Annotated in this window: 51 protein-coding genes (1 of these 51 cut by a window edge); 26 read left to right on the forward strand and 25 right to left on the reverse strand. The window is 74.4% G+C overall.

Annotation, left to right across the window (positions count from 1 at the left end):
- Together IN07_RS07040 and IN07_RS07045 are read right to left on the reverse strand one after the other, a co-directional pair.
- Window positions 1–1,275: SAM-dependent methyltransferase (locus IN07_RS07040; protein ID WP_052090988.1), on the reverse strand; the 1,275-nt coding region annotated here is incomplete at its 3' end.
- Between the two features lie 140 nt (window positions 1,276–1,415).
- On the reverse strand, window positions 1,416–3,674 hold the full coding sequence (locus tag IN07_RS07045; RefSeq protein WP_036334669.1) for a helicase C-terminal domain-containing protein: 2,259 nt from the start codon (window positions 3,672–3,674) through the stop codon (window positions 1,416–1,418).
- Window positions 3,675–3,740: 66 nt separating this feature from the next.
- On the opposite strand from IN07_RS07045, the gene IN07_RS07050 reads away from it, so the two are divergent.
- The 4 genes from IN07_RS07050 to IN07_RS27030 all read left to right on the forward strand — a co-directional run bounded on the left by IN07_RS07050 (window position 3,741) and on the right by IN07_RS27030 (window position 6,776).
- The gene (locus IN07_RS07050) at window positions 3,741–4,259 is read left to right on the forward strand and encodes a hypothetical protein (protein ID WP_036334671.1); all 519 of its coding nucleotides are present in this window, start codon (window positions 3,741–3,743) and stop codon (window positions 4,257–4,259) included.
- Window positions 4,260–4,375: 116 nt separating this feature from the next.
- Window positions 4,376–4,597, forward strand: coding sequence for a hypothetical protein (locus tag IN07_RS07055; RefSeq protein WP_036334673.1), 222 nt, complete (start codon window positions 4,376–4,378; stop codon window positions 4,595–4,597).
- On the forward strand, window positions 4,594–6,249 hold the full coding sequence (locus IN07_RS07060) for an AMP-binding protein (RefSeq protein ID WP_036334675.1): 1,656 nt from the start codon (window positions 4,594–4,596) through the stop codon (window positions 6,247–6,249). The genes IN07_RS07055 and IN07_RS07060 overlap by 4 nt, the downstream gene beginning before the upstream one ends.
- 143 nt (window positions 6,250–6,392) lie before the next feature.
- Window positions 6,393–6,776, forward strand: a complete 384-nt coding sequence (locus tag IN07_RS27030; RefSeq protein WP_036334677.1) for a cold-shock protein — start codon at window positions 6,393–6,395, stop codon at window positions 6,774–6,776.
- Window positions 6,777–6,813: 37 nt separating this feature from the next.
- Here the strand turns inward: IN07_RS27030 and IN07_RS07070 are convergent, their stop codons facing one another.
- Complete coding sequence (locus tag IN07_RS07070) at window positions 6,814–7,320, reverse strand: DUF2771 family protein (RefSeq protein WP_036334678.1); 507 nt, start codon at window positions 7,318–7,320, stop codon at window positions 6,814–6,816.
- Window positions 7,321–7,575: 255 nt separating this feature from the next.
- Here IN07_RS07070 and IN07_RS07075 point away from each other — a divergent pair, with 255 nt between their 5' ends.
- Window positions 7,576–8,397, forward strand: a complete 822-nt coding sequence (locus tag IN07_RS07075) for a DUF3027 domain-containing protein (RefSeq protein WP_036334743.1) — start codon at window positions 7,576–7,578, stop codon at window positions 8,395–8,397.
- A 96-nt stretch (window positions 8,398–8,493) separates the two neighbouring features.
- On the opposite strand, the gene IN07_RS07080 is transcribed toward IN07_RS07075, so the two are convergent.
- Entirely contained in the window at window positions 8,494–8,703 is a 210-nt protein-coding gene (locus IN07_RS07080) for a DUF2530 domain-containing protein (RefSeq protein ID WP_036334679.1), read from the reverse strand.
- A gap of 165 nt (window positions 8,704–8,868) precedes the next feature.
- On the opposite strand from IN07_RS07080, the gene IN07_RS07085 reads away from it, so the two are divergent.
- The 6 genes from IN07_RS07085 (at window position 8,869) to IN07_RS07110 (ending at window position 14,450) form a co-directional block, all read left to right on the forward strand.
- Entirely contained in the window at window positions 8,869–10,428 is a 1,560-nt protein-coding gene (locus tag IN07_RS07085) for an NCS2 family permease (RefSeq protein WP_036334680.1), read from the forward strand.
- Between the two features lie 111 nt (window positions 10,429–10,539).
- Window positions 10,540–10,974 (forward strand): MarR family winged helix-turn-helix transcriptional regulator, encoded by a 435-nt coding sequence (locus tag IN07_RS07090; RefSeq protein WP_036334681.1) that lies wholly within the window; start codon window positions 10,540–10,542, stop codon window positions 10,972–10,974.
- Window positions 10,971–12,350 carry an MFS transporter gene (locus tag IN07_RS07095; RefSeq protein WP_231558033.1) on the forward strand — a complete coding sequence of 460 codons (1,380 nt, stop codon included), beginning with the start codon at window positions 10,971–10,973 and terminating at the stop codon, window positions 12,348–12,350. The genes IN07_RS07090 and IN07_RS07095 overlap by 4 nt, the downstream gene beginning before the upstream one ends.
- Before the next feature lie 102 nt (window positions 12,351–12,452).
- Window positions 12,453–13,001 (forward strand): hypothetical protein, encoded by a 549-nt coding sequence (locus IN07_RS23840; protein WP_156119067.1) that lies wholly within the window; start codon window positions 12,453–12,455, stop codon window positions 12,999–13,001.
- 35 nt (window positions 13,002–13,036) lie between these two features.
- Window positions 13,037–13,579 carry an RNA 2',3'-cyclic phosphodiesterase gene (gene thpR, locus IN07_RS07105; protein ID WP_036334746.1) on the forward strand — a complete coding sequence of 181 codons (543 nt, stop codon included), beginning with the start codon at window positions 13,037–13,039 and terminating at the stop codon, window positions 13,577–13,579.
- 43 nt (window positions 13,580–13,622) lie between these two features.
- Window positions 13,623–14,450, forward strand: a complete 828-nt coding sequence (locus IN07_RS07110; RefSeq protein ID WP_036334684.1) for a thioesterase family protein — start codon at window positions 13,623–13,625, stop codon at window positions 14,448–14,450.
- A gap of 103 nt (window positions 14,451–14,553) precedes the next feature.
- Here the strand turns inward: IN07_RS07110 and IN07_RS07115 are convergent, their stop codons facing one another.
- From IN07_RS07115 to IN07_RS07150, 8 genes are all read right to left on the reverse strand, one after another.
- Window positions 14,554–17,247, reverse strand: coding sequence for an ABC transporter permease family protein (locus IN07_RS07115; RefSeq protein WP_036334685.1), 2,694 nt, complete (start codon window positions 17,245–17,247; stop codon window positions 14,554–14,556).
- Window positions 17,244–17,930 carry an ABC transporter ATP-binding protein gene (locus tag IN07_RS07120; protein ID WP_052090991.1) on the reverse strand — a complete coding sequence of 229 codons (687 nt, stop codon included), beginning with the start codon at window positions 17,928–17,930 and terminating at the stop codon, window positions 17,244–17,246. Before IN07_RS07120 ends, IN07_RS07115 begins: the two co-directional genes overlap by 4 nt.
- Complete coding sequence (locus tag IN07_RS07125; protein WP_052090992.1) at window positions 17,927–18,670, reverse strand: ABC transporter ATP-binding protein; 744 nt, start codon at window positions 18,668–18,670, stop codon at window positions 17,927–17,929. Before IN07_RS07125 ends, IN07_RS07120 begins: the two co-directional genes overlap by 4 nt.
- A gap of 12 nt (window positions 18,671–18,682) precedes the next feature.
- Entirely contained in the window at window positions 18,683–19,252 is a 570-nt protein-coding gene (locus tag IN07_RS07130; protein ID WP_206330497.1) for a TetR/AcrR family transcriptional regulator, read from the reverse strand.
- A 74-nt stretch (window positions 19,253–19,326) separates the two neighbouring features.
- On the reverse strand, window positions 19,327–20,094 hold the full coding sequence (locus tag IN07_RS07135) for an ABC transporter permease (protein WP_036334687.1): 768 nt from the start codon (window positions 20,092–20,094) through the stop codon (window positions 19,327–19,329).
- Entirely contained in the window at window positions 20,091–20,801 is a 711-nt protein-coding gene (locus IN07_RS07140) for an ABC transporter ATP-binding protein (protein WP_036334689.1), read from the reverse strand. Before IN07_RS07140 ends, IN07_RS07135 begins: the two co-directional genes overlap by 4 nt.
- An 87-nt stretch (window positions 20,802–20,888) precedes the next feature.
- On the reverse strand, window positions 20,889–22,967 hold the full coding sequence (locus IN07_RS23845; RefSeq protein ID WP_052090993.1) for a putative bifunctional diguanylate cyclase/phosphodiesterase: 2,079 nt from the start codon (window positions 22,965–22,967) through the stop codon (window positions 20,889–20,891).
- 161 nt (window positions 22,968–23,128) lie between these two features.
- Window positions 23,129–24,103: an NAD(P)/FAD-dependent oxidoreductase gene (locus tag IN07_RS07150; RefSeq protein WP_036334752.1), complete on the reverse strand. Its 975-nt coding sequence runs from the start codon at window positions 24,101–24,103 to the stop codon at window positions 23,129–23,131.
- A 62-nt stretch (window positions 24,104–24,165) separates the two neighbouring features.
- Between IN07_RS07150 and IN07_RS07155 the strand changes: the two genes are divergently transcribed.
- Both IN07_RS07155 and IN07_RS07160 read left to right on the forward strand, forming a co-directional pair.
- Entirely contained in the window at window positions 24,166–24,975 is an 810-nt protein-coding gene (locus tag IN07_RS07155) for a TrmH family RNA methyltransferase (protein WP_231558034.1), read from the forward strand.
- 53 nt (window positions 24,976–25,028) lie between these two features.
- Window positions 25,029–25,262, forward strand: coding sequence for a hypothetical protein (locus IN07_RS07160; protein WP_036334691.1), 234 nt, complete (start codon window positions 25,029–25,031; stop codon window positions 25,260–25,262).
- Between the two features lie 22 nt (window positions 25,263–25,284).
- On the opposite strand, the gene IN07_RS07165 is transcribed toward IN07_RS07160, so the two are convergent.
- The 4 genes from IN07_RS07165 to sepH all read right to left on the reverse strand — a co-directional run bounded on the left by IN07_RS07165 (window position 25,285) and on the right by sepH (window position 30,710).
- Window positions 25,285–25,758: a general stress protein gene (locus IN07_RS07165; protein ID WP_036334692.1), complete on the reverse strand. Its 474-nt coding sequence runs from the start codon at window positions 25,756–25,758 to the stop codon at window positions 25,285–25,287.
- A gap of 180 nt (window positions 25,759–25,938) precedes the next feature.
- Complete coding sequence (locus IN07_RS25105) at window positions 25,939–27,807, reverse strand: ABC transporter ATP-binding protein (RefSeq protein WP_156119068.1); 1,869 nt, start codon at window positions 27,805–27,807, stop codon at window positions 25,939–25,941.
- Entirely contained in the window at window positions 27,804–29,627 is a 1,824-nt protein-coding gene (locus IN07_RS25110) for an ABC transporter ATP-binding protein (RefSeq protein WP_052090994.1), read from the reverse strand. Before IN07_RS25110 ends, IN07_RS25105 begins: the two co-directional genes overlap by 4 nt.
- Window positions 29,628–29,696: 69 nt before the next feature.
- A complete protein-coding gene (gene sepH / locus IN07_RS07180) occupies window positions 29,697–30,710 on the reverse strand; it encodes a septation protein SepH (protein WP_036334693.1) in 1,014 nt (337 codons plus the stop codon).
- A 287-nt stretch (window positions 30,711–30,997) separates the two neighbouring features.
- Here sepH and IN07_RS07185 point away from each other — a divergent pair, with 287 nt between their 5' ends.
- From IN07_RS07185 to IN07_RS07195, 3 genes are all read left to right on the forward strand, one after another.
- Window positions 30,998–32,782, forward strand: coding sequence for an N-acetylglutaminylglutamine amidotransferase (locus IN07_RS07185; RefSeq protein WP_036334695.1), 1,785 nt, complete (start codon window positions 30,998–31,000; stop codon window positions 32,780–32,782).
- A gap of 138 nt (window positions 32,783–32,920) precedes the next feature.
- Window positions 32,921–34,777 carry a S9 family peptidase gene (locus IN07_RS07190; protein WP_036334696.1) on the forward strand — a complete coding sequence of 619 codons (1,857 nt, stop codon included), beginning with the start codon at window positions 32,921–32,923 and terminating at the stop codon, window positions 34,775–34,777.
- Window positions 34,778–34,784: 7 nt separating this feature from the next.
- Window positions 34,785–36,245 carry a circularly permuted type 2 ATP-grasp protein gene (locus IN07_RS07195; protein WP_036334697.1) on the forward strand — a complete coding sequence of 487 codons (1,461 nt, stop codon included), beginning with the start codon at window positions 34,785–34,787 and terminating at the stop codon, window positions 36,243–36,245.
- A 54-nt stretch (window positions 36,246–36,299) separates the two neighbouring features.
- On the opposite strand, the gene serC is transcribed toward IN07_RS07195, so the two are convergent.
- Complete coding sequence (serC, locus tag IN07_RS07200; RefSeq protein ID WP_036334699.1) at window positions 36,300–37,415, reverse strand: phosphoserine transaminase; 1,116 nt, start codon at window positions 37,413–37,415, stop codon at window positions 36,300–36,302.
- A gap of 29 nt (window positions 37,416–37,444) precedes the next feature.
- Entirely contained in the window at window positions 37,445–38,575 is a 1,131-nt protein-coding gene (locus IN07_RS07205) for a citrate synthase 2 (RefSeq protein WP_036334701.1), read from the reverse strand.
- 143 nt (window positions 38,576–38,718) lie between these two features.
- Here IN07_RS07205 and pdxH point away from each other — a divergent pair, with 143 nt between their 5' ends.
- From pdxH to IN07_RS07220, 3 genes are read left to right on the forward strand one after another with little or no spacing between them, the layout of a single operon-like run.
- Window positions 38,719–39,366, forward strand: a complete 648-nt coding sequence (pdxH, locus tag IN07_RS07210) for a pyridoxamine 5'-phosphate oxidase (RefSeq protein WP_081975253.1) — start codon at window positions 38,719–38,721, stop codon at window positions 39,364–39,366.
- Entirely contained in the window at window positions 39,363–40,784 is a 1,422-nt protein-coding gene (locus tag IN07_RS07215; RefSeq protein ID WP_231558035.1) for an MFS transporter, read from the forward strand. Before pdxH ends, IN07_RS07215 begins: the two co-directional genes overlap by 4 nt.
- A gap of 29 nt (window positions 40,785–40,813) precedes the next feature.
- Complete coding sequence (locus IN07_RS07220; protein ID WP_036334703.1) at window positions 40,814–41,995, forward strand: glucose-1-phosphate adenylyltransferase family protein; 1,182 nt, start codon at window positions 40,814–40,816, stop codon at window positions 41,993–41,995.
- A 46-nt stretch (window positions 41,996–42,041) separates the two neighbouring features.
- On the opposite strand, the gene IN07_RS07225 is transcribed toward IN07_RS07220, so the two are convergent.
- The gene (locus IN07_RS07225) at window positions 42,042–42,863 is read right to left on the reverse strand and encodes a UdgX family uracil-DNA binding protein (protein WP_331437123.1); all 822 of its coding nucleotides are present in this window, start codon (window positions 42,861–42,863) and stop codon (window positions 42,042–42,044) included.
- A gap of 10 nt (window positions 42,864–42,873) precedes the next feature.
- On the opposite strand from IN07_RS07225, the gene IN07_RS07230 reads away from it, so the two are divergent.
- Together IN07_RS07230 and IN07_RS07235 are read left to right on the forward strand one after the other, a co-directional pair.
- Complete coding sequence (locus IN07_RS07230) at window positions 42,874–43,782, forward strand: ABC transporter ATP-binding protein (RefSeq protein WP_036334706.1); 909 nt, start codon at window positions 42,874–42,876, stop codon at window positions 43,780–43,782.
- Window positions 43,779–44,981 (forward strand): ABC transporter permease, encoded by a 1,203-nt coding sequence (locus IN07_RS07235; RefSeq protein ID WP_052090995.1) that lies wholly within the window; start codon window positions 43,779–43,781, stop codon window positions 44,979–44,981. Before IN07_RS07230 ends, IN07_RS07235 begins: the two co-directional genes overlap by 4 nt.
- A 157-nt stretch (window positions 44,982–45,138) precedes the next feature.
- Here IN07_RS07235 and IN07_RS07240 read toward each other — a convergent pair whose 3' ends face one another.
- Window positions 45,139–46,056 (reverse strand): SMP-30/gluconolactonase/LRE family protein, encoded by a 918-nt coding sequence (locus IN07_RS07240; protein ID WP_036334707.1) that lies wholly within the window; start codon window positions 46,054–46,056, stop codon window positions 45,139–45,141.
- Window positions 46,057–46,111: 55 nt separating this feature from the next.
- On the opposite strand from IN07_RS07240, the gene ppc reads away from it, so the two are divergent.
- Window positions 46,112–48,916: a phosphoenolpyruvate carboxylase gene (gene ppc, locus IN07_RS07245; protein ID WP_081975255.1), complete on the forward strand. Its 2,805-nt coding sequence runs from the start codon at window positions 46,112–46,114 to the stop codon at window positions 48,914–48,916.
- A 52-nt stretch (window positions 48,917–48,968) separates the two neighbouring features.
- Here ppc and IN07_RS07250 read toward each other — a convergent pair whose 3' ends face one another.
- The gene (locus tag IN07_RS07250) at window positions 48,969–50,099 is read right to left on the reverse strand and encodes an aminotransferase-like domain-containing protein (protein WP_081975257.1); all 1,131 of its coding nucleotides are present in this window, start codon (window positions 50,097–50,099) and stop codon (window positions 48,969–48,971) included.
- Between the two features lie 33 nt (window positions 50,100–50,132).
- Window positions 50,133–51,515 carry an FAD-dependent oxidoreductase gene (locus IN07_RS07255; protein WP_036334708.1) on the reverse strand — a complete coding sequence of 461 codons (1,383 nt, stop codon included), beginning with the start codon at window positions 51,513–51,515 and terminating at the stop codon, window positions 50,133–50,135.
- 81 nt (window positions 51,516–51,596) lie between these two features.
- Between IN07_RS07255 and IN07_RS07260 the strand changes: the two genes are divergently transcribed.
- Window positions 51,597–51,905, forward strand: a complete 309-nt coding sequence (locus IN07_RS07260; RefSeq protein ID WP_036334709.1) for a putative quinol monooxygenase — start codon at window positions 51,597–51,599, stop codon at window positions 51,903–51,905.
- On the opposite strand, the gene IN07_RS07265 is transcribed toward IN07_RS07260, so the two are convergent.
- The 3 genes from IN07_RS07265 to IN07_RS07275 form a co-directional block, all read right to left on the reverse strand.
- Complete coding sequence (locus IN07_RS07265; protein ID WP_036334711.1) at window positions 51,902–52,711, reverse strand: Fpg/Nei family DNA glycosylase; 810 nt, start codon at window positions 52,709–52,711, stop codon at window positions 51,902–51,904. The genes IN07_RS07260 and IN07_RS07265 overlap by 4 nt on opposite strands.
- Window positions 52,712–52,815: 104 nt before the next feature.
- Window positions 52,816–54,183: a cryptochrome/photolyase family protein gene (locus IN07_RS07270; protein WP_036334713.1), complete on the reverse strand. Its 1,368-nt coding sequence runs from the start codon at window positions 54,181–54,183 to the stop codon at window positions 52,816–52,818.
- Between the two features lie 58 nt (window positions 54,184–54,241).
- The gene (locus IN07_RS07275) at window positions 54,242–54,562 is read right to left on the reverse strand and encodes a GNAT family N-acetyltransferase (protein ID WP_036334715.1); all 321 of its coding nucleotides are present in this window, start codon (window positions 54,560–54,562) and stop codon (window positions 54,242–54,244) included.
- A gap of 681 nt (window positions 54,563–55,243) precedes the next feature.
- On the opposite strand from IN07_RS07275, the gene IN07_RS07280 reads away from it, so the two are divergent.
- The 3 genes from IN07_RS07280 to IN07_RS07290 all read left to right on the forward strand — a co-directional run.
- Complete coding sequence (locus IN07_RS07280) at window positions 55,244–56,503, forward strand: quaternary amine ABC transporter ATP-binding protein (protein ID WP_036334716.1); 1,260 nt, start codon at window positions 55,244–55,246, stop codon at window positions 56,501–56,503.
- Window positions 56,496–57,491, forward strand: coding sequence for an ABC transporter permease (locus IN07_RS07285; RefSeq protein WP_036334719.1), 996 nt, complete (start codon window positions 56,496–56,498; stop codon window positions 57,489–57,491). Before IN07_RS07280 ends, IN07_RS07285 begins: the two co-directional genes overlap by 8 nt.
- Window positions 57,492–57,590: 99 nt before the next feature.
- On the forward strand, window positions 57,591–57,671 hold the beginning of the coding sequence (locus IN07_RS07290) for a glycine betaine ABC transporter substrate-binding protein (protein WP_036334721.1). Its footprint extends 846 nt past the window's final position; the window shows 81 of its 927 coding nt (coding positions 1–81); its start codon is at window positions 57,591–57,593; its stop codon lies off the right edge, out of view.

Genomic DNA, 57,671 nt, shown 5'->3' on the forward strand with positions numbered 1-57,671 from the left:
GGCGGTGCGGCGCAGCGGCGGCTGCTCGCCCCCGGTCTTCTGCAGCAGCACCTGGTTGACGCCCATGTCCCCGGCCTCGAAGGCCAGCGCGCAGGCGGCCATGTACAGCCGCCAGACCCGCGCACGCCCCTCGCTGGAGGCGGCGACGGCAGCGGACCAGTTCTGCTCCAGCAGCCGCACCCAGGCGCGCAGGGTGAGCGCGTAGTGCTGGCGCAGCGCCTCGACGTCGAGCACCTCGAGATCAGCGGACTCCAGCAGGCCGACCGTCTCGCCCAGCCCGAGCAGCTCCCCGTCGGGGAAGACGTAGCGCGAGATGAAGGTGTCCGGGTCGGGGGTGGTCGTGCCGGCGTTCCAGTTGATCGCGTGGTTGAGCAGCCGGCCGCCGGGGCGCAGCAGGGCGCGCAGCTGGGCGACGTACTCGGGCATCTGGGCCCGGCCGACGTGCTCGGCCATGCCGATCGAGCTGATCGCGTCGAAGGGCTCGTCGTCGACGGACCGGTAGTCCTGCACCCGGATGTCGATCCGGTCGGTCAGCCCGGCCTCGGCGACCCGCTTGCGGGCCATCCGGGCCTGCTCCTCCGACAGCGTGATCCCCACGACCTCGGCGCCGTACCGCTGGGCGGCGTGGATGGCCATCGAGCCCCAGCCGCAGCCGACGTCCAGCAGTCGCGCCCCCTCGGTGAGGCCCAGCTTGCGGCAGACCAGATCGAGCTTGGCCTCCTGGGCTGCGTCCAGCCCGGTCTCCGGGGTGGCCCAGACGGCGCAGGAGTAGACCATCGAGGGGCCGAGGACGAGCTCGTAGAAGTCGTTGCCGACGTCGTAGTGGTGGGAGACCGCCGCCGCGTCGCGGGACCGGGAGTGTCGTCGTCCGGCCCGCCCCAGGTCGACCTCCTCGGCCGGGGGTGCCGGTTCGGGGCCGAGGGCCCCCAGTGCCACCGCGGTGCCGAGCAGGCCGAGCCGTTCGCGCCAGGTGGGCGGGGCCATCGGGCCGGTCTCGGCCAGCCGGCCGGCGGAGCGCAGTGCGGCGAAGGTGGCGAAGACGTCGCCCTCGATGTCGATGTCCCCGGCGACGTAGGCCCGGGCCAGGCCGAGCTGGCTGGGTGACCACAGCAGCCGGCGCAGCGCCCGGCGGGAGCGGATCGCCAGCACCGGTGCGCCGGGCGGCCCGGCCAGGGAGCCGTCCCACCCGCGCAGGCGCAGGGGTGGCTGCGCCGTCCCCAGCACCGCTCCCAGTGCCGCTGCCAGCCGATCGGCCACCGTCCGCTGCCTCGTCATGTCCACGCTCCTCACCCCGGCGGCAACCAGCGGAGGTCCGGGGTCTGCTGCCCGACAGCTGGTTGCACACGCCAACCGATCCGCGCAACGCCGGGCGGATGCTTGATCATCCCGGACTCACCCGATCAAGGGAACAGAGATCAGGACGGCGTGGCTGCGTCCTCCGCGCCGACCAGGGCGACCGAGGTGATCCGGTGGACGGCGAAGGTGCGGCTCTCCCCGCGCCCCTCGTCGAACCCCTGCAGGAAGCCGCCGGCCAGCGAGACCGGCTGGACGACCCGCTGGCTGCCGCTGCCCTGCGCGTCGACGTAACCCAGCCAGACGGCCAGGCCCTCACGCACGGCCCGGCTCAGCAGTTCCAGCGTGCTCGCGGTGGTCACCCCGGGCACCTGGCGCACCGACTCGGTGCGCCGGGCGGCGAGGGCGGCGTCCCCGGCCCGGATCTCGCGCACCGTGGCGGCGACGTCGTCCGGGGCGAGCGGGCGGGGACCGACCGCAGCCACCGCACCAGGACGGCGACCGGCCGCCCGCGGTGGCGCCTTCGGGCGGGTCAGCACCGCGCCGCCGGAGGACTCCCCGGCCGGCGCGTACCCGGCGGCCCGCAGCACGGTGAGCACCTCGTCGGCGCCCAGCCCGCTGACCAGCACCCCCGGGGCCAGTCGGCGGAGCTCTGCGCCGGCGGTCCGCCGGTCGCTGAGCACCTGGGAGACCAGGCCGTGGTCGTCGGAGCGGACGTAGCACTCGATGGCGCCCACCCGCAGCCGCCCGTGCTGACGGGCCACGTCGTCGATCAGGAACTCCAGCGCCTGCGGCACCTGCGTGCGGGAGGCGCGGGTGAAGAGGTCCTGCAGCTCACCGGCCGACCAGCCGGAGTCCAGTGCCCGCCGGATGCTCGCGTCGGACACCCGGTACACCGTGGCCCCGCCCGAGGACTCGACGTCGGCGACGACCGCGAGCGTGGCGGCCAGGTCGGCCACCAGTGGCCCGGGGGCGATCAGCGACAGGTCGGGCTGGGCGAGCACGTGGTCGACCGGGGCCGGCAGCAGCCCACGCATCGCGTCCGCGGCGTCGTCCTCCCCGGCGGTGAGCAGGGCCCGCCCGCCGCTGCTCAGCACGCCGCCGACCAGCACTCCCAGGCGGTCGGCCTCGGCCAGCAGGTCGGGGACGGGGGCCAGCCGGTCGGCCCGCCGGGGGGTGCGCCAGCGCAGCAGCGCCACCAGCTCCGGTGCGGTCAGACCGTGCCCCGGCGGGAACTCGGCGAGCACGCCCAGCGCCGAGCGCCGCAGGGTGGGCGCGGTCTGCCGGACGACGTCGGGGGACAGCACGTTGACCGCCTTGCCGGCCACGTCGCGCTGGCCCACCAGCGAGATCAGCCGGACGCTGGTCAGCCAACCGGCGGCGAGCAGCGCCCAGCGGTCGGCGAGGTCCTGCTCGCGCCACGCGTCGTACCCGCGGGTCGGCAGCCACTCGTCGCGCTGCGCGCCGCCGACGTCCAGCAGGCCGGCGGCGTGCGCGACCTCGACCAGGAAGGCGAGGTCGGCCTCGCCGATGCGCAGCTCCTTGGCCAGCCGCTTCTGGTCCCGCACGCCCAGCCCGCCGCTGCGCAGCAGCCCGGCCGGTTCCTCCTCCAGCGCGGTGAGCACGTCGTTCACCCGGCTGAGCACCTCGAGTGCGGCACCGGCGGCCTGCCGGTCGACGATCGCCGGGTCCCGCTCGCTGACCTCCGGCTCCGGACGCAGCCTCGGGGGGCCGAGCGGGCGGTCCCCGCGCAAGGCCAGGCCGATCTCGCGGGGCAGCTCCACGTTGACCGCGTCGATCCGGGCCAGCAGCCCGGCCTGCAGCAGCCGGCGGGCCGGGCTCAACGACCCGTCGGTGCTGTCGGGGAGGTGGCCGACCGGGCGGTCGCCGGCCAGCCGCTCGAGCACCGTGCGCTCGTCGGCGGCCAGGTCGGCGAGCGTGTCGGGCAGGTCGCGGGGGAGCGGGACCCGCAGGTCGGTGGCCCGGCGGCCGAGCCCGGCGGGGTAGCGGACCGCCCGGCGCACCGGCTCGGGGGCGTGCAGGTCGGCGTCGCCCCAGAGCAGCGCCCGGCCGGTCAGCGTCTCGACGGCGGACTCGACCACCCCGGCCGGCACGTCGGGCAGCAGCCCGGGCAGCTCGGTGCGCGGGACGCCGTCGGTGGGGGAGAGCAGCACCGCGTCCAGCACCTGCAGGGTCGCGGCGTCCAGCTCGTCCAGCGCGCGGTCGACCGAGACGGGCACCGCGAGCCGCGTCGCGAGCCCCACCACGTCGGAGGGCGCCGGGCGTGCGACGTCGGGCCGGGCCGCCAGGAGGGCGCCCAGCTGCTCGTCGGTGCGGGTGCGCAGCCAGGCGGCGAGCGTGGCGGGCTGGTCCGTGGGCATCCGGTCCACGCTACGTCGCGCTCCGGCCCGCCCGCTCGGGCGGCCGGGCTCTGTCACCATCCGGGGGTGCCCGCGCTCGACGACCCGCAGACCCGCACCGACCTGGCCGCGCTCCGGGCGGGGGCGCTGCGCTGGCTGGCCGGTGGCGTGGTCGCCGTCGTCCTGGGGTGGCTGATGGGCGCCGCCGTCATCCGGATCACCGCCGACGGCGGGGCGCGGCCGCCGTTCGCCGGGCTGATGGTCGTGCTGCTCCTCGTCGGCGGGCTGGTCGTGGCCGTCATCGGGCTGGGCGCCTGGCTGCGCGCCCGCCGGTGGACCGCAGCCCTGGCCCGGGAGCCGTGGCAGCACGGGCGGTTGCGGATCGCCGGCCCGGCGCTGCTGCAGGTCGAGCCGGTCGGGTACGACGAGCTCACCGACGAGCCGCTGCGGCTGCAGCTGATGTCCACGGCCGTCTGGCGCACCCGCGCGGTGCAGCGGCTGGACGGCGCCGAGGTGCGCTACGCCGAGGTCTCCCCGCGGGAGTGGCTGCTGACGGCCGACGGTGCCGGCACGGTCTACGGCGCCCGGCGGGCCGGCGGGCGCTGACCCCTCCCAGCGACACGGCCACCCCGCGGCGTGCGGAAGCCGGGTGCGACGCGGGAAGATGGCCGACGAGGCACCCGGGCAGCACTCCCGGGCCCGGCAGAGCAACTGGAGGCGTCATGTCCAAGCGCAAGGCGAAGCACGCTCACCTGGTCGAGCCGACCTGGGGGCAGTCGAGCGGCGACGGTCCGCCGGTGACCGAGCTGGTCAGCGAGATGGCCGGCGGTCTCTCCCCGTTCGGTGAGGACCACGCCTTCCCGCTCCCGCCGGAGCGGCTGCGCTACGCCCACCCGGTCGACAAGCCCAACCGGGCCGGCCTGATGGCGGGCGAGGGCCGGTGACGGTGCCCGCGCTGCCGTCCTACAGCAGCGGCGCCTCCACGGTGCCCCTGCTGGGCGACACGATCGGGGACGACCTCGACCGGACGGCAGCGCGGGTGGGCGACCACGAGGCGCTCGTCGAGTGCGCCACGGGCCGCCGCTGGACCTATCCCGAGCTGGTCGCCGAGGTCGACGCCTGCGCGCTCGGCCTGGACGCCCTCGGCGTCGCCAAGGGCGACCGGGTGGGCATCTGGGCGCCGAACTGCGCCGAGTGGGTCTTCGTGCAGTACGGGACGGCGAAGCTCGGCGCCGTCCTGGTCAACATCAACCCCGCCTACCGCACCCACGAGCTCTCCTACGTGCTGCGCCAGGCGGGCATCTCGGTGCTGGTGGCCGCGCCGGAGTTCAAGGGCAGCGATTACCGCGCCATGGTCGACGAGGTGCGCGGGGGCTGCCCTGACCTGCGCGATGTCGTGTTCCTCGGTGACGAGGAGTGGGCGCAGCTGCTGGAGACCGGCCGGGCGGGCGACCGGGTCCGGCTGGTCGAGCGGGCGGCGCAGCTCTCGCCCGACGACCCGATCAACATCCAGTACACCTCAGGGACGACGGGCTTCCCGAAGGGCGCCACGCTCACCCACCACAACCTGCTCAACAACGGGTTCTTCGTGGGCGAGGGCTGCGGCTACACCGAGGCCGACCGGGTCTGCATCCCGGTGCCCTACTACCACTGCTTCGGCATGGGGATGGGCAACCTCGGCTGCACCTCGCACGGCGCGACGATGGTCATCCCGGCGCCCGGCTTCGACCCCGCCGCGACGCTGCGGGCGGTGCAGGAGGAACGGTGCACCTCGCTCTACGGCGTCCCGACGATGTTCATCGCCGAGCTGGCGTTGCCGGACTTCGCCTCTTACGACCTGTCCAGCCTGCGCACCGGGATCATGGCGGGCTCGCCGTGCCCGGTCGAGGTGATGAAGCGGGTGGTCGAGGAGATGGGGATGGCGGAGGTGACCATCTGCTACGGCATGACCGAGACCTCCCCGGTGTCCACCCAGACCGGCGCCGACGACAACCTGGAGCGGCGGACGTCGACCGTCGGGCGGGTGCACCCGCACCTGGAGGTCAAGGTGGTCGACCCGGACACCGGGCTGACCGTCCCGCGCGGGCAACCCGGTGAGTTCTGCACCCGCGGCTACTCGGTGATGCTGGGCTACTGGGGCGAGCCGGAGAAGACCGCCGAGGTGCTCGACGCCGCCCGCTGGATGCACACCGGCGACCTGGCCGTGATGGACGACGCCGGCTACCTCAACATCGTCGGGCGGATCAAGGACATGGTCATCCGCGGCGGGGAGAACGTGTACCCGCGGGAGATCGAGGAGTTCCTCTTCACCCACCCCGACGTCGTCGAGGCCCAGGTGATCGGCGTCCCGGACGAGCGGTTCGGCGAGGAGCTGATGGCCTGGGTGCGCCTGCGCGCGGAGGCGGAGCCGCTCACCGCGGAGGGGTTGCGGGCCTTCTGTGCCGGCAAACTGGCCCACTACAAGGTGCCGCGGTACGTGAAGGTCGTCGACGCCTTCCCCATGACGGTCACCGGCAAGGTGCGCAAGGTCGAGATGCGCGAGGCGTCGATCGACGAGCTGGGCCTGCAGGCGGCAGCCGCACACCGGTTCGCCTGAGCCCCGCCGCCCGCTCCCGGCCCGAAAGCGGTGGCCGCGGGGTGGCTGGTCGTGGTTAACCTGGCGGGAGCGCAGCCCACCGCGGCTGCCGACGCCACCGGCCGCGACGGCCGGGACCAGGAACGACTGACTGAGGGATCGACGTGCCCAGCGGCAAGGTGAAGTGGTTCAACGCGGAGAAGGGCTTCGGCTTCCTCGCCCACGCGGGCGGCCCGGACGTGTTCGTGCACAAGGACGCGCTGCCCGCCGGCACCACCGAGCTCAAGCCCGGCCAGCGCGTGGAGTTCGGCATCGTCCAGGGCCGCCGGGGTGACCAGGCGCTGCAGGTGCAGGTGCTCGACCCGTTGCCGTCCGCGGTCGCCGGCACCCGCAAGAAGCCCGACGACCTGGTGCCGATCATCGAGGACCTGATCACCCTGCTGGACGGCGTCTCGGAGGGCCTGCGGCACGGACGGCACCCCGACAAGCCGATGGCCCGCAAGGTCGCCGCGGTGCTGCGCGCGGTCGCCGACGACCTCGACGCCTGACGGAGGACCCCGCTGCCGGGCTCCTGCAGCGGGGCCGTCAGCCGGCGGGGCTGGTGGTCGTGTCGGCGCGGATGAACCCCACCGGCCAGGCGCCGGAGAGCCCCTCGCAGGCGTCGGTGTCGGAGTCCTCCACGACCACCAGGTAGTAGGTCGGGGGGACGACGTCAGAGGTGTTGATCTCGTCGAGGACAGCGGTGCCGGCCGGCACGTCGATGTCGCCGATCCGCTCCTCGAGCCGCTCGTCGAAGACCTGGACGCTCCAGCCGGCCTCGGCCACCACATCGGGCACCTCCAGCACGATCTCGGTGTCCGGCGCGACCTCCAGGTACGTCGGCTCGGTCCGGTAGCGCTGCCCCTCCCCGTCCAGGCAGTACTGGGTCGGGTCGACGGTGATCGGGTCCCCCCCGGCCTGCACGGTGACCGAGGGGACGGTCCCGCCGTCGTCCCCGGCACTTCCGCCGGAGCTGCCGGAGTCCCCGCACCCGGCGAGCAGCAGCACCCCGCTCAGCAGTGCCGTCCCCGATGCTCGTCCTGCGCCGTTCACGGTGCCGCCTCCCGGTCGGTGGTGCGGATGACCCGGCGGCTGCGCAGGCTCCAGAGGGTGTGGCCGACGGCGAGCACCGGCAGCGCTGCAGCCACGGGGAGCCCCGCCGGCCGGTGATGGCCGGCGCGATCCCCAGCTCCCGGCGTGCGCGGGGCGGAGGCGTCGGGCACACGCCCATGGTGCCGCAGTCGCCTGTGCGCGCGGCGGGTGGAAGACGCCTCCCTGGCCGGGACGGCCTTGCCACCATCGGCGACAATGGGGGACGTGTCCGACTCAACTCCTGCCGCCGCGTCCCCTGGCTCCTCTCCCGACGAGGTGCTGGCCGCTGCGGTCGAGCAGGCCCGGGCCGCTGCGATCGAGGTGGCCGGTGACCCGGCGGCGGTCGGCGAGCACCTGGGGGTGACCCCGGAGGCGCTCGGTGAGCAGGCCGACCCCGCGCTCGGCGTCGTCGGCACGCACTCCTTCGCCGCCACCCTGCTCGGCTACGCCGGGTGGCACTGGGCCGTGACACTGGCCACGGTGCCCGGCGCCGAGGAGGTCACCCTCGACGAGGTCGTGCTGCTCCCGGGTGACTCGGCGCTGCTCGCCCCCGCGTGGGTGCCGTGGCACGAGCGGCTGCGCCCCGGCGACCTGTCGGTGGGAGACGTCCTGCCCTCCACCGAGGACGACGCCCGGCTGGTGCCCGCGTACCTGGCCGACGACGACTCCGCCGAGGACCCGGCCGGCCGCGTCGTCGCCGAGGAGATGGGCATCGGCCGGGAGCGGGTGCTCTCACCCGAGGGGCGGATCGAGGCCGCGCAGCGCTGGCGCGACGGGGACTTCGGGCCGCGCTCGTCGATGGCCCGGCACGCCCCCGGCCCCTGCTCGACCTGCGGCTTCTACCTGCCGCTGGCCGGTTCGCTCCGGCTCTCGCTCGGGGCCTGCAGCAACGCCTACGCCCCGGCCGACGGGCACGTCGTCACCGCCGACTACGGCTGCGGCGCGCACAGCCAGGCCAGCCTGGAGCGCACCGACGGCGAGCCGGCCGAGTTCACGCCCACGGCGCGCTACGACACCGCGGACTTCGACGTCATCTGAGCGCGGCGCTGCGGCGCACTGCACGCTCTCCACCCGCCGTGCACGTCCTGCAGCACGTGCAGTGCGTCCACTCGGCGTGCAAGGCAGCAGGTCGTCTCAGCGCTGGCCCTGCCAGCGCATGAGCGCCAGCCCGAGGCCGGGCAGCACGATGCCGGCCACGCAGGTCCAGGTCCAGACCGGGTCGACCCGGTCGCCGAGGAGGAGGAGCACCACCAGGGCGATCGCCCACAGCGCGGTACCCGTCAGGACCACCCGCACCGTGTCGACCTGCAGGGGCGGCGGAGAGGGCCGGGTCGGAGCGGGCACCCCCCGACCCTAGGCCGCTGAACCGCAGGTCGGAACGGTGGTCCGTCCGACGCGCCCGGGCGGTGTGGCACGCTGTCGCCGCTCGATGCCACCCGCACCGGGCGGCCCGCCGGGGACGTCGACCCCGCCGGAGCCGTGCCGGTCGCCGTCCCCGGGGGTCCACCCATGCCCGACAAGTCCCGCAAGCGTGCCCGCAAGGTCGTCAGTGGCACCGGTGCGACCGCAGTCGGCTCCGCGCCCGCACCGGCCGACGCCGGGACCCCCGCGGAGGTCGTGACCGGCCCCCGGCGCAGCCCCGGGCCGAGGGTGCGCCCCAAGAACGGGCTGGACCGCTACTTCTCGATCACCGAGCGGCGGTCCACGGTTGCCCGTGAGGTGCGTGGTGGCTTCACCACCTTCTTCGCGATGGCCTACATCGTCGTGCTGAACCCGATCATCCTGTCCGGCGCGGACGTCAACGGGAACACGCTGCCGTTCGCCTCGGTCGCCGCCGTCACCGCGTTCGTGGCCGGCGTGATCACCATCGCGATGGGCGTCGTGGGGCGCTACCCGTTCGCGCTGGCCACCGGCCTGGGCATCAACGCGATCGTCGCCGTCTACGCCGCCACCCAGCTCACCTGGCCCGAGGTGATGGGGCTGGTCGTGCTGGAGGGCCTGCTGATCGCCGTGCTGGTGCTCACCGGCTTCCGCCGGGCGGTGTTCGAGGCGATCCCGGCCCAGCTGAAGATCGCCATCGCGGTCGGCATCGGCTTCTTCCTGACCATCATCGGGCTGGCCGACGCCGGCGTCATCCGGCCCGGTTTGCCGCTGATCAGCTTCGGTGTCGGTGGCCAGCTGGCGGGGTGGCCGATGCTCACCTTCGTCGTCGGCCTGCTGCTCACCAGCGTGCTCGTCGTCCGCAAGGTCCGGGGCGGGCTGCTCATCGGCATCGTGCTCACGACGCTGTTCGCCATCGTGGTCGAGGCGATCGCCGGCATCGGGCCGCGGGTGGGCCCCGACGGCAACGAGCTGGACCCGCGGGGCTGGGCGCTGCAGGTGCCCTCCTGGCCCGACGACTGGTTCGGCCTGCCCGACCTGTCGTTGATCGGCAACTTCTCGCTGTTCGGGGGCTTCGACCGGATCGGTGTCCTGGCCGCTCTGCTCATCGTCTTCTCGATCATGATCGCCGACTTCTTCGACACCGTCGGCACCGTGACGGCGGTGGGCGCCGAGGGCGACCTGCTCGACGAGGACCGCAACCTGCCCCGCTCCCAGCCGGTCCTGCTGGTCGACTCGCTGGCCGCGGCGGCCGGTGGCGCGTCGAGCATCTCGTCGAACACCACCTACATCGAGAGCGCCGCTGGCGTCGGGGACGGCGCCCGCACCGGCCTGGCCAGCGTCGTCACCGGCCTGGTCTTCCTGGTGGCCGCCTTCTTCACACCGCTGGTGCAGGTGGTGCCCTCCGAGGCCGCCGCTCCGGTGCTGGTGATCGTGGGCGCCATGCTGATCAGCCAGATCCGCGACCTGTCCTGGGACGACATGTCGCTGGTCATCCCCGCCTTCCTGACGATCGCCCTCATGCCGTTCACCTACTCGATCACCAACGGGATCGGTGCCGGGGTGGTCAGCTTCGTGCTGCTGCGGCTGGCGGTCGGCCGCGGTCGCGACGTGCACCCCCTCATGTGGGTGGTGGCCGCCGTCTTCGTCGTCTACTTCGCGCTCGAGCCGATCCAGCAGCTCCTCTGAAGGACCCCGTCCTCCCCACCCTTCGCCGGCTCAGGGCGGGCCCCGGGACGGGGCCGTTCCATCACCTACCGTTCGTTAGGCAGGCTTTCTACTCCGGTTAAGGTGGCAGACGTGGCACGGACGACGCTGGACACCGCGGCGCTCGCCCACGACCTGCGGCTGGCCGTCATGCGGTTCTCCCGGCGGCTGCGCAACCAGCGGGTGGACACCTCGGTGACCCTCACCCACCTGGCGGCGCTGTCGACCCTCAAGCGGCACGGTCCGATGAGCCCGGGTGAGCTGGCCGCGCACGAGCGGGTGCAGCCGCCGTCGATGACCCGGGTGGTCGTCGCGCTGGAGTCCCGTGGGCTGGTCACCCGCACCCCGCACCCCACCGACGGCCGGCAGGTGGTCATCGACCTGACCGCGGAGGCCGAGGAGCTCCTGACCGAGGAGATCCGGGCCCGCGAGGCGTGGTTGGCCGGCCGGCTCCAGGAGCTGTCCGCCGAGGACCGCACCGTGCTGCGCGAGGCCGCGGTGATCATGGAGAAGCTCGCCAGTGGGTGACCTCGACGCCTCCTGACCGCACGGAACGCGCCGGCATGTTCCGCGCGCTGCGCGTCCGCAACTTCCGGCTCTACGTCTCGGCCAACCTGGTCAGCCAGACCGGTACCTGGATGCAGCGCATCGGTCAGGACTGGCTGGTGCTGCAGCTGTCGGGGGACAGCGGCGTCGCACTGGGCATCACCACCGCCCTGCAGTTCGGGCCGACGCTGTTCTTCAGCTTCTACGGCGGGGTGCTGGCCGACCGGTACGACAAGCGCCGGGTGCTGATGCTCACCCAGGCCGTCATGGGCGTGCTCGCCCTGACGCTGGGCCTGATGGTCGCCGCCGACGCGATCGCGCTGTGGCACGTCTACCTGCTGGCCCTGGGCCTGGGCGTGGTGTCCTCGCTCGACGTCCCGGTGCGCCAGTCGTTCGTCTCGGAGATGGTCGGCTCGGACCTGCTGGCCAACGCGGTGAGCCTGAACTCCACGGTCTTCAACAGCGCCCGGCTGGTGGGCCCCGCGGTGGCCGGGGCGCTGATCGCGGTCTCGGGCGGCGACACCGCCCCGGCGTTCCTGGTCAACGCCGCCACGTACGCGTCCACCATCGCCGCGCTGGCCGCCATGCGGGTCGGGGAGCTCAGCCGCAGCACGCCGGTCGCCCGCTCGCGCGGCCAGCTGCGGGAGACGCTGGTCTACACCCGACAGCACCCGGACCTGCAGCTGGCGATGCTGCTCGCGTTCTGCGTGGGCACCTTCGGCTTCAACTCCCAGATCACCATCGCACTGATGGCCCGGGAGGTGTTCGACCTCGGCGCCGGCGCATTCGGGCTGCTCTCCACCGCCTACGCCGTCGGCTCGCTGTCCGGTGCACTGCTGTCGACCCGGCGCAGCGCGCGGCCGCTGCAGCGCTTCCTCATCGTCTCCGCCGTCGCGTTCGGGTTGCTGCTCGTGGTCAGCGGGCTGATGGGCAACTACTACGCGTTCACCGCCGTCCTCATCCCGACCGGCGCAGCGGCGCTGGTGTTCAGCGTGGCCTGCAACAGCTTCGTGCAGCTGGGCGTGGACCCGCACATGCGCGGCCGGGTGCTGGCGCTCTACTTCATGTGCTTCATGGGCGGGACGCCGGTCGGTGCGCCGCTGATCGGCTGGGTCTCCGAGCGTTTCGGTGCGCCCTGGGGGTTCATCGGCGGCGGCCTGGTCGTCGTGGTGACGGCGGTCGCGGCGGGGGCGGTGCTCTCCCGGGGCCGGCGGGTGCGCCTGGAGCTGCACGTCCGCCCACCCAGCATGCAGCTGCACGTCGCGGCTGCCACGTCGCCGACCCGCGCCGCCGGGCTGGCTGCGGTGACCGACGGCGAGCGGCCTGGGGAGCAGGGGGCGCGCGACCAGGAGCGCTGAGACGCGCGCATCCGGGTGATTGACTGATTACACCCGGCAACCGACGCGGTAGCGCTCAGCGTTCGCATTGTCACAGGGCGGTGTCCGACGTAGCTTCGGTACGTGCCCTTGGGAGGGTCTGTCTCCGCGCAAGCCGGGGCGTCGTTGCTGCAGCTGAGTGGCACCGTCGCCCTGTTGGTCGTGGGCGTGGCCGTCCTGGTCCTGCTGCTCCGCTGGGCCACCGGCCAGCTCCAGGCCGACCGGGCGGCCCGCCGCCGAGCCCGGGCCGTCCCCGAGTCCGCCGCCCGCCCGGCCGCACCCCTCCCCGCTACGGCACCGCCCCGCCGCCGGGCCACCGGCTCCCACCCCGCCGGGCGTCGCGTGCCGCGGAACACGGTGGCGAGCGGGCCGACCGAGCGCCCACATCGGCCGCTGGAGCGGGTCGCGGCCGACCTGCGCCGGCTCGCCCGCGAGCTCGCCATGGTGCCCGGCGGCATGCCGATGGAGCGGCGCCGCGGCCTGCTGGCCGCCTACGACGACCTGCTCGTGGAGACCGCTGTGCTGCTCGAGGTGCCCCAGCAGCTGACCGAGGTCCCCGAGGAGGCCCGCGAGCTCGAGCGGATCCGGCTGCTCGGGGCGCTGGAGGCCGCCGGGCTGGTGGTGACCGACTGACCGAGTCGGCACCCCGGCTCCCCTCGGCCGGCCGGCTGTTCCTCGCCGTCGACCCGCCCGCACCGGCCGTCAGCGACCTCGACCGGGCGCTCCAGCCACTGCGTCCGACCCCCGGGGCGCCGCGGTGGACGCCGACGTCCCGCTGGCACCTGACCCTGGCGTTCCTCGACGAGGTGCCGGCGCCGCTGCTGACCCCCTTGCGCGCGGCGGTGGCCCCTGCGGTCGCCCGCACGCCGCCCATGTCCCTGCAGCTGGCCGGTGGTGGGCGGTTCGGGTCGCGCCGTCGTCCGTCGGTCTGCTGGGTCGGGCTGGGCGGCGACGTGCCGGAGCTGACCGCGCTCGCCGGGCGGCTGTCCGCCGCCGCCCGGGCCGTCGGCCTCCCCGTCGAGGACCGGCCGTTCCGGGCGCACCTGACAGTGGGGCGGTGGCGGCCCGGCCAGCCGGCGGACGGCGACCTGCCCGACCGGCTCGCCGGGTACCGCGGGCCGGTCTGGCCGGTGCGTGAGGTGGTGCTGTGGCGCAGCCACCTCGGCCCCGAGCCGCGCTACGAGCGGACGGCGGCCTGGCCGGTCGGCTGAGCCCTCGACCTGCGGTGGTGGTCGGCCTGGCACTCTGTCCGCCGTGCCGCAGCCCGAACCCCGTTCCGCGTTCGACACCGCGACCGCCGTCGCCCGCACCGAGGGCGGTGGCCTGGTCGCCGAGCTCGACCCGGGGTGGGACGTCGGCGGCGGCATCCTGAACGGTGGGTACCTGCTGTCCGTCGCCGGCCGGGCCGCCGTCCTGGAGTCGCCGCACGCCCACCCGGTCGCGCTGTCGGCCAGCTACCTGCACGCCGCCGCGGCCGGGCCGGCGACGCTCACCGTCACCCCGGGGCCGGCCGGCCGGACGCTGGCCCACTCGGCCGTCGTGCTGGCCGACGCCGCCGGGCCGGCGGTGACCGTCCAGGCGACGACGGCGACGCTCACGGCCGACGCCGCGGCCTTCTCCTCGCCGATGCCGACCGCGACCCCCGTGCAGGACTGCTTCTCCATCGCGGAGAACGCCCACCTGGCGCCGCCGTCGGTGTCGGTGCCGGGGCTCACCCAGCGGGTCGACGTCCGGCTGGACCCGCTGACCGCCGGCTGGGCGCTGGGGCAGCCGGGCGAGGAGCCGATGATGCGGGCCTGGCTGCGGTTCGCCGACGGCCGCGAGCCCGACCCGCTGGCGCTGGTCACCTTCGCCGACGCGCTGCCGCCGACGTCGTGGGCGATCGGGGTGTTCGGCTGGGCGCCCACGGTGCAGCTGCAGGTGCTGGTCCGTGCGCTGCCGGCACCGGGCTGGTGCCTGGTCGAGGCGCGGGCGAACGAGATCGCCGGCGGCTGGCTGGACGAGGACTACCGGATCTGGGACTCCACCGGCCGGCTCGTGGCGCAGAGCCGCCAGCTCGCCCGGGCGCCGCGCACACGGTGATCAGGTCACCTGATCCACAGCTGTCCTCCCGCACCAACGTCGGTGCAGGGGGACAGCCATTGATCAGGTCACCTGATCACTGCTGTCCGCAGGGGACCGAGGCTCAGGCGTCCTCGCGGAGCACGCTCGCCGGGTCGGCGCGGTCGGCGGCCCGCTGGGCGTACAGCGCCGCGAGCCCGGCGACGGCGACGGTGGCCACCGCGGTGCCGGCGATCGCCGGCCAGGGCACGTCCAGCAGCGGCGTGGGCGGCCGCAGCAGGTCGACGTCCAGCCGCCGGTACACCAGCGCCACGGCCCCCGCCGCCAGCAGGGCGCCCAGCAGCAGCCCGGCCACGGCCACCCCGACCAGCTCGACGAGCAGCGAGCGCAGGTGCGCGCCCCGGGAGAGCCCGAGCCGGCGGGCCATCACGTAGCCGGAGACGCGGCTGCGGGAACGCGCCTCCAGGTACAGCAGCAGCCCGCCGACGGCGATCACCCCGACGAAGACGGCGAGGGCGGAGAGGTAGCCGAAGGTCCACGTGATGCCCAGGAAGTTGGCACTCTCCTGCACCCCGCCGGGGGTGAGGACGCGGATGTTCTGCGCGCCGGCGTCGGTGAGGGCGTCGATCCCGGCGCCGAGGTCACCGTTCGTCCACAGCTCGGCGGCGGGCGCGGCCCCGGCGTTCCGGGTGATCTCCGGCAGCCGATCGGCATGGACGAGCACGACCGGGTCGTCGCTGCGGCGTCCGGGGAGGACCCGGGCCGTGGCGGTCACCTCCGCCGGCACCTCCGTGCTGCCCAGTCGGAGGTCGGGGTCGCCGGCCGGGAGCCCGGCGGCGACCACCGGCAGCCGGCCGTCGACCTCCGGTCCGGTGAGTGCGGCCATCAGCTCCGGCAGCGAGCGGTCGGCGAAGGAGTCGTCCCAGAAGGCGGTGTCGGCGAAGTCGTCGGGGTCGACGGCCAGCACCTGGACGTCCGTGCGCCCGCCGTCGTCGCCGGCCGCCTCGGCGCTGCCGTCGTAGCGGACGACGTAGGTGCCGGCCGCCTCCAGTGCCGGGGTCACCTGGAACCGGGTGACCGTGGCGGCCGCCGCAGCCGCGCCGATCTGTACGCCGACCTTGGCGTCCAAGGTGGTCTGGGCACTGGCGGTCAACGTCGCGGTGTAGCCCAGCACGGCGACCGGGAGGGTGACCGCGACCAGCAGCGTCGCGCTGGCCAGCCGGGCGGCGGTGAGCCGGTTGACGGCGAGGAAGACGGCGGGGGAGCGGCGTCCCGCCCAGCGGCGCAGCCGAGGCAGCAGCGCGGTGATCAGTCGGCCGAGCAGGACGGCGGTGCCGGCGATCGCCAGCAGCGGGAAGGCGACCAGCAACCCGTTCACCTGGGCCACGTAGGCCACGCTCACGACCGCGTCGCGGGACTGCAGCAACAGCCAGCACCAACCGGCTCCGAGCAGCAGGGCCAGCTCCCACGGCACCCGGGCCGGCCACCTCGGGGCCGCACCGAGCGGTCGCTCGGCGGTGCCGCGGGCCCGCAGCCCGGCCACGGCCGAGGCCGCGCCCAGCCCGACCGCGAAGGCGGCGACCCCGGCCCAGGCGGCCGTGGTGGTGGCCGAGGGGTCGAGGTCGTCTGCGGGGCCGAGCCCGGCGATCAACACCCGCGACGCCGCCCAGCCCAGGGCCGCCCCGACCAGCGCGGGCAGCCCGAGTTCCAGCGCGGCCTTGCCGGCCAGCGGCACTGGTCCCACCCCGCGGGCGGCGAGCAGCCGCACCTCGGTGGCCCGCCGGTCGGCCCAGAAGCTCCCGGCGGCGGCGACCAGCACGAGGGCGAGCAGTGCACCGGCCACCGCGACCGGGACGACCGGGCCACGCAGCCCGGACTCGATCAGGGCAGCGCGCTCCAGCACGTCGGGCAGCCGGTCGTTGGGCACGGCGATCCCCACACCGGTGCCGTCGAACTCCAGCGGCAGGCCGGTGCCCGCGGTGATCCGTTGCTGGACGTCCTGCTGACGGCGCACGTCGCTGACCGACAGCGACGCAGCGTCCACCGGCGCCTGCTGGAGCCGGGTCGCCCAGCCCCACGAGGCGGTGGCGAGCCGGTAGAAGGTGCGTTCGTCCGAGGCGAGCAGCAGCGCCGGTGGGGCGGTGTTCGCGGAGGCCTCGTTGGAGAAGAGCAGCCGGTAGTCGCACCACCAGGGGTCGTCGGCGCTGGCGACGGCGAGGTCGCGGTAGACGCCGGCGACCGGTGCGGTCTGGGTGTTGAAGGTCAGCGGGTCACCGACCGCGAGGCCCTCCTGCTCGGCCACGGACTCCGGTACCCAGATCCCGGGTTCCTCGCCACGGTCGACCACCTCGACGTGCTCGAGGGCAGCCGGGCGGTGGAAGAGGCTGACCTGCGCGGAGAGTGGGAACCCGTCCGGACCGCCGATGACGGCCGGCTCGGAACGGGGGGAGGACGAGCCGATGGAGGCGGTGGCCAGCACCGGCTCGGCCGCGAGCCCGTCGTCCGTCCAGGCCTGCAGCAGCGACCCGTCGAGCTCCGGCCGGGTGCTGCCGTCCCCGCCGTCCAGCGGCTGGAACTGCTCGTCCACGAGAGCCGACTGGACGCCGGTCTGCGGGCGGGCCACCTCGTCGCAGCGCTGGGAGAGCTGCTGCTGCAGCGCCGCGGAGCGGGCGGAGGAGAGGAACAGCTGGGCGGAGGCGACCGCGCAGGCCAGGATCGCCGAGGTCACCAGGACGGCGATGACGGCGGCCGGCTGGCGCAGACCGAGCCACGGCGCGCGGGTCCACGGCGCCAGGCGCCACAGCGGTGGCCGGCTCACGAGGCGGCGCCTTCGGTGACCACACCGTCGCGCATGGACAGCACCCGGTCGGCGCGGCCCCAGGCGATCTCGTCGTGCGTGGCGATCAGCACCGCCGACCCCTCGCGGGCCGCGTCGGTGACGGCGTCGAGCAGCCGGTCGGCGTGGCCGCGGTCCTGGTGGGCGGTCGGTTCGTCGGCCAGCAGCACCGCCGGGCGGAGCAGCAGCGCCCGGGCGACGGCGACCCGCTGCTGCTCGCCGAGGGAGGCCTGGTGCGGGTAGCGGTCGGCGAGGTGGTCGACGCCGAAGGCGGTCAGCAGCGACCGGGCGCGGGGCTCCTCGGCGGCCAGGGTGCCGCTCAGCCGGGCCGGCAGCAGCACGTTGTCGGCCAGGCTGAGGTCGGCGACCAGCCCGAGGGCCTGGGGCACCAGCGCCAGGTCCCGCCAGCCGAAGGCGTCGGGACGGCGGTCGGCGAGCGGGCCCAGGTAGGCGAGCTCGCCCTCGTCGGCGGTCTCCCAGCCACAGAGCAGCGCGAGGAGGGTGCTCTTCCCGGACCCGGAGGGGCCGACGAGGGCCACGAACTCCCCGGGGTCTACCCGCAGGTCGACCCCGGCCAGCGCCGAGACGGTCTCCGCGCCGCGCCGGAACCGCTTGACCAGCCCGGTGCCGGTGAACCCGCCGGCGGGCTGCAGGCGCGGCGTCACGAGGCCACCAGCCGGCCGTGGTCCAGCCGCACGAAACCGTCGGCGATGGCCATCACCCGGGGGTCGTGCGAGGAGATGACGAAGCCGACCCCGGCCGCGGCGAGGTCCTCCATCGCGACGAGCACCCGCTCGGCGGCCGCGGTGTCCAACTCGGCCGTGGGCTCGTCGGCGACGACCAGCGCCGGGTCGCCGACGACGCCGCAGGCCACCGCCAGGCGCTGCTGCTCCCCGCCGGAGAGCTGCGCGGGGTGGTGGTCGGCGCGCTCGCGCAGCCCCAGCCGGTCGAGCAGGACGAGCGCCGCGGCCACGGTGACCGGGGCGCCCCGCAGCGAGGCGGCCAGCCGGACCTGGGCGACGGCGTCCAGGTAGGGGAGCAGGTTCTCGCCGGGGCGCTGGAAGAGGTAGGCGACCTGCCGCTGCCGCAGCGCCCGGCGGGCCCGGGCGCCCAGTTGGTCGACCCGCCGGCCGGCGATGAGCACCTCCCCGGCGTCGGGGGAGTCGATGCAGGCCAGCAAGCGCAGCAGCGAGGACTTGCCCGACCCGGACGGGCCGACGACCACGGTCACCTGGGCGCGGGGGATCGTCACGCTGACGTCGTCCAACGCGGTCACCGACTCGCTCGCCGTCCGGTAGGTCTTGCGCACGCTGCGGCACACGGCTGCCGGCGGCGTCTCGGGCGCGGTGAACACCGGGTCGGCCAGCGGGTCGGAGGCGAAGGAGAAGGCCTCGTCGCTGGTCATCGAGGCGAGAGCCTAGGTGCTGGGCGCAACGACACCAGGGAGGTCGACGTCCCCGGTCAGGTACCGCTGCACCGTGGGGCCGATCGCGGCGACCAGCTCGTCGGCCGACGCCGACGCCAGCGGCTCCACCCGCAGCACGTAGCGGGCCATCACCACCCCGATCAGCTGGGACGCGACCAGGGAGCCCCGGGCCTCGCCCTCGGCGCGGGGCAGTCCGAGCGTGCCGACCACCCGGCGCAGCACCTGGGAGACCAGGAACTCCCGGAGCAGTCGCGCGGTCCACTCGTTGGTCACGGCCGACCGGACCAGGGCGAGCCCCGCCGCCCGGCCGGGGCCGTCCCACACCTGCAGCAGCAGCCGGACGACGCTGGCGCCGAGGTCCGCCGTCCCGCCGGCGAGCAGCTCGGGCAGCAGCTCCTCGGGGTCGGCCGGGGCCTCGATGGCGGCGAGGAAGAGCTTGTCCTTGCTGCCGAAGTAGTGGTGCACCAGCGCCGGGTCGACCCCTGCCGCGGTGGCGATCACCCGGATCGAGGCGCCGTCGAACCCACGCTCGGCGAAGGTGGCCCGGGCCGCGGCGAGCACCGCCTCCCGGGTGTCGGGGTTGCCCGGACGTCGTCCGGTCGGGCGGGTGCGCCGTGGTCGTGCCGCCGGGTCGCTCAGCTGGTCCTCCTCCGCAGGGTGGCCGCCGCGAGCCCGAGGGCGAGCAGCGTCGCGCCGGCCACCACGCCGACGTCGACCCACATGGTGCCCGTCGCCTCCACCGAGGCGCCCACCTCCTGCAGTGCCGCCACCGCGTAGCTCAGCGGCAGGACGTCGCTGACCGCCTGCAGCCAGCCGGCCAGCTGGTCCCGCGGCACCAGCAGCCCGCAGAGGAAGAACTGGGGCAGCACGACCACCGGCATGAGCTGCACCGCCTGGAACTCGCTGCGGGCGAACGCACTGGCCAGCAGGCCCAGCGCCACGCCCAGGGCGGCGTCGACGACGGCGATGAGCACGACCAGGGACAGCGAACCGGTGACGTCCAGGTCGTAGACCGTGGTCGCGATCGCCACGGTGACCACCGCCTGCGCCGCCGCGGCCAGGCCGAAGGCGAGGCCGTAGCCGAGCAGCAGGTCCAGCCGGGACAGCGGGGTGGTGAGCAGCCGTTCCAACGTGCCGGAGGTGCGCTCCCGCAGCATGGCGATGCTGGTCACCAGGAACATGACCACGAACGGGAAGACCCCGAGCATCGTCAGCCCGACCCGGTCGAACGTCTCCGGCTGCCCGGGTGGGGTCGGCACGTCGGCCCACAGCAGGTAGAGCAGTCCGAGCAGGGCGCTGGGCAGCACCAGCAGCATCGCCACCGTGCGGTGGTCGTGCCGCAGCTGGCGGAGCACCCGGCCAGCGGTGGCGGAGGTCAACCTCGGGGAGAGCGCGGTGGTCATGCCGCCACCTCCTGCACCAGCGAGAGGAACGCCTGCTCCAGGTCGTCGGTGCCGGTCCGGGCGCGCAGCTCGGCCGGGGTGGAGTCGCTGAGCAGCCGGCCGTCGCGGAGCAGGAGCAGCCGGTCGCAGCGACCGGCCTCGTCCATCACGTGGCTGGAGACGACCAACGTCGTCCCGGCCGCGGCCAGGGCGTGGAAGCGGCTCCACAACTCCACCCGGAGCACAGGGTCCAGCCCGACGGTGGGCTCGTCCAGCACGAGCAGCTCCGGTTCGCCGACCAGGGCGCAGGCCAGCGAGGCCCGGCCCTGCTGGCCGCCGGAGAGGTCACCGACCAGCTGGCCGGCGGCGTCGGCCAGCCCGACGTCGGCGATCGCTGCGTCGGCGGCCGCCGCTCCCCGCCCGTACAGGGCGGCGAAGTGGCGGGCGTTCTCCCGCACCGTGAGGTCGGCGTAGACGCTGGGCGCCTGGGTGACGTAGCCGACCCGGGACCGCAGCGCGGCCGAACCGGCGGGCCGGCCGAGCACGGTCACGGTGCCCGACCGGATCCGCTGGGCGCCGACGACGGCGCGCAGCAGCGTGCTCTTCCCGCTCCCGCTTGGTCCGAGCAGGCCGGTGACCTGCCCGGACGGGACCGAGCAGCCCACCTCGTGCAGGACCTGCCGGGCACCGCGGTGCACGACGAGATCGGTGACGGTGACGGCGTCCATGACGGCCTCCGAAGAACTCAACGGATGATGAACTCAACGGTAGGTGAGTTCTTCCTCGAGCGTCAAGGCCCGCCCGTGCGGGACGGCTCAGGAGCGGTCGGCGGGGGAGCGGGCGGCGCTGCGCAGCCAGTCGGTGACGTCGCCGGCCGTCCGGGGCACGGAGAACAGGTGGCCCTGGACGACGTCGCACCGCAGGGAGACCAGCGCCTCGGCGGTGAGCGTGTCCTCCACGCCCTCGGCCACGACCGTCATCCCCAGCTCGTGGCCCAGGTCGATGACCGACCGGACCACGGCAGCGTCCTCGGTCGAGGAGGTCATCTCGGCCACGTAGCTGCGGTCGACCTTGATCTCGCTGACGGGGAGGTGCTTGAGGTGGCTCATCGCGGAGAAGCCGGTGCCGAAGTCGTCGATCGAGATCGCCACCCCGGCGGCGTGCAGCCGCCCCAGCACCTCCCGGGCCCTCTCCGGCTCGGTCAGCAGTGCGCTCTCGGTCACCTCCAGCCGCAGCATCGCCGCAGGGACGCCGTGCGTGCGCAGCCGGCTCAGCACCCGGTCGGGCAGGTCCGCGCGGATCAGCGAACGCGCCGACAGGTTCACCGACACGGGTACGGCGATCCCCTCCGCGCACCACTCCCGCAGCTGCGCCAGGACGGCGTCCAGCACGGCGTCGGTGAGCGGCTCGATCAGCGCGGTCCGCTCGACGGCCGGGAGGAACTCCGCGGGGCCCAGCAGGCCGCGGACCGGGTGCTGCCAGCGGACCAGCGCCTCCACGCCGGTCACCCGGCCGGAGCCCAGCGACAGCTGCGGCTGGTAGTGCACGACCAGCTGGCTCTCGGCCAGCCCGAGGCGCAGCTCGGAGAGCAGCAGCAGCCGGCTCCGGTCGTGGTCGTCGGCGCTGGGGTCGTAGAGCTGCACCCCGCTCTGCCGCTCCTTGGCCGTGTACATGGCGATGTCGGCCTGGCGCAGCAGCGCACCGATGTCCAGCGACTCGGCACCGGCCACGGCCACCCCGATGCTGACGTCGACGTCGAGGGCGAGGCCGTCGACCAGGAACGGCGTCCCGAGGGCGGCCTGCAGGCGTGCGGCTGCGGCGCAGGCTTCGGCCGCGGTGACGCCGGGGAGCAGCACGGCGAACTCGTCGCCACCGAGCCGGGCGACCAGGTCGACGTCGCGCACCAGCGGTCGCAGCCGCGGGCCGACCTGGGCGAGCAGCCGGTCGCCGTAGCTGTGCCCCAGGGTGTCGTTGACCTCCTTGAACCGGTCGAGGTCCATCAGCAGCACGGCGAGCCGGGCCGGCCCGGTGAGCAGCTCCGCGCCCCGGGCCAGCAGGGCCGCGCGGTTGGGCAGCCCGGTGAGCGCGTCATGGGTGGCCTGGAAGGCCAGCCGCTGCTGCAGCTCCAGCCGGTCGGTCACGTCCCGGGCGGTGATCAGCAGGCCCCCGATGACCGGGTCGCCGCGACGGTCGGAGGAGCTGACCTCCAGGTGCCGCCAGCTGCCGTCCCGGTGCCGGGCCTGGACGAGGAACACCTGGGACAGCGCGTGACCCTCCGGGGCGATCGGTGCGCCCGAGTCGGTGAACAGGTCGGCGTCCTCGACGTGCAGCAGCTCGCCGGCGTGTCGGCCCAGCAGCTCCTCGCGGGTCCAGCCGAGCACGTCGGCGACCGAGTCGGAGAGGAAGGAGATCTCCCCGGTCGGCGTCAGCAGGGCCATGACGTCGTTGCTCGCGTGCACGGCCGACCGGAAGCGGCGCTCGTGGTCCAGGGCGGCCAGCAGGGCGTTGAACGCGGCCGCCGTGATGCCCAGGTCGTCGCGCGAGCCGACCGGGAGCGCCAGGTCGGCGGCCGGCCGCGCCGGGCCCTGCGCCGAGGCAACCGGGTTGCCGACGGTGGTCGCGATGTCGGACAGCCGGCCGGCCAGCACCCGCAGCCGGGAGCCGATGACCTGCCGGACGAGCAGCCAGTTGGCGCAGCCCAGCACGAGACCGGCGGCCAGGCAGGCCGCCCGGAACGTGGGCGCGCCGGTGTACCGGGCGGGTACGCCGAGCAGTTCGGCGAAGGACGGGAAGACCGCACCGACGGCCAGGCCCAGCAGCGCCATGCCCACGGCGAGGACGGTGAACGCCGACCAGCGGGCCGGGGTCGCCCCGTCGTCGGTCGTCCGCTCCATGCGGACGGATCGGCGCCCTGAGCTGCGCACTTCAGCGCGGCGGTGCGTGTCTCCCCCAGGAGGGTGGGTCACCGTGACCTGCAGTGCGCAGCGCTCCGCGGCGAGGGCACGGCGCTCCCTTCCGGGGTGGTCCGGTCCGGCGGGGAGGGCCGGTGCTGAGGTCAGGCGGGCGGCCGGCCGGCCAGCGCCCGGCCCAGCGCGTCGCCAGACTGCCATGCGCCGGCGACCTTCGACGGCGCCGACCAGCCGTCACCGCACAGACCCACCCCGTCGACCAGGGCGAACGGCTCGTCCCGGGGAGCCGTCGGCTTCGCCATGCTCCACCGGTGGACGTGGGTCCACTCCGGCTCCTCGTCGATGCCGAGCAGGGTGCGCACGGCGGCGACCACCGCCGGGACGGCGTCCTCGGGGGCATCCAGGTGTGCGGCGGCGGTCTCGGGTGTCGTGTGCGCGACGAGCACCGGGGCGCCGTCCCCGCGCCGGTCGCCGTCGTCGGCCAGCCAGTCCAGCACCGGGGAGTCGTGCACGAAGACGCCATGCAGGTCGGCGGGCCAGCGGCGGTCGGGCCAGCCGAGCGCCACGGCGAGCGTCGGCTGCCAGCCGCCGGTGTCCAGGGAGCCGGCGGTGGCCGAGCCGGTGGGCAGCAGCCGGGCCGCCTGCGGGTCGGGCATGGCCAGGACGACGGCGGCCGCCGGGTCGCCGTCGACGGCCGGGTGCCCGCCGGATCCGGGGGTCACGGCCTGCACCGTGCGATCCAGCTGCACGTCCAGCCCGGTGGCGAGGTCGACGACCAGGCCGCGGAGGCCGCCGGCGGTGCCGTACCGCAGCGGCCCGGACGTCGTCCGCTCGATGCCGGCCGGGCCGGCGACCGCGAAGGTGTCGGTCCACGGCCGGGCCAGACCACGGTCCACCCACCCCGCGACGACCCGGGCGAACCCGTCGTCCTCACCCACGGTGAAGTAGGAGGCGCCCAGGTCGACGGCGCGGCCGTGCAGGGTCCGGCCGCCCATCCGGCCGCCGAGCCGGCGACCCCGGTCCAAGACCTGCACCGGCAGCCCCCGGTCGGCCAGGGCCCGGGCGCAGGCGATGCCGGCGATGCCGCCGCCGACGACGGTCGTGGTCTCCGCGTTGCTCACCCGGTCGATCCTGCTGGCGGCCACCGGATCGTGCGCGTCGGGGGCCGGGGATGATCGTCGGCGTGCCCGTCCCCCCTGTGCTGATCACCGACCCGGCCGACGAGCGGGTCGCCGACTTCCGCGACCTGATCGCCGGCGACCGCAAGCCCGGGACCGAACGCGGCACCGGACCGGTGATCGTGGAGGGGGTGCCGGCGGTCCAGCGGCTGCTCGCCTCGCCCTACCCGGTGCGCAGCGTCTTCGGCATCCCCGGGCGGGTGGCCGACCTGCAGCTGCCCGACGACGTGCCGGCCTACGAGGCCGACCGGTGGGTGCTCTCCGACGTCATCGGGTTCCGGCTGACCCGGGGCGTGCTCGCCTCCGCCGACCGGCTGCCGCCGGCGGACCTGGACGAGCTGCTGGCCGGCCCCGACCCGGCCGCGCCGCGCCGGCTGGCGGTGCTCGAGGGGCTCAACGACCACGAGAACATCGGGTCGATCGCCCGGTCGGCGATGGCCCTCGGGGTCGACGGCCTGCTGCTGGACCCCACCTGCGCGGACCCGCTGTACCGGCGGTGCGTGCGGGTGTCGATGGGGCACGTGCTGTCCTTGCCGATCGCGGTCCTGGGCGACTGGCCCACGGACCTGGACCGGCTGCACGGCGCCGGCTACCTCACGGTGGCGCTGACCCCGGCGGCCGACGCCGTGGACCTGGGCGACGTCGACCTCGCCGCCCACCCGCGCACCGCCGTCCTGCTCGGCGCCGAGGGCCCCGGGCTCACCGACGCGGCCAAGGCGGCCGCCCGGGTACGCGCCCGGATCCCGATGCGCAGCGGGGTGGACTCCCTCGGCGTGGCCGCCGCTGCGGCGGTCGCCTTCGCCACGCTGCGCTGACCTCGCGCGGCGAGGCGCTCCCGCTGCGACGTTCCGGCCCCTACCGTTCCGCCATGACGTTCTTGATCGTGACCGGCGTCCTGCTGGTGGCGCTGCTCGCGGCGGCGGCCCTGTTGGACCACCGCGCCAAGGCCCGCCGTGCCCGGATGTCCGCTGACGGTCCCCGGCTGCCCGGTGACGCGGGCTCCAGGCTCCGTGGGGCCGCCGTGCACGGCAACGCCGACGCCTACCGCGGCATCGACGGCCCGGGGCAGCGCACGGGGTCGGGGGGCACCGGCGGCACGTGATGCCGGCGGTGCGCCCGCTGCCTCAGCCGCGCAGCGAGAGCTTGGCGAGCTCGGCGCGGGCCTGCTCGGCGTGCTGCGGCGCGCACATCACGTCGTAGCGGCTGGCCACCACCTTGCTGGTGCTGGTGAAGTCACGCTGCCCGCGGCTGGTCGAGTACCCGACCGCCCCGAAGACCGCGCCGAACACCAGCCCGATCAGCAGGCCGGTGAGCACCGAGCCGATCCAGCCGCCGCCGTCCGCGGCGAAGATGCCCAGCAGCAGGCCCACGAAGAGCCCGAACCACGCGCCGCTGGCCGCACCGGCGGCGATCGCCCGGCCCCAGCTGAGCCGGCCGGTGACCCGCTCGACCATCCGCAGGTCGGTGCCGATGATCGTCACGTTCTCGACCGGGAACTTCTCGTCGGAGAGGAAGTCCACCGCCCGCTGGGCCTGCTCGTAGTCCTCGTAGGACCCGACCTGGACGCCGCCGAGCGGCATGGACACCGAAGCTGACATGTCTGTCTCCGTTCCGCGCCGGCCTGCTGGCGGAGGCCGGACGTTCCGGCCACCCCTCGCATCCCGCAGGGCGACGACCGGCGTACTACCCGGAACGACCTCCGCGGACCCCCTGTTCCTGCGGCCCCCTCCCGGGTACCGCCGCGAGCTTGCTCGTGGTGGGGAGGAGGGGGTCCTTCATCAGACGAGACTGTCGGCCCAGGCGCGGTGCAGGTCGGCGAACCGCCCGGCCCCGCCCACGAGCTCGGCGGGGGACCCGTCCTCGACGACCCGGCCGGCCTCCATCACCAGCACCCGGTCGGCGATCTCCACCGTGGACAGCCGGTGGGCGATGATCAGCGCCGTCCGGTCGGCCAGCAGCGTCTGCAGTGCCCGCTGCACCAGCACCTCGCTGGGCACGTCGAGGGAGCTGGTGGCCTCGTCGAGCACCAGCACCGCGGGGTCGGCGAGGAACGCCCGGGCGAAGCTGACCAGCTGGCGCTGACCGGCGGACAGCCGCCCGCCCCGCTTGGCGACCTCGGTGTCGTAGCCCTCCGGCAGCGCCCGGATGAAGGCGTCGGCCCCGATCGCCCGGGCCGCCGCCTCGATCTCGGCCCGGGTGGCGTCCGGCTTGCCGAAGGAGATGTTGTCGGCGATCGACCCGGAGAACAGGAAGCTCTCCTGGGTCACCATCACCACCGCCCGGCGCAGGTCGGCGTCGGCGAGCCGGTCCAGCGGGACGCCGTCCAGCCGCACCTGCCCGGCGCCCGGGTCGTAGAACCGGGCGGCCAGCCGGGCCAGGGTGGACTTGCCCGCGCCGGTCGCCCCCACGAGCGCGACGGTCTGCCCGGCCGGGATCGTCAGGTCCAGCTGCGGGAGCACGGTCGCGCCGCCGTAGCCGAACCGGACGCCGTCGAAGACGACCTCCCCGGCGGTCGGCGAGGGCAGCGGCAGCGGATCGGCGGGCTCCGGCACGCTGGAGCGCTCCTCGAGGACGCCGGACAGCTTCTCCAGCGCCGCACTCGCCGACTGGTAGCTGTTGTAGAACATCGCGATGTCCTGCAGCGGGTCGAAGAAGCGGCGCAGGTAGACCAGGAACGACAGCAGGAAGCCGACCTCCAGGTCACCGTCCATCACCCGCAGCGCGCCGTAGCCGAGCACCGCGACGGTGACCAGGTTGCCGATCATGGTCACCGTCGGCACGAAGACGGCGATCAGCCAGAAGGCGCGGTGGTGGGCCTTCCGGTTGGCCTCGTTCAGCTCGGCGTGCAGGCCGTCGTTGCGCGGCTCCCGGCGGAACGCGTGCACCGCCCGGATGCCGCCGAAGGTCTCGGTGAACTGGACGATCAGGGCGGCGATGGTCTGCCGGGTGCGCCGGTAGGCCACCGTGGAGCTGCGCTGGAACCAGCGGCCGACGAGGTAGAGCGCCGGGAGGCCGAGCAGCGCGACCAGGCCCAGGGGCAGGTCGAGCACCAGCATCAGGACGCCGATGGACACCACGCTGAACAGGGCGGTGAGCAGCCCGTCGAGCCCCTCGTCCAGCAGTTCGGCGAGCGCCTCGACGTCGCTGGTGAGCCGGCTGATCGTCTTGCCCGACGTGTACCGCTCGTGGAAGGACAGCGGCAGCCCCTGGACATGGGTGAACACCCGCCGCCGCAGGGTGAGCAGCACCGCCTGGCCGACCCGCCCGGAGCCGATGAGGAACCGGTAGCGCAGTGCGGCGTCCAGCACGGCCGCGGCGACCATGGCCGCCGTCGTCCAGACCAGCGGCCAGGGATCGCCGTCCAGCAGCGCCGGGACGGCGACGTCGATGCCGATCCCGATCAGCAGCGGGCCGGCCAGCCAGGCCAGGTTCTGCACGACGATCACGGCCAGCAGCTGCCACAGCACCCGCCGGTGGGGCCGCAGCAGCTCGCCGAGCAGCCGACGGGAGCGGCCGCGGAGGAAGGAGCTGGCGGAGGTGTCGAGGTCGTCGGCGTCCTCTCCGGCCACGCCCCGCCAGTCGGCGTGCGCGTCGGCCGGTGCGCCGGTGGTGGTGGTCACGGCGGCGCCGGTGCCCGGGGTGGTCATGGGCAGCCCGCCCCGCTCAGGTCGGTGCGGCTCCGGTCGGCGTCGATCGACCCCGCCAGCTCCGACTCCGAGGAGAGCAGCGCCCGGTAGGCGGGCACCTGCGCGAGCAGGTCGGTGTGCCGCCCGACGGCGGTGATCCGGCCCTCCTCCAGCAGGGCCACCCGGTCGGCGAGCACCACCGTGGAGGCCCGGTGGGCGACCACCAACGCCGTCGTCTCGGCGAGGACCTCCCGCAGCGCGCGCTCGACGAGGGCCTCGGTGTGCACGTCGAGGGCGGACAGCGGGTCGTCGAGCACCAGCACCGACGGCCGGCCGAGCACCGCCCGGGCCAGCGCCAGCCGCTGCCGTTGCCCGCCGGACAGCGACAGGCCCTGCTCGCCGATCCGGGTGTCCAGGCCCCACGGCAGCTCGTGCACGAAGTCGGCCTGGGCCACCCGCAGCGCCTCGGCCACGTCCGCGTCCCCGGCGTCCGGGCGGCCCAGCGTGACGTTCTCCCGGACGCTCATCGAGAACAGCGTCGCCTCCTCGAACGCCGTGGCCACCACGGTGCGCAGCTGGGCCAGCGGGAGGTCGCGGACGTCGTGGCCGTCGAGGGTGATCCGCCCGCTCGTGACGTCGTAGAGCCGGGCGACCAGCGCGGTCATCGTCGTCTTGCCCGACCCGGTGGCGCCGACCAGCGCGATCGTCTCGCCGGGCTCGACCTCGAGGTCGACGTCGGTGAGCACCGGGTCGCCGGCCCCGGGGAAGCGGAACCCGACGTGCTCGAAGCGCAACCGGGCCGGTGTGCCCACCGGGGCGGGCCGGGCGCCGGGGGAGTCGGTGACGGTCAGCGGGGCGTCGAGCAGCTCGCCGATCCGGTCACAGGCGCTGGCCGTCTCCTGGGCCTGGGCGAGCAGGAAGCCCAGGGAGAGGATCGGCCACAGCAGCACGGTGAACAGCGCGACGAAGCCGATCAGCCCGCCGACGGTCAGGGCGCCGCTGCCGACCGCCAGCGAGCCGCCCACCAGGATCACCGCCAGGGTGATCTGCGGCTGGAACTCGAACAGGCACCAGATCAGCGCCAGCGTGCGGACCTTGCCCAGTTCCATGTCGCGCAGCCGCAGCGCCTTGCGGTCGTAGCGGCCGAAGACCATCCCGCTGCGGCCGAGGGACTTGACCACCCGGATGCCCTGGACGGCCTCCTCCACGTCGGTGGCCAGCTCGCCCTGCTCGTCCTGCACCAGCCGGGACTCGGCGTTGTACCGCTTCTCCAGGCGCAGTCCGAAGAAGACCAGCGGCAGGGTCGTGGCCAGCACCGCGACGCCCAGCGGCCAGTAGGTGACCACCAGCAGCACGCCGACGACGACGCAGGTGAGCAGGTTGACGATCAGGAAGACCGCGCCGAAGCCGACGAAGCGCCGGATGGTGGAGACGTCGGAGGTCGCCCGGGACAGCAGCTGACCGGAGGACCAGTGGTCGTGGAAGGTGACCGGCAGCCGCTGCAGCCGCTGGTACAGGGTGTCGCGGAGGTCGCGCTCGATCTGCAGGCTGCTGATGTTCATCGCCCAGCGGCGCAGGAAGAACAGGGCCGCCTCGGCGACACCGAAGAGCAGCGCCAGGGCGAGCAGCGGGATGAGTGCGGACCGGTCGCCGCGGGCGATCGGCCCCTCGACGATAGCCGGCGTGAGCAGCGGGACGGCCAGCTGGGCGAGGGTGGCGAGCAGTGCGCCGGTGAAGGTCAGCGCGATGAGCCCGCGGTAGGGACGGGCGAAGGGCAGCAGCCGGGTGAGGGCCGACAGCCGGCCCCGGGTGTCGTCGGCGGGGGCGGCGGTCTCGGTCATGGCCGAGTCAGGCTATGCCGGGGGACCGACCGGGACGAACGGATTAGGAGCCCGGCCGAGTCGCTGGGTTCAGCGGTTCCGGCGGACCCCGAAGACGATGTCCTCCCAGGCGGGGATGCGGGCGCGCGGGTCCTCGTCCTCGCCGTCGAGCAGCGAGCCCAGCACCGCGGTGTCCTGGTTGTCGGGGTCGACCTCGTCGTAGGCGCTGCGGCGGGGGAGCCCGTCGTCCGGGCCGTCGCCGGCGGGCAGCCCGCCGGTGTGGAGCACCTCGGCGGGGAGCGCGTCGACCTGGTCGCCCTCGGCCAGGACGGCGTCCCGAGCCCCGTCGTCCCGGGTCCCGTCGGCTGGCCCCTGGTCGTCCGCGTCGCCGTGGTCGTCGGCCGGCTCGGGGTCGGGCTGCGCCTCGTCCTCGCTGTGCTCGTCGCCGCGGACCACGGAGATGCCCCGGCGGTCGACCGGTGCGGCGGGCAGACCGGCCGGGACGTCCGGGACGACCCGGACCAGCCGGGTGCCCTCGGCGAAGTCCATCGTCGTGGCGTCGACCGGGGTCACCGTGCGGGCCGGGATGTCATAGCTCCAGCGGGTGCTGCCGGACTTGTGCCCGGCCTGCCAGTCCGCACGCACCTGCCAGGTGCCGTCCTCGGCGCGGTGCGCGTCCCAGCCGACGGTCTCCAGGTCGGTGCCGAGCAGCCGCAGCCGCTCGGACATGAACTGGTCCAGGGGCACGCTGGGCGTGCCCTCGGACAGCCGCACCCGCGCGCCGCGGGCCTGCTCGGCGACCCGGGCACGCTCCTGGAGCACCGGGTGGGCGAAGCGCATGATCCGCTCGACCCGGGTGCCGGAGGCGTGCGCCACCTGCTCGGGGGTCTCGCCGGCCCGGATGCGGGCCTGGATGACCCGCGGGGGCAGGTCGTCGGCCACCTCGGCCGCGGGCTGGGCCGGGGCGTCAGCCCGCAGCAGCTGCCGCAGCCGGTCGTCCACGGGCAGCTCGAAGCGCTCGCCGTCGGTCGAGTCGGGCGCATCCGCGGCGAGCACCAGGTGCCTGCCGTCCTCGGAGAGCGCCACGAGGCGCAGTGAGCGCATGGGAGCGACCTCCAGGAGGGTTCGGCGCGGTTCGCAGACCGACGCAACGCTAACGGCGGACCCTCGGGCCCGCGCCGCCGACACGCCCGGTACGGCGCGTCGGCTCGACAGCGGCCCCCGAGGCCTCCTCGCGCTCACCGGGAGGCCCGGTCGCCGCACCCCGCCGCAACGACCAGAATGGACACTTCGGCAGCCCCGGACCCGCTCGGCCACGTGCCGAGGGGGACGGCGGGACAGCGAGCCGGCGCAGCGCGGCGCCGCACCACAGGAACAGGGGAGGGGCGCACGTGTGCGGCATCTCGGGTGAGGTCCGGTTCGACGGCGGCGTCGCGGACATGGCGGCGGTCAGCGCGATGTGCGACCAGCTCCAGCGACGAGGGCCCGACGGCTCGGGCGGCTGGCAGGCCGGGCCGGTCGCACTCGGGCACCGGCGGCTGAAGATCATCGACCTGACCGACGCCGGCGCCCAGCCGATGGTCGACGCAGAGCTCGGGCTGACGATGGTCTTCAACGGGATCATCTACAACTACAAGGAGCTGCGCGCCGAGCTCCAGGGCGTCGGCTACCGCTTCTTCTCCACCTCCGACACCGAGGTGGTGCTGAAGGCCTACCACCGGTGGGGCGCGGCCTGCGTCGAGCGGTTCCTGGGGATGTTCGCGTTCGCCGTCGTCGAGCGGGACTCCGGCCGGGTGGTGCTGGCCCGCGACCGCTTCGGGATCAAGCCGCTGTACCTCAGCCGCGGGCCGGGCCGGGTGCGGTTCGCCTCCTCGCTGCCCGCGCTCGTCCGTGCCGGGGGCGTGGACACCAGTATCGACCCGGTCGCGCTGCACCACTACATGTCCTTCCACGCCGTCGTCCCGGCGCCGCGCACGATCCTGGCCGGGGTGGGCAAGCTGCCACCGGCCACGGTGCGCACCTACGAGGCCGACGGCCGGGAGTCCGACTGGGAGTACTGGCGCCCGGTGCACGAGCGGCGGGCCGAGTTCGCCGGCCTGTCCGCCGGGGAGTGGCAGGAGCGGGTGCTGGAGTCGCTGCGCGTGGCGGTGCGCCGGCGGATGGTCGCCGACGTCCCGGTGGGCGTGCTGCTGTCCGGGGGCATCGACTCCAGCCTCGTCGTCGGCCTGCTGGCCGAGGAGGGGCAGAAGGGCCTGGCCACGTTCTCCATCGGCTTCGAGGCGGTGGGCGAGCGGTCCGGTGACGAGTTCGCGTACTCCGACGTGGTGGCCGAGACCTTCGGCACCGACCACCACCGGCTGATGGTGCCCAGCGCCGACGTGCACGCCGGTCTCGACGGCGCGGTGGCGGCGATGAGCGAGCCGCAGGTCAGCCACGACGCGGTCGCCTTCTACCTGCTCTCCCAGCAGGTCAGCCAGCACGTCAAGGTGGTGCAGAGCGGGCAGGGCGCCGACGAGGTGCTCGCCGGCTACGACTGGTACCCGCCGTTGGACGGCGTCCCGGCCGAGCAGGCCGTCGACGCCTACGCGCGGGGCTTCGTCGACCGGTCGCACGCCGAGCTGGCCACCCAGCTCGCCGACCGCTGGATGGTGACCGACGACGTCAGCCGGGCGCTGATCGCCGAGCACTTCGGCCGGCCCGGCGCGGAGACGACGCTGGACAAGGCGCTGCGGCTGGACTCGACGATCATGCTGGTCGACGACCCGGTCAAGCGCGTGGACAACATGACGATGGCCTGGGGCCTGGAGGCCCGGGTGCCGTTCCTGGACCACGAGTTCGTGGAGCTGGCCGCCGCCGTCCCGCCGGAGCTCAAGCTCGCCCACGGCGGCAAGGGCGTGCTCAAGGACGCCGCCCGCAAGGTCATCCCCGCGGACGTGATCGACCGGCCGAAGGGCTACTTCCCGGTGCCGGCGATCACCGACCTGCACGGCGACTACCTGGAGACGGTGCGCGCGGCGCTGCACGCACCGGAGGCTCGGGAACGCGGCCTGTTCCGCACCGACTACGTGGAACGGCTGCTCGCCGACCCGAACAGCCACCGCACGACCCTGGGCGCCAACCAGCTGTGGCAGGTCGGTCTGCTCGAGCTGTGGCTGCAGCGGCACGGCATCCGCTGACCTGACGTGGCCGCGCTCACGGCGCGGCGAGGAACACCACCACGCCGTCCGTCTGCTCCACTCGGGGCCGACGGACGGCGTGGTGCGGTGTGGCACCCGTCGCGCCGCCCGACCGATCCCCGACCGAGGAGGTGTGCCGTGACCGACGTCCTGCGCCAGACCGGACTGTCCACCGAGGTGCGCCTCGCCGTCGCCGAGATCGCCGGCGCCCCGGGTGCCTGGTGCCCCAGCCTGGCGCCGACGGGGGACCGGGTGGCCTACGTGAGCGACCGCTCCGGCGTCCCCCGGCTGGAGGTCGCCGCGCTCGACCAGCAGACCCCGCCGGCGGTGCTGTCCGGTGCCGACGAGGAGGTCGTCTCGGTCGCGTGGTCGCCGGACGGCGGGTGGCTGGCCTACCTGGTGAGCCCCGGCGGCTCGATCTGCGCGCAGTTGTGGGCGGTCCGGCCCGACGGCACCGAGCGGCACCTGGTGGCCGGGGAGGACCCGCGGGCCACCGTCTTCGCCGGCGGGTGGACCGCAGGTGGCCACTACGTCTGCTCGATCGCCCCGGGTGACGGCCCGGGCGCCGACGTCGTCCTGGTCGACGTGGTCAGTGGCGCCCACCGCACCCTGGCCACCGGCGGCTTCCTCGCCGTCACCGCGGTCTCCGCCGACGAGCGGACGGTGCTGGCCCGGCGGGGTCCGCGCGGGCACCGGCACATCGTGCTGGTCGACGTCGCCAGCGGCGCCCAGCAGCGGGTCATCCCGCTCGACGCCCCGGGTGGCGGCGCCTCCGAGGACGGCCGGTTCGCCCCGGACGGCTCGGCCGTCTTCCTCCGCGCCGCGCTCCCGGCCCGGCCCGGGCTGCCGCGCAGCGACCGCACGGCGCTGGTCCGGGTCCCGGTGGACGCCGGTCGGCAGCCGGGCCCGGCCCAGGTGCTCATCACCCGGCCCGACGCCGACCTGGAGTCCTACGCCGTCCGCGCCGACGGCACGGTGCTGTGCGTGTGGAACGCCGACGGGGTCACCGAGCTGGAGCTGCGGGACCTGGCCGAGGGCGGCCTGCTGCGCACCGTGCGGCTACCGCAGCCGGTCATGCCCGGCTGGTCGCTGTCGGCCGACGGCGGCACGCTGCTGGCCGAGCTGACCGGCCCCACGTCCCCCCGCTCGCTGTGGTCGGTACCGCTGGACGTCGACGGGGAGCCGGTGCCGCTGCTCAGCACGCCCCGCCACCCCGACCCGCACCTGCTGGTGACGCCGGTCCGGCTGCGCTACCCGGCCGCCGACGGCACCGAGCTGGACGGCTGGCTGTACGCCCCGCCGGGGGTGGACGGCCCCAACCGCACGGTGGTGAGCTTCCACGGCGGCCCAGAAGGGCAGGAACGCCCGGACTACCACCCGGTGGCGCAGTCGCTGGTCGCGGCCGGGCTGACCGTCTTCGCGCCGAACGTGCGCGGTTCGGGCGGGCACGGCCGGGCGTTCATGGCCGCCGACGACCTCGCTGCCCGGGAGGAGTCGTTCACCGACGTCGTCGCCACCGTCGACCACCTGGTGGCCGAGGGGATCGCGCTGCCGGGGCAGGTCGGTTCGCACGGCTGGTCCTACGGCGGCTACCTGACGCTGGTGGCGCTCACCCGCTGGCCGGACCTGTTCGCCGCCGGCGCCACGCTGGCCGGGATGAGCGACCTGCGCACCTTCTTCGCGGGCACCGAGCCGTGGATGGCGGCGGCCTCGGTCACCGAGTACGGCGACCCGGTCACCGACCGGGACATGCTGGCCGCGATCTCCCCGATGACCGTGCTGGACCGGCTGCGGTCGCCGGTGCTGCTCACCCACGGCGACCGGGACACCAACGTGCCGGTGCTGGAGTCGATCCAGGCGCACCAGGAGCTGACCGCGCTCGGTGCGCCGGCCGAGCTGCTCCTCCTGCGGGGCGAGGGTCACACGATCGTGGGACGGGAGAACGTGCTGCACCTGTCGGAGCGGGTCGCCGAGTGGTTCGATCGCTGGTTGTGACCCTGCGATGACCGACGCCTCCGGCGTCTTCGCGCGCTACCCGGGCTCGGCGGACGACGAGGCGACGGGTGCGCGGCGGTCGGCCTACCGCCCGGTGCTGCAGGCGATGGACGACCTCGGTGCCGACGGGATCGGCGCGGTCGTCGACGCCATCGACCGGGAACGCCGGTCGCGCGGGGTGGTGGCCGGCAGCTACGTCGACGGCCGGCTGCAGGAGCGGTCGCTCCCGCTCTGCCCGGTGCCGCGCGTCGTCCCGACCGCCGACTGGGCGCACGTCGCCCGCGGCGCCGAACAGCGGCTCCGGGCGCTGAACGCCTTCCTCGCCGACGTCTACCGCCCGGCCGGACGGCGCCGCACCGACCCCGACCGGCACCCGGAGGTGGTCCGCGCCGGCATCGTGCCGGCGTGGGTCGTCGCCGCCAGCCCGGGGCTCCGCGCGTCGGCGGCCGGGCTGGCCGTGCCCGGGCAGCAGCGGGCCACCGTCGCGGCTCTGGACCTGCGGCACGGCCCCAGGGGCTGGGTGGCGGTCTCGGACCACCTGCGGACGCCGTCGGGCATCGGGTACGCCCTCAGCGACCGGGCCAGCAGCCGGGCGGCGCTGCCGGAGCTGCACGCCACGGCCGACGCCGCCGGGCTCGCCGACCCGGGCGAGGCGGTGCCGCTGCTGCGGGCGGCGCTGGCCGAGGCCGCACCGTCGGCGTGCACCGGGACGCCGCAACTGGCCCTGCTGTCGGAGGGGCCGCGCAGCACCAGCTGGTTCGAGCACCGGCAGCTGGCCGCGGCGATGGGCGTCCCGATCGCCACGCCGGACACGCTCTGGCCGACCCGCGGTGGGGGAGTCGCGGTGCAGGTGGACGGGCAGCGGCTGCAGGTCGACGTCCTCCACCTGCGGCTGGACGAGGCCGGGCTGGCCGCCCACCTGACGCCGAGCGGGGCGGCACTGGACGTGCTGCTCGGTGCCGCGGTGCGGGCCGGGGAGCTGGCGCTGGCCAACGTGCCGGGCAACGGCGTGGCCGACGGCGAGGCCACCTACCGGTACGTGCCGGAGCTGATCCGGTTCTACCTGGGGGAGGAGCCGGTGCTGGACACCGTGCGCACCTGGTTGCTGGCCGACGACGCCGACCTCGCCGAGGTGCGCGACCGGCTGCACGAGCTGGTCGTGACGCCGGTCGACGGGTACGGCGGTCGCGGGGTGGTGGTCGGTCCGCGCTGCTCGGCGGCCGAGCTGGCCGAGCTGCACGCCGAGGTGGCGGCCGCCCCACACCGCTTCACGGCCCAGGAACCGCTCGACGTCTCCACGGTGCCCACCGTCGTCGACGGCTCGCTGGCGCCGCGCGTCGCCGGCCTGCGGGTGTCCACCGTCGCCGGCGCGACCACCCGGGCGCTGCCCGCACCGTGGACCCGGGTGGAGCTGGTCGAGGGCTCCGGCGTGCTGGACGGCAGCAAGGACACCTGGCTGCTGCCCTGAAGGACCCCGAGGCCCATCCCTCGCGAGCTCGGGACGAGCCTCGGGACGGTGCCCCTACAGCTTGCCGACGACGTGGTCGATGCAGGCGGTCAGTGCGCTCACGTCGTCGGGGTCGATCGCCGGGAACATGCCCACCCGCAGCTGGTTGCGGCCCAGCTTGCGGTACGGCTCGACGTCGACGACGCCGTGCGCGCGCAGCGTCGTGGCGACCAGCGCGGCGTCGACCGACTCGTCGAAGTCGACCGTGCCCACGACGAGCGAGCGGTGCTCGGGGTCGGCGACGAACGGCGACGTGTAGGAGGTCTTCTCCGCCCACCCGTAGAGCCGGCTCGCCGACTCCTCGCTCCGCGCCACCGCACCGGACAGCCCACCCAGGCCCAGCATCCAGTCGATCTGGTCGGCCAGCAGGAAGAGCGTGGCGACGGCCGGGGTGTTGTAGGTCTGGTCCTTGCCGGAGTTGTCGACGGCGATCGACAGGTCCAGGAAGCCGGGGACCCAGCGGTCGGAGGCCTTGATCTCGGCCACACGCTCCAGCGCCGCGGCCGACATCAGCGCGATCCACAGGCCGCCGTCGCTGGCGAAGGACTTCTGCGGGGCGAAGTAGTAGACGTCGGTCTGGGCGACGTCGACCGGCAGCCCGCCGGCACCGGACGTCGCGTCGATGAGCACCAGGGCGTCGGCGTCGATGCCCGACGGGCGGGTGACCGGCGCCATGACCCCGGTCGAGGTCTCGTTGTGCGCCCAGGCGTAGGCGTCGACCCCGGCCTCGGCCGTCGGCAGCGCCAGCGAGCCGGGCGCGGCCTTGGCGATCACCGGGGCGTCGAGGAACGGCGCCTCGGCGACCCCGGAGGCGAACTTCGCGGAGAACTCGCCATAGCTGCCGTGCGCGCTGCGCCGGCGGATGAGGCCGATGGTCGCGGCGTCCCAGAACGCCGTCGTCCCGCCGTTGCCGAGCACCACCTCGTAGCCGTCGGGCAGGTCGAAGAGCTGGGACAGGCCCTCCCGCACCCGCGTGACCAGGCCCTTCACCGGCGCCTGCCGGTGCGAGGTGCCCATCAGCCCGGCCCCGTCGGTCGCCAGGGCGCGCAGCGCCTCGGGGCGGACCTTGGAGGGGCCGCACCCGAAGCGGCCGTCCCGGGGGAGCAGGTCGGTGGGGATGGTGATGCTCATGTGCGGTCTGCCTCTCGGACGGTCCTTCTTCAGGCGGGGGCGGGGTCGCTGATCGACTTGGTCTGGATGGTGTCCCAGCCCTCAACGTCCTCGGGCTTGCGCGGGTCGGGCCCGACGTAGCGCGCCGACGGGCGCACCAGTCGCCCGGTGTTCTTCTGCTCCAGGATGTGCGCGCACCAGCCGGCCGTGCGGGCGCAGCTGAACATCGAGGTGAACATGTGGCTGGGCACCTCGGCGAAGTCCAGCACGATCGCGGCCCAGAACTCGACGTTGGTCTCGATCGGGCGGTCCGGACGGCGCTCGCGCAGCTCGGCGAGGGCGGCCTTCTCCAGGGCCAGGGCGGCCTCGAAGCGGGGCGCGCCCAGCTCCTCGGCGGCCCGGCGCAGCACCCGGGCGCGGGGGTCCTCGGCGCGGTAGACGCGGTGCCCGAAGCCCATCAGCCGGTCGCCCTTGTCGAGCAGGTCCTTCACGTACCTCACCGCGTCGCCGGAGGCCTCGACGCCGTCCAGCATGTGCAGCACCCGGGAGGGGGCGCCGCCGTGCAGCGGGCCGGACATCGCCCCGATCGCGCCGGACAGCGAAGCGGCGACGTCGGCGCCGGTGGAGGCGATGACCCGGGCGGTGAAGGTCGAGGCGTTCATGCCGTGCTCGGCGGCCGAGGTCCAGTAGGCGTCGACGGCGGCGACGTGCCGCGGGTCGGGCTCGCCGCGCCAGCGGACCATGAACCGCTCGACGATGCTGGAGGCCTCGTCGATGCGCTTCTGCGGCACGGCCGGGATGCCGATGCCCCGCGCCGACTGGGCCACGTAGGACAGCGCCATGACCGCGGCTCGGGCCAGCTCGTCGCGGGCCTCCTCGGCGGAGATGTCCAGCAGCGGGCGGTAGCCCCAGATCGGGGTCAGCATCGCCAGCGCGGCCTGCACGTCGACCCGGACGTCACCGGTGTGCACCGGGATGGGGAACGGCTCGGCCGGGGGCAGGCCGGGGCCGAACTTCCCGTCGACCAGCAGCGCCCAGACGTTGCCGAAGGTGACCTTGCCGACCAGGTCCTCGATGTCGACGCCGCGGTACCGCAGCGCCCCACCGTCCTTGTCCGGCTCCGCGATGGTGGTCTCGAAGGCGATGACGCCCTCCAGGCCCGGTACGAAGTCGTCGGCCATCTCGCATGCTCCTCTGCGCGCGGGTGGGGACGGACGCTGGTCAGCGCACGACGAGCCTCAACTTAGGGGCTGGCCGGCCCGGGGGTGCACCCCGGCTCCCGGCCAGCGGGCGGTGCGCGCTGCAACGGTGACAGCATGGGCCGGTGGCCGACCTGATCCGCATGCGCAGGGACTACGACGACAGCGGCTTCGGCGAGGAGGGCCTCGCGGCCACCTGGGTGGAGCAGTTCGACCGCTGGTTCGCCGACGCCGTCGCCGCCGAGCTGCCCGAGCCCAACGCCATGGTGGTGGCCACCGCGGACGCCGACGGCATGCCGGATGCCCGCGTCGTGCTGATGAAGGGCTACGACGTCGACGGGTTCGTCTTCGGCACCAACTACGCCTCGGCCAAGGCCGCCCAGCTGGCCGTCAACCCCCGGGCGGCACTGGTCTTCCCCTGGCACGCCCAGCAGCGGCAGGTCCGGGTGGCCGGTGCTGTCGAGCGGATCGGTCCGACCGCGTCGGACCTGCTGTGGGACCCCCGGCCCCGCGGCTCGCAGCTGGCCGCCGCCGCCTCGATCCAGTCGACGGTGGTGGAGTCCCGCGAGCTGCTGCGCACCCGGGTGACCGAGTTGGATGCCCAGACCCCGCCCGGGCAGCTGCCGCGTCCGGAGAACTGGGGCGGCTACCGGGTGCTGCCGGAGCGGGTGGAGTTCTGGCAGGGCGGCCATGACCGCCTGCACGACCGGCTGGTGTTCGTGCGCGATGACGAGGAAGGCGGCGGCTGGGTCGTGCAGCGCCTGGCCCCGTGAAGGGCCCGAATCACCCCGACAACCCCGACCACCAAAATGGCCATTTTGGTGGCGTGGAGCCGGTGGATCCGGTCGAGGGGGGTCTGCCGGTCGAGCAGCCGCAGCCGGTGAACCGCCGGCGCGGCTGGGCGCTGGACACCGCGCCGCTGCGCAACCGCGCCTTCCGCCGGGTCTTCGGTGGTGTCGCGGTGACGATGCTCGGCCAGCAGATGACACTGGTCGCCGTCCCGTACCAGGTCTACGAGCTGACCGGCTCCTCCCTGATGGTCGGGCTCACCTCGGTCGTCGCGCTGGTGCCGCTGGTCGTCTTCGGCCTGCTCGGCGGGGCGATCGCCGACGCCATGGACCGCCGCCTGCTGATGCTGATCAGCTCGACGGGTGCGGCGGTCACCAGCGCGCTGCTGGCCGTCCAGGCGCTGCTGCCCGGGGACGGGCACATCAGCGTGCTGTGGGTGCTGGCCGCCGCCGTCTCCGGATTCGCCGCGGTCAACCAGCCCGCCCGCAGCGCGGTGATCCCGGCGCTGGTGGGGCGGGACCAGGTCGCGGCGGCCAACGCGCTGGCGATGACGGTGCGCCAGGCGGGCGTGATCGTCGGGCCGCTGCTGGCCGGCCTGCTCATCGGCCTGGGCGACCTCTCGATCGTCTACACGATCGACGCCCTCGGCTTCGTCGCCGCCGTGCTGCTGCTGCGCGGGCTGCCGCCACTGCCGCCGGAAGGGGTCTCCGGTCCGCTGCGGCTCGGCGCGGCCGTGCGCGGGGTCGGGGAGGGCTTCGCCTTCCTGCGCACCCAGCCGGTGCTGCTGATGACCTTCGTCGTCGACGTCATCGCGATGCTCTTCGCCTGGCCGCAGGCGGTCTTCCCCGAGCTGTCCCAGACGGTCTACCGGGGTGACGCCAACAGCCTGGGTTGGTTGTTCGCCGGGGTGTCGATCGGCTCGCTGCTGATGGGCCTGACCTCGGGGTGGGTCAGCCGGGTCGACCGGCAGGGCGCCGTCGTGCTGGCCGCCATCGCGGTGTGGGGCGTGGCGATCATCGGCTTCGGGCTGGCCTCGACGCTGTGGCTGGCGGTGCTCTGCCTCGCCGTCGCAGGCGCCGGCGACATGGTCAGCGCGGTGCTCCGTTCGGCGATGCTGCAGACGGCGGCGCCGGACGAGATGCGCGGCCGGATGCAGGGCGTGTTCATCGTGGTCGTCGCCGGCGGGCCACGGCTGGGCGACCTGCGCGCCGGCCTGATGGCCAGCAGCGTCGGCGTCACCGCGGCGATGGTCTCCGGTGGCGTGGTGATCGTGGTGGCGATGGCCGTGGTCGCCGTCGCGGTGCCGTCGTTCTGGCTGTTCCGGGCGTCCCGGGCCGACGAGGTGGCCCGCGACGCCCGCCGTCGGCTGGCCGAGGAGCACGCCGCGCCGCCCGAGGGGTGAGCCGCCCGCGCCCGGGTACGTGGGCGGCCATGGCACTCCCGCGGGTCCTCGTCCTCGTCCTCGCCGGTGGCAAGGGCAGCCGCCTCGAACTGCTGACGGAGACCCGGGCCAAGCCCGCCGTCCCGTTCGCCGGGGTCTACCGGCTCATCGACTTCCCGCTGTCCAACTGCGAGCACTCACAGATCCCCGACGTCTGGGTGTCCGAGCAGTACCAGCCGCAGTCGGTCAACGAGCACCTGGCCAACGGCCGCCCGTGGGACCTGGACCGCACCACCGGCGGGCTGATGATGCTGCCGCCGTTCCAGGGCAGTGAGCGGGGCGGCTTCACCATGGGCACCGCCGACGGGCTCTGGCGGCAGGCCGAGCTCATCCGGCAGTTCGGCGCCGACGCGCTCGTGGTGGTCAGCTCCGACGCGGTCTACAAGCTCGACTACCGCGACGTCGTCGAGGCCCACCTGGGCTCCGGGGCCGAGGTCACCATGGTCACCACAGAGGTCGAGGACGACGACGCCAGCCGCTACGGCATCGTCCAGGCCGCGGACGACGGCAGGGTCACCGACTACGCCTACAAGCCCGACGAGCCGGCGACGACGACCGCCACCAACGAGGTCTTCGTCTTCTCCCCGAACGAGACCCTGGACCGGCTCGAGGCGATCAGCGACGAGGTCGGCGACGACGGCCTGGAGGACCTGGGCACCCACCTGCTGCCGGCGCAGACGAAGGACGGGCTGGCCCGGGCCTACCCGCTGAACGGCTACTGGCGGGACGTCGGCACCATCGAGTCCTACTGGGAGTCCCACCGCGAGTTCCGCTGCGAGGAGCCGCCGATCGACCTGGACAAGCCGAGCTGGCCGATCCACACCCGCGGCGGCCGGCACAGCGCGGCCCGCCTGCTGAGCGGCGCGGTGGTCGAGGACAGCCTGGTGTCCGGGGGCACCCGGGTGGCCGGCGAGGTGCGCGGCTCGGTGCTGTCGCCGGGGGTGATCGTCGAGCCGGGGGCGACCGTCATCGACTCGGTGCTGCTGCCCGGCTCCCGGGTGCGCGCGGGGGCCACCGTCACCCGCACCGTCCTGGACGACGGGGTGACGGTGGGGGAGCGGGCCACAGTCGGTGGGGACGGCGCGGTCACCCTGGTCGGCCGCCGGGCGACGGTGGAGGCCGGGACCGAGCTCTCCGCCGGGGCCCGCCACCCCGAGCCCGAGGACGACTGACCCCTCCGGGAGGGGCCAAAGTCGCGACTTTGGCCCCTCAGGGGTGTCAGGCGAGGGCGTGGGCGACGACCCGGAGGTCGGCCACGAGCGCGTCGTACGCGGCGGCCCGGGCGTCGTCCGGCGTCCGGAGCACGGCGGAGGGGTGCGCCGTGGCGAGCACCCAGGTCTGGTGCGGGGCGTCCTCGTCCTGGTCGGCGTCGGCCAGCGACGCCTCCGCGGCACGTACGCCCGGCGGCGTCCACGGCAGCAGCTGCCCCCGCTCGCGGGTGATCCGGAACGACGGTGAGATCAGCGCCTTGGCCGCCACCGCGCCCAGGCAGACCACCACCTCCGGCTGGAGGACGGCGAACTCCGCCTCCAGCCACGGGCGGCAGGCCCGCAGGTGCTCCGCGCCCGGGGACTGGTGGATCCGCCGCTTGGGCGTGGGCGTGAACCGGAAGTGCTTCACCGAGTTCGTCACGTAGGCGTCGCGCCGGTCGATGCCGGCGTCGGTCAGCGCTCGGTCCAGCAGCTTCCCGGCCGGGCCGACGAACGGCTCGCCCGCGCGGTCCTCCTGGTCGCCGGGCTGCTCGCCGACGAAGACGACCCGCGCGGTCTCCGGGCCCTCGCCGAAGACGGTCTGGGTGGCCGGCTCCCACAGCTCGCAGGCTCGGCAGCCGGCCGCCGCCTCGCGCAGCCCGGCCAGGCCCACGTCGCTGGGCACCTGTGCTGGGTGGTTCTCCGTCATGCCCCGATCCCACCTGACCGAGGGCGCCGGCGCAGCACGAACGGGAGGACGCACCGCGCTGTTCACTTGACGGGTTGGAAAGTCATGCGACAGGCTCCCACTCGTTGCGGATGGCAAGGGCTGCACGCACACGACGGACACCGGAGGAGCAGTGCTCGAGTTCGACGGCCTGTACAAGGCCTACGACAGCAACCAGGTGCTCGAGGGGGTGAGCTTCACCGTGGCCCCGGGCCAGATGTTCGGCTTCTGCGGGTCCAACGGGGCGGGGAAGACCACCACCATGCGGATCGCCATGGGCCTCGCGCGCGCCGATGCCGGGGAGGTGCGCTGGACGGGGCGGCCGGTCGACGAGGTCGTCCGCCGCCGGATCGGCTACATGCCCGAGGAGCGCGGCCTCTACCCGAAGATGAAGGTCGGCGAGCAGCTGGCCTACTTCGCCCGGCTGCACGGCCTGGACGCCCGGGCCGCCGGCCGCGCCGCCGAGCACTGGGCCGAGCGGCTCGGGCTGGGGGAGCGGCGCAACGACCGGGTGGAGAAGCTGTCGCTGGGCAACCAGCAGCGCGTGCAGCTGGCCGCCGCCCTGGTCAGCGAGCCCGACGTGCTGATCCTCGACGAGCCCTTCTCCGGGTTGGACCCGGTGGGCGTCGACTCGCTGGCCGAGGCGCTGCTCGAGCAGTGCCGGCGCGGCGTGCCCGTCGTCTTCTCCAGCCACCAGCTGGACCTGGTGGAACGGCTCTGCGACGCGGTCGGCATCCTCGCCCGCGGCAAGATCGTCGCCAGCGGCACGGTCGACGAGCTGCGCTCCGCGGCCGCCGGTCGCCAACTGCGCGTCGTGGTCCCGGACGCGTCGGTCGGCTGGGCCGCCGCCGTGCCCGGCGTGCGAGTGGTCTCCGAGCAGCGCGGCGACACCGTGCTCGAGCTGGCTCCCGGCGCCGACGACCAGCAGGTGCTGGCCGCCGCCCTGGCCACCGGCCGGGTCGCCCACTTCGCCTGGCGGGAACCGACGCTGGTCGAGCTCTTCCGCCACGCCGTCACCGACACCCGGGAGGTGGCGGCATGACCGCGCCCGCATCCACCGACATCAAGCCGCACAGCCCGACCCAGCTCGTCCGGCTCGTGGCCGGCCGGGAGATCTCCACCCGGATCCGGGACAAGGGCTTCCTGGTCAGCTCCGCGGTGCTGATCGTCCTGATCATCGGCCTGATGCTGTTCCAGGTGCTCCTCGGCGGCGGGGAGTCGACCAGCCGGATCGGCCTGGTCGGCGGCGACCGGGCCGTCGAGCAGGTCCTGCAGCAGCAGGGCGATGCGCTGGGCACCGAGGTGACGGTGGTCGAGCTGGCCGACGAGGCCGCCGCCCGCACCGCCGTCGCGGAGGAGGACGTCGACGCCGCCCTGCTGGACCCGACGGGCAGCCGGCCCGAGCTCCTGGTGCAGTCCGCGGGCGGGAGCACCGAGGACCTCGTGCGGAGCGCACTGGCCGCCCTCTCGGTGGCCGACCAGCTCACCGAGGCCGGGGTGCAGCTCGAGCCCGCCCCCGCGGTCGACGTCGTCGCCCTGGAGGCGGACGAGGCGGACCGGACGCAGGCCACGGTCGTCGCGCTGCTCGGGGTGGGCCTGCTGTACTTCCTCTTCATCCTGTTCGGGCAGTTCGTCGCGCAGGGCGTGGTCGAGGAGAAGTCCAGCCGGGTGGTCGAGCTGCTGCTGGCCACCATGCGCCCGTGGCAGCTGCTGGCCGGGAAGATCATCGGCCTGGGTGCCCTCGGGCTGCTGCAGACCGCGGTGATCGCCGTGGTCGGGGTGGCCGGGGCGCTGGCCTTCGACGTCATCGACCTGCCGGGCCAGCTGATCGGCACCGTGTTGAACGTGCTCGCCTGGTTCGTGATCGGCTACGCGTTCTACGCGGCGGTGTTCGCGGTCGCCGCCTCGCTGGTCAGCCGGCAGGAGGACCTGGGCAGCGTGCTGACGCCGACGACCATCCTGCTCGTGGTCGGGTTCATCGTCGCGATCCAGGCCGCCCAGGACCCGGGCAGCACGCTGGCCACGGTGACCTCCTACGTCCCCGGTCTGTCGCCGATGGTGATGCCGGTACGGCAGGCCGCCGGCGAGGCCGCGTGGTGGGAGGTCGGGCTCGCCGTCCTGCTGATGGTCCTGGCGATCGCAGTCATCGTCCGGATCGGTGGGCGGATCTACTCCGGGGCGCTGCTGCGCACCGGCGGCCGGCTCAAGCTCCGCGAGGCCCTGGCCGCCGAGAAGGCCTGACGCCGCTCGCAGCGTTGATCAGGTGACCTGATCAACGACTGTCCCCCTGCACCAGCGTTGGTGCGGGGGGACAGTGTCCGATCAGGTCACCTGATCACTGCGGCGGTGCAGGGACGACGGCGGTGCAGGGACGACGGCGGTGCAGGGACGACGGCGGTCAGCGCTGGCGGAGGGCGCCGAGGGGGCCGCGGTAGGGGTTCGCCGGCGGGCCGCTGACCCCGGGTCGCACGGTGAACAGCCGGCCGGCGTCCGGCTGGGCGGCCCGGGCGGCGTCGTCCATGCCGTGCACCGACGTGCTGATCACCAGCAGGTCGCCGGCGAACGCGCAGCTGGTGGTGTTCTGGGCGGCGACCTCGACGACCGCGAGCAGCTCGCCCTCGGGCGACCACCGCCGCACCTGGGCACCGCCCCACAGCGCCGTCCAGAGACAGCCCTCGTCGTCGACGGTGAGGCCGTCGGCGACGCCGGCCGGGTCGTCGCTGAAGTCCAGCAGCACCCGGCGCTCGCCGAAGGCGCCGCTGTCCAGGTCGTACTCGAACGCCCACACCGTCTTCGCGCCGGAGTCGGAGAGGTACACGGTGCGGTCGTCGGGTGACCAGCCCAGCCCGTTGGAGATGGTGAGGCCGTCGAGCACGGTGCTGACCGTGCCGTCGAGGTCCAGCCGGTAGAGGCTGCCGGCGCCGGGCCGCTCGTCGAAGGCCATCGTCCCGGCGAAGAACCGGCCGGCCCGGTCGCAGGCGCCGTCGTTCATCCGGGTGCCGCCCGCGGACTCCGAGCCGCCCTCTCCGGTGAGCTCGATCAGCACCTGTGCGTCGCTCTCGGCGGTCAGCCGGGTGATGCCGGCCCCGGCGCCCAGCAGCCAGCCGCCGGCGGCCGCCGGGGCGACGAACCCCACCGTGTCACCGCCCCGGTGCGAGGCCACCGGGACGACGTCGTCCCCGGCGATCGTGCCGCGCCGGACCAGCCCCGCGGTGATGTCCACCCAGAGCAGTTCCTGCGCGGCGGCGTCGAAGACAGGGCCCTCTCCGTGCTCGGCCGGGACGGGGCTGGTCGGTGTCGCCTGCAGTCGGATCACCCGCCCATCCTCCCCGGGACACCCGACCGTCACACCGGTTGCGGATACTGCCCCCGTGTCCGAAGCCACCGTCGACGTTGCCGACCTACGCCCCTCCGGGAGTCCCACCGACCCGGACGACCGCACCGACGAGCCCTTGCGGGCCGACATCCGACTGCTGGGCCGAGTGCTCGGGGAGGTGATCGGCGAGCAGGCCGGCGCCGACGTCCTCGAGCTGGTCGAGGCCACCCGGGTCGAGGCCTTCCGGATCCGACGCTCCGAGGTGGGCCGCTCCGAGCTCGCCGACCGGCTGGCCCAGCTCGACCTGCACGAGGCCAACCACGTCGTCCGGGCGTTCAGCCACTTCTCGCTGCTGGCCAACATCGCCGAGGACGTGCACCACGAGCGCCGCCGCCGGCACCACCGGCGGGAGGGCTCACCCCCGCAGAAGGGGAGCCTGGCGGCGTCGCTGGACCTGCTGGACGAGGCAGGTCTCGACGGCGACGTGGTGGCCCGGGAACTGGCCGGGGCGCTCGTCGTCCCAGTGGTGACCGCGCACCCGACCGAGGTGCGCCGCCGGACGATCTCCCAGGTGCAGCAACAGGTCACCGACCTGATCCGGCAGCGGGACGACGCCGGGCCGTACGGGATCGACGAGCGGGCCTGGGCGGCGCACCTGTCCCGCGAGGTGCTCACCCTCTGGCAGACGGCGCTGCTGCGGCTGTCCCGGCTGCGGCTGGCCGACGAGATCGACGAGGCGCTGCGCTACTACGACCTGTCGCTGTTCGAGGTCGTCCCGGCGATCAACACCGAGCTCCGCCAGGCCCTGCGCGCGCGCTGGCCGGACGCCGACCTGCTGGCCACCCCGATGCTGCAGCCGGGCTCCTGGATCGGCGGTGACCGGGACGGCAACCCGTTCGTCACCGCCGACGCCGTCCGCCGGGCGACCACCCGACAGGCCGAGACGGCGCTGCGGCACCACCTCGCCGAGCTCATCTGCCTGGCCGACGAGCTGTCGATGTCCGACCGGCTGGTGACGCCGACCGACGAGCTGTACGCCCTGGCCGAGGCCTCCGGTGACGACTCCCCGTTCCGCGGCGACGAGCCCTACCGGCGGGCCCTGCGCGGGGTTTACCGGCGGCTGGCCGCGACCGCGCGGCGGGTCCTGGGCTCGGTGCCGGGGGAGGAGCCGGACGTCGAGCTGTCGCCCTACGAGCTGCCCGAGGAGCTGATCGCCGACCTCACGACGGTCGACGCCTCGCTGCGCAGCCACGGGGCGGGTGCGCTGGCCGACGACCGGCTGGCCCGGCTGCGTGACGCGGTGGAGGTCTTCGGCTTCCACCTGTGCGGGCTGGACATGCGGCAGAACTCCGCGGTGCACGAGGAGGTGCTGGGCGAGCTGCTGGCCTGGGCCGGGGTGTGCGAGGACTACGCCGCCCTCGACGAGACCGCCCGGGTCGAGCTGCTCACCGGCGAGCTGCAGCTGCGCCGACCGCTGGTGCGCCCCGGCGCCGAGCTCTCCGAGCTGGCCCGCGGCGAGCTGGACCTCCTGGTGGCGGCCGCCGAGCAGGTGGCGCTGCTCGGCCCACGGGCGATCCCGAACTACGTGATCAGCATGTGCGAGTCGGTCAGCGACGTGCTGGAGGTCGCCGTCCTGCTCAAGGAGGTCGGGCTGCTCGACCCGGGCGCAGAGGGTGGCCCCACCTGCTCGGTGGGCATCTCCCCGCTGTTCGAGACGATCGGCGACCTGCAGGCCGCCGGCACGATCCTGGCCGCGATGCTGGACCAGCCGCTGTACCGGGCGCTGGTGGCCAACCGCGGCGACGACCAGGAGGTGATGCTCGGCTACAGCGACAGCAACAAGGACGGCGGCTACCTGGCCGCCAACTGGGCGCTGTACCGGGCCGAGCTGGCGTTGGTCGAGGTCGCCCGCGCCAACGGCATCCGGCTGCGGCTCTTCCACGGCCGCGGCGGCACCGTCGGCCGGGGCGGCGGCCCCAGCTACGAGGCGATCCGGGCCCAGCCGCCGGGCTCGGTCGCCGGGGCGCTGCGGATCACCGAGCAGGGCGAGGTGATCGCGGCCAAGTACGCCTCACCCGACCTGGCCCGCCGGAACCTGGAGGCGCTGGTCGCGGCCACCCTGGAGTCGACGCTGCTGGACATCGAGGGGCTCGGCACCGAGGCCGAGGACGCCTACACGCTGCTCGACGACCTGGCGGCCCGTGCGCAGGGCGCCTACCGGGCGCTGGTGCACGAGACGCCCGGCTTCGTCGAGTGGTTCCGCGCCGCGACCCCGATCCGGGAGCTGGCCGAGCTGAACATCGGCAGCCGGCCGCCGTCCCGCAAGGCCGGGGACAAGATCACCGACCTCCGGGCGATCCCGTGGGTGTTCAGCTGGTCGCAGGCCCGGATCATGCTGCCCGGCTGGTACGGCACCGGGACGGCGCTGGAGTCCTGGGTCGACGGGGACCCCGGCCGGCTGGCCCAGCTGCAGGACCTGCACGAGCGGTGGCCGTTCTTCCGCACCGTGCTGTCCAACATGGGCATGGTGCTGGCCAAGACCGACCTGGAGCTGGCCGCCCGGTACGCCGAGCTGGTGCCCGACCCCGAACTGCGTGACCGGGTGTTCAGCCAGATCACCGCCGAGCACGAGCGCACGGTGCGGATGCTGCTGGCGGTCACCGGCGACGACCAGCTGCTGGCCGACAACCCGTCGCTGGCCCGGTCGATCCGCAACCGGTTCCCCTACCTGGAGCCGCTGCACCACCTGCAGGTGGAGATGCTGCGCCGCCGCCGCGAGGGGGACGACGACGAGCTGGTGCGCCGCTGCATCCAGCTGAGCGTCAACGGCGTCGCCACCGCTCTGCGGAACTCCGGCTGATGTGCGCTGACGGCGGGTTCCACCTCCGGGACCCGCCGTCAGCGCACAGTGCTCAGGAGCGGGCGGCCTCGATGGCGGCGGCCAGCCGGCGGACGCCCTCGTCGACGTCGCCGGGCTGCACGGCCGAGTAGGCCAGCCGGAACGAGTTCTCCCCGCCCTCGAGCAGGAAGTCGGTGCCCGGCACGATCGCCACCCCGCGGGCGGCTGCCTCGGTGGTGATCCGGGCGACGTCGTGGCCCTCGCCCTCGGGGAGCGACACCCACAGGAAGTACCCGCCCTCGGGACGGCGGAAGGACGCCTGCGGCAGGCGCTCGCGGAGCGCGTCGTCCAGCAGCCCGACCCGCTCGGCCAGCGCCGACTTCACCCGCTCCAGCGCGGCCGGGAACCGCTCGCCCTGCAGGTAGGCGTAGACCGTGCCCTGGGCGACCATGTTCGGCGCGATGTAGGTGTTCGTGGCCCGGACCTGGATCTTCTTGATCAGCGCCGGCGGCCCCACCAGGTAGCCCACCCGGATGCCCGGGCAGACCGTCTTGGAGAACGACGAGGCGTAGACGACGTGCTCGCTGGCCGCGCCGCCGTCCAGCTCCAGCATCCGCGGCAGCGGCTCCCCGCTGAACCGGATGTCGACGTACGGGTCGTCCTCGAACAGCACGAAGTCGTGCTCGCGGGCCAGCTCCAGCAGTCGCTCACGCTTGGCCAGCGAGAGCGTGTAGCCGGCCGGGTTCTGGAAGTTGGGGATGACGTGCGCCAGCGTCGGCCGGAGCCCACCCTCGAGCAGGGCGGCGAGCTCGTCGACGGAGATGCCGTCCTCCTCCAGCGTCACCAGGTGCACGTCGGCGCCGCGGTTGCGCAGCCCGAGCAGGGTGCGGTCGTAGGTGGGCCGCTCGGTCACCACCGCGGCGCCCGGCGTGGCCAGCTCGTCGAAGAGGAAGGCATCGGCCTGCATCGAGCCGTTGGTCACCAGCACGTGCTCGACCGGGACGCCGTGCTTCTCGGCGATCCACGCGCGCAGCGGCACGTAGCCGACCGCCGTCCCGTAGCCGGTCATCCCGGCCGGGTCGGAGTCGAACGCGGCGACGGCGGCCTGCTTGAGGCCCTCGACGTCGACGATGTCGGTGGACGGGGCACCGCGGGCGAAGGAGATCATCGTGGTGGCGGGCGAGGTCTGTGCTGAGCCGGTCACGTCACCGAGTCTGCCGTACCGCGCCACCCCACCTCAGCCCTCCTGCGCTGCCGCGGCGGCCCGGACGGCGGCGAGCAGCGACTCCCGCTCGTGCAGCGTGGTGCGGGCCCGGCCGTGCACCGCACCCAGCGCGATCTCGGCGGCGTCGATCGCCCGCCAGTCGGCCAGCAGCACCGGGTGCCCGCCGCGGGCGAGCAGGGTGTCGACCCAGTCGTCGTCCCCACCGGGCTGCAGCACCCCGGACGCGACGTCGGCCAGCAGCGAGGCGACGGTCTCCCGGGCGTCGTGCTTGTTGGTGCCGACGACGCCGGTCGGGCCCCGCTTGATCCACCCGGCCACGTACTCGCCGCGGCTGACCTCGCCGTCCCGGACCACCCGGCCGGCGTCGTGCGGCACGGTGCCCCCGTCCAGCGGCAGCCCGGGCAGCGCGTGCCCGCGGTAGCCGACCGAGCGCACCACCAGGTCGGCCGGGACGACGTCGAGCTCGCCGGTCCCGACCGCCCGGCCGTCCGCGTCGACCCGGGTGCGCTCCACCTCCACCCCGATGACCCGGTCGGTGCCGAGCAGCCGCACCGGCCGGGCGTGGAAGCGCAGCCGCACGCTGACCGTGCCGGGCGCGGCCTCGTGGCCGGCGTAGTCGGCGAGTGCGGCGAGGTTGCGGGCGACGTGTCGGTCCTCGGCGGCCAGGGCGGCGTCCCCTGCGTCGGTGAGGTCGGCCGGGTCGACGAGCACGGTGGCTGCGGCGAGGTGGCCCAGCTCGCGCAGCTCCTGGGTGGTGAAGCTGGCCTGGGCCGGGCCGCGGCGACCGAGCACGGTGATCCGCTCGACCGGTGCGGCGGCCAGGGTGTCGAGCACGTGGTGCGGCATCTCGGTGGGGTGCAGCTCGGCGGGGGAGCGGGCCAGCACCCGGGCCACGTCGAGCGCCACGTTGCCCACCCCGACCACCACGACGTCCCGGGCCCGGGACACCAGCTCCTCGACCCGGCCCCGGTCGGCGTCGGGGTGCCCGCAGTACCAGGCGACGACGTCGGTGGCGGCCAGGCTGCCGGGCAGCTCCTCGCCGGGGATGCCCAGTGCGCGGTCACCGGCCGCGCCGTAGGTGTAGACGACGGCGTCGACGTGCCGGCGCAGCTCGTCCAGGGCCAGGTCGGTGCCGATCTCCACGTTGCCGACGAAGCGCACCCGCTCGTGGTCCAGGGTGTGGTGCAGCGTCTCGCGCAGCGCCCGCATCTTCAGGTGGTCCGGGGCGATGCCGTGCCGCACCAGGCCGAACGGGGTGGGCAGCCGGTCGATCAGGTCGACGGCGACCGGGACGTCGTCCTGTCCGGCGAGCGCGTCGGCGGCGTAGATGCCCGCCGGCCCGGCACCGACGACGGCGACGCGCAGCGGGCGTCCGGGCACAGCGGGTTGGGCCACGCCCGCATCGTCGTCCCGATGGCGGGTAGGCGCCAGGGTGAACCCGGGCAGCCGTGCCCGGTCACCGCTGAGGAGCCCTGCGTGTCCATCACGATCGTCGCCACCATCTCGCCCAAGCCCGGCCGGGCCGACGCCGTCCGGGAGGCGTTCACCGCGGCGATCCCGAGGGTGCACGAGGAGCCCGGCTGCGAGCTCTACGCGTTGCACGAGGACGGCTACGGCTTCGTGATGATCGAGCGATGGGCCACCCAGGACGACGTCAAGGCCCACGGGGCGGGCGAGACGTTCAACCAGCTCACCGAGGCCGTCAAGGACGACCTGACCGAGCCGATCGGCGTCCGGCTGCTGCACGCCCTGCCCGCCGGCGACGAGGCCAAGGGCGCCCTCTAGACCGCCTGGCAGGTGGGGCACCAGAAGAGGTTGCGGCCGACCATGACCTCGGTGCGCACCTCGGTGCCGCAGATCCGGCAGGGCAGCCCGGCGCGCCGGTAGACGTAGTGGGCGTCCTCCCGGAGCGCCGGACCGCGCCGGCGTTCGCGGTCGGTGCGCTCGGTGGTGACGATCCGGCCCGCCTTCACCCCGGCCTTCATCAGCGTCACCAGGTCCGCCCACAGCCGGTCCCAGAGGTCGGCGTCGACGTCCCGGCCGAGCCGGAACGGGCTCAGTCGCTGCCGGAACAGGACCTCTGCCCGGTAGACGTTCCCGACACCGGCGAGCACGGCCTGGTCCATCAGCAGCGCGCCGATGGTGGTCCGGCTGCGGGAGATGCGGGCGAACGCCTTCGCCGGATCCGAGCGCCGGCGCAGCGGGTCCGGGCCGAGCCGGTCGAGGATCAGCTGCACCTCGCCGTCGGTGATCAGGTCGCAGGCGGTGGCGCCGCGCAGGTCGGTCCACACGCCCTCGCCGTCCTCACCCGGGCCTTCCCAGCGCATCCGCAGGGCGCCGCGGGGAACCGGGGGCAGCCCGGTGCCGGAGGTGAACTTCCCGTAGAGACCCAGGTGGACGTGGACGACGTCCGGGCCGAAGAAGGCGAACAGGTGCTTGCCGTAGGAGGTGACCTCGTCGAGGACCCGGCCGTCGAGCAGCTCGGCCTGCCCGGCGAAGCGGCCCTGCGGGCTGGTCACGTGCACCTCGCGGCCGGCGAACGCGGCCTGCTGCTCGCGGGCCAACCGGAACAGGGTGTGGCCCTCAGGCACCGACGATCACGCCGTCCAGCTTCACCCGCCGGGGCCCCGCTCGCCACGACGGCACCGGTGACCCAGCCGACACCTCGACAGAAGTGGCCATTTCTGTCGAGGTGTCAGCGGGCGCGGAGGGCGGCGTAGCGGTCCAGGGACACCTGGCGCTCATGGGCGTGGTCGACGACCGGCTCGGGGTAGCCGGCCGGGACGCCGCCGGGCGCCGTCCACGGTTCGTGCACGTGCTTCGGGTCGAGATCGCGCAGCTCGGGCACCCAGCGCTTCACGTAGCTGCCGTCCGGGTCGAACTTCTTGCCCTGGGTGATCGGGTTGAACACCCGGTAGTACGGCGAGGCGTCGGTGCCGGTGCCGGCCACCCACTGCCAGCCGTGGTTGTTGCTGGCCAGGTCGCCGTCGACCAGGTGCTCCATGAAGTACTTCGCGCCCAGCGTCCACTCCTGGTGCAGGTCCTTGACCAGGAAGGAGGCGACGATCATCCGCACCCGGTTGTGCACGTAGGCCTCACCGAGCAGCTGCCGCATCCCGGCGTCGACGATCGGGAAGCCGGTGCGGCCGGTCTCCCAGGCGCGCACCAGCTCCTCGGCGTCCGGCCCGGAGTCGTAGCCCATGCTCTGCAGTTCGGGCTTGAGGTACTCGCGGGCCGAGTCGGGCCGGTGCCACAGGACGTCGGCGTAGAAGTCGCGCCAGGCGAGCTCGTCGGTGTAGCGGCGCACCGACTCCGAACCCTCCTCGGCGGCCAGGTCGGCGAGCAGCGTGCGCGGGTGGATGCAGCCGTACTTCAGGTAGGCCGACAACCGGCTCGTCCCGTTGGTCGCCGGCCGGTCGCGGCCCTCGTCGTAGCCGCGCAGCCGTTCGTCGCGGAACCGGTGCCAGGCCTCCAGGGCCGCGGCCTCGCCGGCGGTGGGCAGCTGGACGTCGCCCAGGGCCGGTCGCGGTGGGCGGTCGTCGGAGCGGACGTCGCGCTGCCACGGGACCGGGTCCGGGCGGACGGCGGGGGAGTGCCAGCCGTGTTCCCGCCAGGCGCGGGCGAACGGGGTGAACACCTGGAACGGCGTGCCGTCCCGCTTGACCACCCGCCCGGGAGCGACCGCGTACGGCGAGCCGGTGCGCACCAGCGGGATGTCGCCCAGCGCCCGCTCGACCGCCTGGTCCCGGCGCCGTCCGTACGGGCCGGCGTCGGCGGTGACGTGCACGCTCACCGCGCCCAGCTCTGCCGCCAGCCGGGGGAGGACGGCGGTCGGGTCGCCGGTGCGCGTGACGAGGGCGCCGCCGGTCGCGGTGTCGAGCTCGGCGAGGCAGTCGAGCAGGAACCGCCGGCGCGGCTCGCCCGAGGGGCCGTAGAGCCGGTCGTCGAAGACGAAGACGGGGACGACGCTGCCTTGGGGCCCGGCGGCGTCGATGGCGGCGAGCAGGGCCGGGTGGTCGTCCAGGCGCAGGTCACGGCGGAACCAGAGCAGCGCGGTGGGCACCCGACCGAGCCTAGGAAGCCACGACCGGCGCCGCTGGGTGGACCAGCTGCCGGGTGGCTCAGCTGTGGGCGGGCGCGAGGCCGAAGGTGGGCCGGTCGGCCTCGGCGACGAGGTCGAGCTGCTCGGGGTGGTCGACCAGGTACTTGCGGATGAACGAGCAGTAGGGGAGCACGTGCAGGCCCCGCTCGCGCGCGGCGGTGAGGACGGCGGACACCAGCTGGGTGCCCAGACCTCGACCGCCCATCGTCGGGTCGATCTCGGTGTGCGGCAGGGTCATCACGCCCTGGTCGACGTGGTAGCTGGCCAGGCCGACGACTCGCTCGCCGTCCCGGATCTCGAAGCGGCCCCGCTCGGGGACGTCGACGACCGTGATCTCCATCGGTGCTCTCCACCTCCCGCGCCTCCGGCGCCCTTGCCGGGGCTCGTATGTGCTGACACAAGGTAACGGTTGCGACACGGTGTCGCCCGCATCTCCTCCCACGCGTCGGGGACCCCAGAGGTTCCCCGTCCCACGCGCACCACAGTCGCCGATGCGGTGATCGGCCGGGGGTGAATTGCACTCAAGTTGGTGTCACATGGAGATCTGATGACGATCCCATGACAGCGTGGCAACACATTTCTCGGTTGCCCTCGGGCCGCGCCCGAGTACGTGTACCCGCAGTTCAGGCGGGTGACACCTACCGGACGGTGCCGATCTCGACCGAGCGGCGGAATTGTCGTTGTGCTGTTCGACACCCCGTGCGAGTCACGACGACATAACGGAATTGCCCGATGGGCTGAAAGTGTCATTTGTGTCCGCCATCCGCTGTTAGCGTCCTGTTCCGAGATGGGAGCGGGCCCTGCCTGCCCCACCCCGGCTCGCTGACCGGCGCACCGCGACGTGCGTGCCGACGCCCTGGCGTCGTGGCCGGTGAGCCGCACCCGCGCCCCGTGGCGCCCGCTCCAGGAGCGGTGCGCCCGGCGGGACGACACGGCAGGTGGTGACCGCTCCGCGGAGCGGTCGCCCGCCTGCTCGTCGTGCCGCCAGGCCCGGGCCGTGTCCGCTGACGAGAGGTTGCCCGTGCCCGCAGTACATGCCGAGGGGTTGTTCAAGGTCTTCGGCCGGCGCACCGCCGAGGCGGTCGACCGGCTCCGGGACGGCGCCTCTGTCGCAGAGGTGCGGGACCGTGGCGCCATCCCGGCCGTCATCGACGTCAGCTTCACCGTCGAGCCGGGCGAGATCTTCGTGGTCATGGGGCTGTCCGGCTCGGGGAAGTCGACGTTGCTGCGGATGCTCAACGGGCTGCTGGAGGCCACCGCCGGGACCGTGCGGGTGGGCGACGACGAGCTGACCGCGCTGGACGACAAGGCGCTGCGCCGGCTCCGGCAGGAGCGGATGAGCATGGTGTTCCAGCACTTCGCGCTCTTCCCGCACCGCAGCGTGCTGGACAACGCCGCCTACGCCCTCGAGGTGCGCGGCGTCGACCGCGCCACCCGCCGGGCCAAGGCGCAGGAGGCCCTCGCGCTCGTCGGGCTCGAGCAGTGGGCCGACCAGGAGCCGGGGCAGCTCTCCGGTGGCATGAAGCAGCGGGTCGGCCTGGCCCGCGCGCTCGCCGCCGACACCGACCTGCTGCTGATGGACGAGGCGTTCAGCGCGCTGGACCCGTTGATCCGCCGCGAGATGCAGGACCAGCTGCTGGAGCTGCAGGCCTCGCTGGGCAAGACGATCGTCTTCATCACCCACGACCTCAACGAGGCCATGCGCCTGGGTGACCGGATCGCGATCATGCGCGACGGGCGGATCGTGCAGATCGGCACGCCCGACCAGATCCTCGAGACCCCGGCCGACGACTACGTCCGCCAGTTCCTCGCCGACGTCGACCGTGGGCGGGTGTTCACCGCCCGGCACGTGATGGTCGAGGCGCCCACGCTGGTCTCCCCGACGGCTGCGCCCGCGCAGGTGCTGCAGGCGATGCAGGACCACCGCTCCGGTTCCGTGCTCGTCGGGGACGGTGACGGCCGGGTGGCCGGCGTGGCCACCGAGGACGCCGTCCGGGCCGCCGTCGCGGCCGGGGCGCCGTCGCTGGCCGGCCTCCCCCTGCTGCCCCCGGTCGACGTCCGGGCGACGACCACGCTGAGCGAGCTGCTCGCCCCCGCCGCCCAGGACGAGGTGCCGGTGACCGTCGTGGACGACGCCGGCCGGCTGCTGGGGGTGGTGCCCCGAGGCGCGGTCCTGGCTGCACTGGGGGGCGTGCCGCGCCCCGCACCGTCCCTCTCGCGGGCACCGGCCGACCCGGTGGGCGCCACCGCCGTGACGACGAAGGAGGCCGTCCGTGGCTGAGACCGTGCTCCGGGCCGCCGAGGACGGCGCCCTGCCGCAGATCCCGGTGGGCGACTGGATCGACACCGGCTTCGACTGGGTCACCGAGAACTTCTCCCCGGTCTTCGACGTGATCAGCGCCGGGACCGAGACCGGTGTGGAGGGCCTGCGCGACGCGCTGCTGTTCCCCCCGCCGGTCCTGCTGGCCGTGCTGCTGGCCGTGCTCGGTGGCGTCGTGCGGTCGGTGCGCTTCGCCGTCGTGTCGCTGCTGGGCCTGCTGCTGTTGATCAGCATGCGGATGTGGGAGCCGGCCATGGCGACGCTGGCACTGGTGCTGGTGTCCGCGGTCATCGCGGTCGCCATCGGCATCCCGATCGGGGTGTCGGCCGCCAAGAGCGACCGGGTCAGCGCCGTCCTCCGACCGGTGCTCGACTTCATGCAGACGATGCCGGCGTTCGTCTACCTCGTGCCTGCGGTGACCTTCTTCGGCATCGGCCTCGTCCCGGGTGTCGTCACCACGATCATCTTCGCCATGCCGCCCGGCGTCCGGCTCACCGAGCTGGGCATCCGGCAGGTCGATCAGGAGCTGGTGGAGGCCGGGCACGCCTTCGGCAGCCCGCCGGGTCGCATCCTGCGCGGGATCCAGCTGCCCCTGGCCCTGCCGACGATCATGGCCGGGGTCAACCAGGTGATCATGCTGGCGCTGTCCATGGCGGTCATCGCCGGGCTGATCGGGGCCGGGGGCCTGGGTGGCGTCGTCGTCACCAGCATCTCCCGGCTCGACGTCGGGCTCGGCTTCGAGGGCGGCCTCTCCGTCGTCGTCCTGGCCATCTACCTCGACCGGCTGACCAGCGCGTTCGGTCAGCGGCGCGGGCGGCTGTCCGGCTTCCCGTCCTTCCTCAGCCGCGGTGGCACCGTCACCGCGAGCCCCGTCGCCACGAGCCGCGCCACCGACGCGGCGCTGCCCGGCGCGACCACCCAGAACTCACCGACCGAACCTGCCCGGTAGCCGACCGGCGCGGCCCTCCCAGGCCGTCGCCACGGAGCCGGAGCACCGACGGTGCGCGGGGCAGTCGACCGCCACCAGATGTAGGAGAGGAACGACCGCATGAACAAGCACCTGACCACCCGAGGCGCGCGCCTCGCCGCCGGACTCGCCGCCGTCGCCCTCACCGCCACCGCCTGCGGC

The sequence above is a fragment of the Modestobacter caceresii genome, from assembly GCF_000761485.1.
In the GTDB taxonomy this organism is placed as follows: Bacteria; Actinomycetota; Actinomycetes; order Mycobacteriales; family Geodermatophilaceae; genus Modestobacter; species Modestobacter caceresii.

What these genes read in the sequence shown, in the direction of transcription:
- IN07_RS07045 (WP_036334669.1), bottom strand. Translation starts at nt 3,674, where the DNA reads ATGCCCACGGACCAGCCCGCCACGCTCGCCGCCTGGCTGCGCACCCGC.
- IN07_RS07055 (WP_036334673.1), top strand. Translation starts at nt 4,376, where the DNA reads ATGTCCAAGCGCAAGGCGAAGCACGCTCACCTGGTCGAGCCGACCTGG.
- IN07_RS07075 (WP_036334743.1), top strand. Translation starts at nt 7,576, where the DNA reads ATGGGGGACGTGTCCGACTCAACTCCTGCCGCCGCGTCCCCTGGCTCC.
- IN07_RS07085 (WP_036334680.1), top strand. Translation starts at nt 8,869, where the DNA reads ATGCCCGACAAGTCCCGCAAGCGTGCCCGCAAGGTCGTCAGTGGCACC.
- IN07_RS07125 (WP_052090992.1), bottom strand. Translation starts at nt 18,670, where the DNA reads ATGACCAGCGACGAGGCCTTCTCCTTCGCCTCCGACCCGCTGGCCGAC.
- IN07_RS07135 (WP_036334687.1), bottom strand. Translation starts at nt 20,094, where the DNA reads ATGACCACCGCGCTCTCCCCGAGGTTGACCTCCGCCACCGCTGGCCGG.
- IN07_RS07140 (WP_036334689.1), bottom strand. Translation starts at nt 20,801, where the DNA reads ATGGACGCCGTCACCGTCACCGATCTCGTCGTGCACCGCGGTGCCCGG.
- IN07_RS23845 (WP_052090993.1), bottom strand. Translation starts at nt 22,967, where the DNA reads ATGGAGCGGACGACCGACGACGGGGCGACCCCGGCCCGCTGGTCGGCG.
- IN07_RS07160 (WP_036334691.1), top strand. Translation starts at nt 25,029, where the DNA reads ATGACGTTCTTGATCGTGACCGGCGTCCTGCTGGTGGCGCTGCTCGCG.
- IN07_RS07165 (WP_036334692.1), bottom strand. Translation starts at nt 25,758, where the DNA reads ATGTCAGCTTCGGTGTCCATGCCGCTCGGCGGCGTCCAGGTCGGGTCC.
- IN07_RS25105 (WP_156119068.1), bottom strand. Translation starts at nt 27,807, where the DNA reads ATGACCACCCCGGGCACCGGCGCCGCCGTGACCACCACCACCGGCGCA.
- IN07_RS25110 (WP_052090994.1), bottom strand. Translation starts at nt 29,627, where the DNA reads ATGACCGAGACCGCCGCCCCCGCCGACGACACCCGGGGCCGGCTGTCG.
- sepH (WP_036334693.1), bottom strand. Translation starts at nt 30,710, where the DNA reads ATGCGCTCACTGCGCCTCGTGGCGCTCTCCGAGGACGGCAGGCACCTG.
- IN07_RS07195 (WP_036334697.1), top strand. Translation starts at nt 34,785, where the DNA reads ATGACCGACGCCTCCGGCGTCTTCGCGCGCTACCCGGGCTCGGCGGAC.
- serC (WP_036334699.1), bottom strand. Translation starts at nt 37,415, where the DNA reads ATGAGCATCACCATCCCCACCGACCTGCTCCCCCGGGACGGCCGCTTC.
- IN07_RS07205 (WP_036334701.1), bottom strand. Translation starts at nt 38,575, where the DNA reads ATGGCCGACGACTTCGTACCGGGCCTGGAGGGCGTCATCGCCTTCGAG.
- IN07_RS07220 (WP_036334703.1), top strand. Translation starts at nt 40,814, where the DNA reads ATGGCACTCCCGCGGGTCCTCGTCCTCGTCCTCGCCGGTGGCAAGGGC.
- IN07_RS07235 (WP_052090995.1), top strand. Translation starts at nt 43,779, where the DNA reads ATGACCGCGCCCGCATCCACCGACATCAAGCCGCACAGCCCGACCCAG.
- IN07_RS07275 (WP_036334715.1), bottom strand. Translation starts at nt 54,562, where the DNA reads ATGGAGATCACGGTCGTCGACGTCCCCGAGCGGGGCCGCTTCGAGATC.